The sequence below is a fragment of the Streptomyces caeni genome, from assembly GCF_042678285.1.
Classification (GTDB): Bacteria; Actinomycetota; Actinomycetes; order Streptomycetales; family Streptomycetaceae; genus Streptomyces; species Streptomyces caeni.
This window is the reverse complement of record NZ_JBHUDX010000153.1, coordinates 1-49,209: the sequence shown is the minus strand read 5'-3', so window position 1 is coordinate 49,209 and position 49,209 is coordinate 1. Positions and strand designations below refer to the sequence as shown.

The window sequence follows — 49,209 nt, the reverse complement described above, 5'->3', positions numbered from 1 at the left end:
ACCACGAGAACCAGTCTCACGGCTTTCCTCCGGGCGCTTCCCTTCGGTGTTTCCGACTCTATCAGATCTCTCTCGACCCGATTTCCTCGGTGCTTTCCAGGTTCCCGCTTCCGCGTTTCCCTTTCCGGCGATCCCGACTTTATCAGAGTTCTTGACGCCGACCGAACGGCGTCAATTTCTCATTCATCGGGAGGGCCCCTCGGGATACGCGTCCCGGGAGCAGACAGATACTCACCGTCACCTGCTGGTCAGCCCCAGCTCTAGGCAACTGTTCGAATCTACCTCCCCACGCGAGCCGTGTCAATGGCTCTTGCGAGGCGAAGAGGAGACTAGCAGGCCCACATGGAGACGCGCACATCCGGGACTCCGTCCCGGGACGCCGCACATCTCCCGGAGACCTCCTGAGGCCTCCTGCCCTTCCTTCTTCAGTGTCCCACTCTCATGCCGCCGTCGGAACCGTCGCGCTGCGCTCCGCCGCCTCCAGATCGCCCGTGTCGCCGGCCCGGGCCGCGCGTCCCCCCAAGACGTAGACGTAGGCGAGGAATGCCAGCTCGGCGATGACACCCACCCCGATCCGCGCCCAGGTCGGAAGGCCGGACGGCGTCACAAAGGCTTCGATGACGCCTGAGACGAACAGGACCAGAACGAGGCCGAGAGCGATGCCCAGGGCGGCCCGGCCCTGCTCGGCGAGGGCGGTGCGGCGGGAGCGGGGACCGGGATCGATGACGGTCCAGCCGAGGCGCAGGCCGGTGCCGGCGGCCACGAAGACCGCGGTCAGTTCCAGGAGACCGTGCGGGAGGATCAGCCCCAGGAAAGTGTCGAGGCGCCCTGCCGAGGACATCAGGCCGATACCCACTCCCAGGTTCAGCATGTTCTCGAAGAGGATCCACAGGACTGGGAGGCCCAGGAAGACTCCGAGGACCAGGCACATCGCGGCGGCCTGAGCGTTGTTCGTCCAGACCTGGGCGGCGAAGGCGGCGGCGGGATGGCTGGAGTAGTACGCCTCGTACTCGCCACCGGGGCGTGTCATGTCGCGCAGCGCGCTGGGAGCCGCGATCGCGGACCGGACCTCGGGGTGGGTGCCGATCCACCACCCCAGGAGCACCGCCGTCACCGTCGAGACCAACGCGGTGGGTATCCACCACCGGCGCGAATGGTAGACCGCAGCGGGGAAGCCGTACGCGAAGAAGCGTATGACATCGCGCCACGAGGCGCGGCGGGTGCCTGTCACGGCGCTGCGCGCGCGTGCCACGAGCTGGCTGAGGCGCCCCGTGATCTGGGGATCGGGCGCGCTGGACTGGATCACGGACAGATGAGTGGCGGTGCGCTGGTAGAGGGCGACGAGTTCGTCCGTCTCGGCTCCGGTGAGGCGGCGCCGGCGGCGCAGCAGGGCCTCGAGGCGGTCCCATTCGGCACGGTGGGCGGACACGAACACGTCGAGGTCCATGGGGTGGGCTGCTCCTCGTCCTCTCGTACTGCGCGTCAGCTTGTCGCACCGCGGCGCGATGTGTGCTCAGCTTGGCAGACTGGCGTGTCCCAGGGTGGGTCAGGGGAAGGACGGCGGCGTGAGTGAGCTAGTGACGGGCGAGGCGGTGGCGCTGGAACTGCGCCCCGCGAAACTGCCGAGCCGAGCACTGGCCGTGGTGCTCGACCTGGTGGTGGACGTGGTCGCCTACGTGATCGTGTTGATCGCTCTGGCGGTGTCCACGTCCGGGTTGGACGAGGCCGCGCAGATGGCCGTGTCCATCGCGGCCTTCCTTCTCGTGCTGGTGGGCGGGCCCATCGCGGTGGAGACGCTGAGCCACGGCCGTTCGCTGGGGAAGCTGGCCTGTGGGCTGCGCGTGGTGCGCGACGACGGTGGGCCGATCCGGTTCCGGCACGCGCTGGTCCGGGGTGCGGTGGGGGTGGTCGAGATCCTGATGACGTTCGGGGTCGTCGCGTGCATCGCCTCCTTGGTGTCGGCGCGGGGACGGCGGCTCGGTGACGTGTTCGCGGGCACGCTGGTGGTCAGGGAACGGGTGCCGGCCGGACGTACCGGCTTCGTGCCTGCGCCGCCGCCCTGGCTGGCCGGCCGGTTCTCCGGGCTGGACCTTTCGGCCGTTCCGGACGGGCTGTGGCTGGCGATACGGCAGTACCTGACGCGGATGCACCAGTTGGATCCGCAGGTGGGCTCGGCGATGGCGGAACGTCTCGCCGTCGATCTCGCGGCGCGCACGGGGACGCCCGTGCCGCCCGGGGTGCCGCCGGCCGCTTATCTGGCGGCGGTCGTGCAGGAGCGGCAGTCGCGGGAGGCGCGGCGGGCGTTCGGCGGTTCGGGCGGGGGCGGGACCGTGGGGATGACTCCTCAGGCCCCCGCGGTTCCGGGTGGGTACGCTCCGGCACCGCAGCAGGGCCCCGTTGCACGGGCCGGGGGTGGTTCATGGTCGCCGCCCGGCTCGAACGCCGCGGAGGCTCGGCCGGGGGTGCCCGCCGCGCCCGGGGCGTTCACGCGGTCCCGGACGTCGGTGCCCGTCGCAGCGCAGGACCCACAGCCCACCACGGCGCAGGCCGAGGTGCCGGAGCCTCCGGCCACCGGGTTCGCGCCGCCCGCATGACGTCGGGACCGCCCACGCCGTCTCTCCCCTCTCCGTCAGGGGAACACCGACGGCGGTGATTCAAGGTGTTCCAGCTCGATCCCGGGTGCCGCGAGGACCACGTCGCCGGAGATGTGGACGGTGTGCCGCTCCCCCGTGTCCAGGGCTGTGACCTGGTATTCGTCCACGATCAGGGGCACGTTGTCAGTGGCGTGTGCTTCTCTTGCGATCAGAGCCCAGGACTGGTCCACGGTGCGGGGGGCGAGGACCGGGTCCGTGAAGGCGACGAGGCGTACGCGCGTCGCGGAGGAGGAAGGGGTGAGACGGAGGAGACGGGCGGTGGCGACGAGGAACGCCGGGGACGTGCCGGTGAAGGCATGGGCGCGGACATTGCCTTCGGTGGCGTGGGTGCCGGTGGGGTCGGTGCGGACCCAGGTGACGCCGTCGAGGGCGGCGCCCCGCACCTGCCAGCTCGCGGCGTGCAGTTCGAGTCGGATGGGACGGCCGAGTTCGTCGAGGGCGAGGTCGACGGAGCCGGCGTGGTCGCCGGAAGGGGTGGTCAGTTGCGAGACGTAGCGCCAGCCGGAGGGGCCGGGCGCGCACTGGAAGTGCTCTTCGGCGAGGAGGGTTTGGTCGTGCGGGTCGTGAAGCGAATATCGGCCGCGGGGCATGGGGGTCCTGGGTCGTGACGGACTGGTCGGGCCGGTGTGCCTGGTCCGGCCACAGGGCAGGCCCCCGACACGGGGGTGCGGGGGCCTGCCTCGGGACCTGCTGCTGAGGGGCGCGTCGGTGCAGGAGCGCGCTGATCGCGTGGTGTGCGGCGGGTGCGCGGGCGTCGAGGGCCGACGGTGTACGCGCACCCGGTGCCGCGTGTGATCAGTAGCGGTAGTGGTCCGGCTTGTACGGGCCCTCGACGTCGACGCCGATGTACGCCGCCTGCTCGGGGCGGAGCCTGGTGAGCTTCACGCCGAGTGCGTCCAGGTGGAGACGGGCGACCTTCTCGTCCAGATGCTTGGGCAGCGTGTACACGCCCGTCGGGTACGCGTCGGGCTTGGTGAACAGCTCGATCTGGGCCAGCGTCTGGTCCGCGAAGGAGTTGGACATCACGAACGACGGGTGACCGGTGGCGTTGCCCAGGTTCAGCAGACGGCCCTCGGACAACACGATGATCTTCTTGCCTTCGGGGAAGGTCCAGGTGTGGACCTGCGGCTTCACCTCGTCCTTGACGATGCCGGGGATCTTCGCCAGGCCCGCCATGTCGATCTCGTTGTCGAAGTGGCCGATGTTGCCGACGATCGCCTGGTGCTTCATCTTGGCCATGTCGGCGGCCATGATGATGTCCCGGTTGCCGGTCGTGGTGATGAAGAGGTCCGCGGTCTCGATGACCTCGTCCAGCGTGGTGACCTGGTAGCCGTCCATCGCCGCCTGCAGCGCGCAGATCGGGTCGATCTCCGTGATGATCACGCGGGCGCCCTGTCCGCGCAGGGACTCGGCGCAGCCCTTGCCCACGTCGCCGTAGCCGCAGACGACCGCGGTCTTGCCGCCGATGAGGGTGTCGGTGGCACGGTTGATGCCGTCCACCAGCGAGTGGCGGCAGCCGTACTTGTTGTCGAACTTCGACTTGGTGACGGCGTCGTTGACGTTGATCGCCGGGAACAGGAGGGTGCCTTCGCGCTGCATTTCGTACAGGCGGTGGACGCCGGTCGTGGTCTCCTCGGTCACGCCGCGGATCTCGGACGCCAGCTGGGTCCATTTCTGGGGGTTCTCGTCCAGGGTGCGATGCAGCAGCTGGAGGATGGCGCGGTGCTCCTCGGACTCGGCGGTCTCGACGGCCGGGACCTTGCCGTCCTTCTCGTACTCGACGCCCTTGTGAACGAGGAGGGTGGCGTCGCCGCCGTCGTCGAGGATCATGTTCGGACCGCCGGTGGGGCTGTCCGGCCAGGCCAGCGCCTGCTCCGTGCACCACCAGTACTCCTCCAGGGTCTCGCCCTTCCAGGCGAAGACGGGGATGCCCTGGGGGTTGTCGGGCGTGCCGTTCGGGCCGACGGCGATGGCGGCGGCCGCATGGTCCTGGGTGGAGAAGATGTTGCAGGATGCCCAGCGGACCCGGGCGCCGAGGGCGACCAGGGTCTCGATGAGGACGGCGGTCTGGACCGTCATGTGCAGGGAGCCGGTGACGCGGGCGCCGGCCAGGGGCTGCGCCGCGGCGTACTCCTCGCGGATCGCCATCAGACCGGGCATCTCGTGCTCGGCGAGGGTGATCTCCTTGCGGCCGAACTCGGCCAGGGAGAGGTCGGCGACCTTGAAGTCCTGTCGGTTGTCGACAGTCGTCATGACGAACTGCTCCTCGGGGTGTGGGTCGAGGTGGGTACGGCTGGTCTGCGCGGCGGCGGGCACAAGGGTGCCCGAAAGAGGACACAGGCATGCCCAGGTGCGCGCAGCGCAGTCCGTCGGAGGCCCTCTCTCCCTCGGCCGGCCCGTGGTGGACCGCCCGACCGCCATCAGCAGCGACGTCTGGCTCCGTCCCAAGCTACACCGGACGGCCGCACGCTCCCCAGTCCGCCTCCGCTGGCATCCGGTCGCTTTCGGTCGAATTCCCGGCAGGGGCACCGGGGTGTTCGCTCGGGACGGCCGACCGCCCGGGTCGTCCTCGTCCCTCGTCCTCGGGCTCGCCGAGCCGGTCTCGGGCGTACGGAGCGTGGTCAGTGCTCGATCGTCCGGGCCGGTCCGCCGGGCGTGGCCTCGCGGTCCGGGCCCTTGGCTGCCTCGGCCTCGCTGTAGATGTCCGGCTCCAGGTAGATGACGCGGGCGATGGGGACGGCGGCGCGGATGCGGGCCTCGGCGGCGTCGATCGCGGCGGCGACCTCGGCGGCCGTCTCGTCGTGCCGCACCGCGATCTTGGCGGCGATCAGCAGTTCCTCGGGGCCGAGGTGCAGGGTGCGCATGTGGATGACGCCGGTGACCGTGTCTCCGTCGACGATGGCGGCCTGGATCTTCTCGACCTCCTCCGCACCCGCGGCCTCGCCGAGCAGCAGGGACTTGGTCTCGGCGGCGAGGATGAGGGCGATCAGGACGAGGAGCACACCGATGCAGACGGTGCCGATGCCGTCCCAGACGCCGTCGCCGGTGAGGAGCGTGAGGCCGACGCCGCCGAACGCGAGGACCAGGCCGATGAGCGCGCCGAAGTCCTCCAGGAGGACGACCGGCAGCTCGGGCGCCTTGGCGCGGCGGATGAACTGCATCCAGGACTGGTTGCCGCGCAGTTCGTCGGACTCCTTGATGGCCGTGCGGAAGGAGAAGCCCTCGGCGATGACCGCGAAGGCCAGGACGCCCACCGGCCAGTACCAGTGCTCCAGTTCGTGCGGGTGCTGGATCTTCTCGTAGCCCTCGTAGATCGCGAACATGCCGCCGACCGAGAACAGGACGATCGACACGAGGAAGGCGTAGATGAAGCGCTCGCGGCCGTAGCCGAAGGGGTGCTGCGGGGTCGCCTCGCGCTGGGCGCGCTTGCCACCGACCAGCAGCAGGAACTGGTTGCCGGAGTCAGCGATCGAGTGGACGCCTTCGGCGAGCATCGACGACGAGCCGCTGAAGGCGAACGCGACGAACTTCGATGCCGCGATCGCGAGGTTGGCGCCGAGTGCCGCCACGATCGCCTTGGTGCCGCCTGACGCGCTCATGTGGTCGCGTGTCCCTTCTTAGCCGTCCACGCCGGATGTCGTACATGTGTACGCCATCCGATGCTTTGCCCGTCCTTTGCCGGTGGGTCATTGTTGCAGGGGCCCGACAGCGGTGCACCGGACCGGTGGGACAAGGGTGCGCGACCTGTGCGTCGCCCCGGGGTCAGGCGATGACCGTCGCCCGGAAGACCGTGCCGTCACCGGCGACCCCGGCCTTCTCGTCCGCCGGTACGTAGACCGACTCGCCGGGGCCGAGCAGGTGTTCCCCCACGCGCACGGTGCCCGCCGTGCACAGCAGGATCTGCGGGGTGGAACGCGTGAGGTCACGTGGGGCGGCGCCCTCCGCCAGCACGTACCGGGACAGCCGGAACTCGTCGATCGGGGTGTCGTAGACCTCTTCCCCGTCGGACGACGCCTCGGGGCGCAGGATGCCGGGGTCGCCCGGCTCGAAGCGGACGATGCGCAGCAGTTCGGGGACATCGACGTGCTTGGGTGTCAGGCCGCAGCGCAGCACGTTGTCGGAGTTGGCCATGATCTCGACGCCGAGGCCGTTCAGGTAGGCGTGCGGGACGCCGGCCCCCAGGAAGAGGGCTTCGCCGGGCTGCAGCCGGACGTGGTTGAGCAGCATGGCCGCGATCACCCCGGGGTCGCCGGGGTGGTGGTGGGCGATGTCGGCGTAGGGGGCGTAGGCGCCGCCGAGGCGGGCGCAGGCCGCCGCGGCCTCGGTGACCGTACGCGCCATGTCCCCCGGGTCGGCGGTCAGCACGGCGGTGAGGACCTCCCGCAGGGCCGCCTCCTCGGGGTGTGCCCGCAGCACGTCGACGTAGGGCTCCAGGGAGTCAATGCCGAGACCTGTGAGCAGGTCGGCGGCTGCGCCGGGCGCGCGGAAGCCGCACAGGCCGTCGAACTCGGTGAGGGCGCAGATCAGTTCGGGCTTGTGGTTGGCGTCCTTGTAGTTGCGGTGGGGTGCGTCGACCGGGATGCCGCGGCGCTCCTCGTCCGCGTAGCCCTCCTTGGCCTGCTCCAGGTTCGGGTGCACTTGGAGGGAGAGGGGGGCGCCGGCGGCGAGGATCTTCAGCAGGAACGACAGCCGGGGGCCGAACCTGGCGATGGCCCGGCCCCCCAGCTCACGTTCCGGGGCCTGGTCGATCACCTCGTTGAGGGAGCCGCGCGGCGTGCGTGAGGGTGCGCCCGGGTGGGCGCCCATCCACATCTCCGCCTGCGGCTCACCGGTCGGCTCCACGCCGAGCAGCCGGGGGATGGCCGTGGTCGAACCCCAGGCATAGGGGCGGATGGTGTTGTCGAGGCGATCCATGGGTGTCATTTCTCCGTACGTACACGGTCAGCCGACCGCCGGCCGGGAGGCGTGAGCCGGGAGGCATGAACCGGGAGGCATGAACCAAGGTCAGGCCCTCGAAGCGAGCGCCACGTAAACGGCGGCGAAATCCGTGATGGCGATCAGCTCGGCGAGGGTCTCCAGTGCGCCGCCGTCCTCCGGTTCGAGTTCGCTGATCGCCGTGTCATGGCCGAGGGCCAGCTCGCGGGCGGCGGGAGCCGCGCTCAGACCGCCGATCGGGCGGTCGCGCAGCAGCACCACGCGCGCGTGGAGGGCCTGTGCCTCCTCGACACGGTCGCGGAAGAAGTCGTCGGGGTCAGCTCCGGCCGCGAGTGCGCCGGACAGCAGCACGTCGTGCGAGGCGAGCGCCTCGGGCAGCTCGGCGGTGAGCGCGGGGCGTCCGGCCAGTTCCGCGAGCGCGGCGGCGAAGCGGCGGCCGGCCGGCGCGGCGGAGACGCCCTCCGTCCAGATCACCGGGAGCGCCTCGGCCAGTTCGGCGGCGAGGTTCTTGGCGGGGTTGCCGTAGGTCGCGATGGCGGGACCGCAGCGCTCGGCGACCCGGTCGAGGCGGTCGGCGACCTTCTCCAAGGCGTCGGGCGGCGCGGACAGCAGCCCCGTGCGGTCGAGGAGGGCGAGCAGCGGGGTGAGCAGGGCCCACAGGACGCCGGGCGCGGAGGCTGCCAGCGGCTCCTCCTGCTCGTACGGGGCGGTCGCCATCGGAACGAACAGCCCGTGGGCACCGGCCACCGCATCCATGATCGGGGACCGGGCGGGGGCCACGGCGACGACGTTGCAGCCACGGCGGTATGCCTGCTCGACCAGGATCGACAGGCCCGGTTCGCTGCCGTCGGGGGTGGCGATCAGCAGGAGGTCCACGGGGCCCGCCCAGCCGGGGAGCTCCCAGCGCAGGGCGCCCGCGGCCGGCGCGACGCCGGTGGGGTGGATGCGGGTGACGGGGCAGGCGGCGCCGGCGAGGGCGCCGAGCAGCTCGGCGACGCCCGCCGATGCGGTGCCGGGGCCCGCGATGAGGACGGCGCGGGGGCGGCCCTCGGGTTTCAGGTCGTTGATCCCCGCCTCGGCGGCGAACCGCACGGCGGTGCGGACCCGGGCGCCGGCCTCGGCGGCCCCGCGGAGCAGCGCACGGCGGTCGGCCCGCGACAGCGCCTCGGGGTCGTCGAGCAGCGATTCGTCGAGCATGGGCGGCAGCCTCCGATCGCCGGGTCGTTACGCCGGGCGGCGGGCCTCGTCGACGAGCAGGACCGGGATGCCGTCCCGGACGGGGTAGGCGAGACCGCAGTCCTGGCCGGTGCAGATCAGCTCGCTGTCCTCCTCCTTGAGGGGGGCGTGGCACGCCGGGCAGGCGAGGATCTCCAGGAGGCCGGCTTCGAGCGGCATGAGCGGGGTCCCTTCGGGGCGGGTGCACTTGGCCTGGTCAGCGTACCGCCGCGGGGTGCGGCGTGCGGGGGTTGAGCGAGGCACGTGGGGTACGGGCGCACGGGCTCGCAGGGCGTGCGGGTGCTCCCGCTCCCGCCGCACAACCGCCCGCCCGCACACTCGTACGCCCGGGGCGCCGGGCGCCGGGCGCTGGGCGCTGGGCGCCCCAGGCGTACGGCCTCAGCCGCGGATGATCTCCAGTACCTCGTCCCGGATCCTCGTCATGGTCGCCTCGTCCTTCGCCTCCGCGTTCAGCCGCAGCAGCGGTTCCGTGTTGGAGGGGCGGACGTTGAACCACCAGTCGGCGGACGAGACGGTCAGGCCGTCCAGTTCGTCCAGTGCGAGGCCCTCGCGGCCCTCGTAGGCGGCCTTGATCGCGGCGAGACGGCCGGTCTGGTCGTCCACCGTGGAGTTGATCTCGCCCGAGCCGGCGTAGCGGTCGTACTCGGCGACCAGTTGCGACAGCGGGCCGTCCTGGCCGCCGAGGGCCGCCAGGACATGGAGGGCGGCCAGCATGCCCGTGTCGGCGTTCCAGAAGTCCTTGAAGTAGTAGTGCGCGGAGTGCTCGCCACCGAAGATCGCGCCGGTGCGCGCCATCTCGCCCTTGATGAAGGAGTGGCCCACGCGGGTGCGCACCGGTGTGCCGCCGCTCTCGCGGACGACCTCGGGCACCGACCACGAGGTGATCAGGTTGTGGATGATCGTGCCCGTGCCCCCGTGCCTGGCCAGCTCGCGCGCGGCCACCAGGGCCGTGATCGCGGAGGGCGAGACCGGGTCGCCGTTCTCGTCGACGACGAAGCAGCGGTCGGCGTCCCCGTCGAAGGCGATGCCGATGTCGGCGTGCTCCTCGCGCACCCGCTTCTGCAGGTCGACGATGTTCTTCGGGTCGAGCGGGTTCGCCTCGTGGTTCGGGAATGTACCGTCCAGCTCGAAGTACATCGGGACCAGGTCGATGGGCAGCCCGGCGAAGACGGTGGGCACGGTGTGACCGCCCATGCCGTTGCCGGCGTCGACGACGACCTTCAGATGGGGGGAGGTCGGAGCGCCTTCCTCAGCGGGGCGGTGGCGGGAGACGGGTGGGCGGATGGAGGTCAGGTCCACGAGGGAGCGCAGGTGCGCCGCGTAGTCCTCCAGTGTGTCGCGCCGGCCGATCGCTCCCGGCGTCCCCACCGACTCCGGGGCGCCGGAGTCCAGCCACTGCTCGACCAGTGCGCGGATCTCGGCGAGTCCCGTGTCCTGGCCGACCGGCGCGGCGCCGGCGCGGCACATCTTGATGCCGTTGTACTTGGCCGGGTTGTGCGAGGCGGTGAACATCGCGCCGGGCAGGTCGAACGCGCCCGACGCGTAGTACAGCTGGTCCGTCGAGCACAGGCCGATCTCGGTCACGTCGACGCCGCGGCCGGCCGCCCCGCGGGCGAAGGCGCGGGACAGGCCGGGGGACGAGGGTCGCATGTCGTGGCCGATCACGATCGCCTTCGCGCCGGTCACCTGCGCGAAGGCCGCACCGAAGAGCTCGGCCAGCGGCTCGTCCCACTGGTCCGGGACCACACCGCGTACGTCGTACGCCTTCACGATCTGCGACAGATCAGCAGCCACGACCAACCCTCCTGAGGTCTCAAGGATGAGCTCAACCTACCCGCTGCGGCGGACGGCCGGTGGTGCCCGGCCGGGCCGCAGCGAGCAGTTCCGAAGGAGTTCATACCGGACTCACCGGGCAGAGGGGGGTGCGATGGCTCAGGGAAGCATCCAGCCGAGTACCGGGGAGCTCTGTCCCACCACGATCAGGCACATCACCAGCAACAGGCCCAGACTCCACGGCAGTACCTTGCGCAGCAGGTCGCCCTCACGGCCGGCGAGGCCGACCGCCGCGCAGGCGATGGTGAGGTTCTGCGGGGAGATCATCTTTCCGAGGACGCCTCCCGAACTGTTGGCCGCGGCGAGCAGTTCGGGCGACAGGCCCGACTCGTGGGCGGCGCTGACCTGAAGGGCGCCGAAGAGGGCGTTGGCCGAGGTGTCCGATCCTGAGACCGCCACGCCGAACCAGCCGAGCACTGGGGACAGGAAAGCCAGTCCGGCGCCGGCCGCCGCCACGAAGTGGCCGATCGTTGCCGCCTGTCCGGAGAGGTTCATGACGAAGGCGAGCGCCAGTACGGACGTCACGGTGAGGATCGCGTACCTCAACTCGTGCACCGTCGCCGCCCATTCCCTGACCGCCACGCGCGCGTGCACCCCGAGCACGAGGGCCGTGGCCGCCCCGGCGAGCAGCACGAGTGTGCCGCCGGTCGACACGATGGGCCAGGTGAAGACGTTGGCGCCGACGGGCTTGCCGTTCGGGGCGGCGACGTTCAGGAAGGGCCAGTCGAAGGTGCGGGTCGCTCCGGCCAGCCAGTCCTTCACGGCGGGGATCTGGGCGATGGAGAAGACGGCGACGATCAGGGCGTAGGGGGCGTAGGCGCGCAGCACTTCGGGGCGCGGGTCCTCCTGGTCGAGGTCCTCGCTGCGCGCGCCGGTCAGAACCGCGGCGCGCACGGACTCGGTGGCGGGGACGCGCGCGTGGGGCACGGCGACCAGGGCGCCCGCGCCGACCAGGGAGGCGCCGATGTCGGCCAGTTGTGCGGAGACGTAATTGGAGGCGGCGAACTGGGCGGCCGCGAAGGCGGTCCCGCACACCAGCGCGGGCAGCCAGGTCTCCCGCAGCCCGCGCCGCCCGTCGACCAGCCCGACCAGCACGAGGGGCACGACCAGTGCGAGCAGCGGGGTCTGACGGCCGACCACGGAGGCGACGGAGTCCAGGGGAAGGCCGGTGACCTGGGCGAGCGTCACGACCGGCGTGCCCATCGCACCGAAGGCCACGGGGGCGGTGTTGGCGACCAGGGCGACGACGGCCGCGCGGACCGGGTCGAAGCCGAGGGCGACCAGCATCACCGAGCAGATCGCGACCGGAGCGCCGAAGCCAGCGAGGGCTTCCAGGAGCGCACCGAAGCAGAACGCGACGACGAGCGCCTGGATGCGGGGGTCGTCGGACAGGCGTCCGAACGAGCGGCGCAGGATGTCGAAGTGCCGGGTGCGGACGGTCATCCGGTACACCCACAGGGCGTTGACAACGATCCACATGATGGGGAAGAGGCCGAAGACGGCTCCCTGGGCGGCGCTGGAGAGCGTCTGGCCGAGCGGCATGCCGTAGGCGAGCCAGGCGACCAGGGCGGCGGCCAGAAGGCCGATCAGGCCCGCCTGGTGGGCCTTCATGCGGACGCCTCCGAGCAGCACGAGGACGATCAGGAGAGGAAGGGCAGCGACGAGGGCGGACAGGCCGAGAGAGCCGGCGACGGGTTCGAGTTGCTGGACGTACACGGACGCCTCCCCGATTTTCCGCATGGCGGAAAATGATTTCTCAACGAGTGACGGAATGGTCGTGTCCGCAACAACGCCACGTCAATGGGCGTGCAACGTTCAACAAAATGAGAGGAATGAGAGGGAGGAGCGGCCGGCCGCCTGGGCGCGGGGGCTCAGCTGTCCGGCGAGCGCAGCACCCGGAGATGGCCCCGACGGGCGACCTCCATCGGGTCCGCGGTACGGGCGCTGCCGCCGCCCGCGCCGGCCGTGCGCTGCTGCGGACGGGCCGCCTCGCGCACCGCGTTGGCGAGGGCCTCCAGGTCGTCACCGCTGGGGCGCGCGGGGGCCGAGCCGTCCAGGAGCCGGACGACCTCCCAGCCGCGCGGCGCGGTCAGGCGCTCGGAGTGCTCGGCGCACAGGTCGTAACAGTGGGGCTCCGCGTAGGTGGCGAGCGGGCCGAGGACCGCGGTCGAGTCGGCGTAGACGTACGTCAGCGTCGCGACGGCGGGTCGGCCGCAGGCGGTGCGCGAACAGCGACGTACAGGGCTCACGATGTTGGACGGTACCGCACTCTTGAGCGGGCCGCGACGACTCTCCCCCAGGTCACTCCACCGTGTCGTGCTGTGAATCGTCGCACACACCCCTCCGGGACGGTCCGGCTGACCTGCGCGGACACCCCGGGGCGGGATGCCGCACCGACCTGAAACCGGTCACCACTTGGTACAAAGCCCGTCATTTTTCATGAGGTCGGCGGTCCGGGAGAGTTGCGGAATCGAGCCCGAGCCTGGCCGGAATGGTCATCCTGCGACATGCCGCACGACCACCGCAGACGTCCCCCGGTGCGGCTCCGGCAAGGCCGGCTGGACGTCGCGCCGCAAGGGAGGCAGGGCGGTCGTGTGGGCGGGGCGCGGCGCCCCGGCGGGGACTACGCTTCGTTGTGATGGACAAGCCCGTACCGCCCCGCGCCGCAGCACCCGGTCCCCGCCGTCGTGACCGTCACGGCAGAGGCATGCGCGGACCCGTGGCGCCGCCGCAGGTGCCGCTCGCCGCGAGCCGCGCCGAGGCGTTCGCGGATCTCGTGCAGGACTCCGTGGAGCGTCTGGAGCGGCGCTGGCCGCAGCTCTCCGACATCGATTTCCTGGTCCTTGAGGTGCCGCGCCTCGACGGCCCCGGCCGCCTGTGGAGCGACGACGCAGTGCCCCTGGGCGGCACGATCCCGGCGCGCGACGGCCGCCGGGCGCGGGTGGTCGTCTACCGCCGCCCGGTGGAGATCCGCACGAAGGGCCGGGACGAGCGGGCCGCCCTGGTCCACGAGGTCGTCGTGGAGCAGGTGGCGGAGGTGCTGGGGCTCACTCCGGAGACGGTCGATCCGCGTTACGGCCAGGACTGACCGGCTGCCCGGCGGCCCTGGGGCCGGGGCGTACGCCAGGACCGGAGCGTCGGCGGGGGCGGACACACGCCAGGACCGGAGCGTCGGCGGGGGCGGACGAGGCCGCCCCCGCGGTCGTCACTTCTTCAGCAGCACCGACAGATCCTGGTCGGCCTCCGGCACCGCCACCGTCCCCCGGTCGTCCGGGAGACCCTGCACCGTGAACGCGGGCACGCCGCCCTCGCTCGCCACCTGGAGGGTGCGGGCGCCGTAAAGGGGCCCTCCGGAGACCCACTCCACGGTGAGCGCGTACGTCCCCTTGAGGCCGCTCGGTACGGGCATGTCGACGTCCTGTGTCGTACCGCCCTTGATCGTGAAGTCCTTCGTCACCGCCGTGCCGCCCTCACTGCCCGTGGACGCGGTGACCTTGGCGGTGGCCGTGCCGAACGGCGCGCTCAGCGAGAGCGTGGTCCCCTTGGCGCCGTTGCCGACGGCCGAGGCGCGCGTGCCGATCGGAGCGGTGGCCGGGATGAAGGCCGACTCCTGCTTGTCCCCCTTGCCCCGCACCACCTGCAGGGCGGCCACCACGGGGACCGCCGTGCCGGTGGGCGTGAGCACCAGGGAGCCCGCCTCGCCGCGTGTGACGTCATGGAGGTCGACGGTGGCGGTCATGTGGGACTTCACGTGCAGCGTCTCGTTCCCGGCCGGGGTGATGTCCCCGGAAGGGGAGGCGAGACGCACCTTGAGATCGGCGTCGGCGTCGCCGGGCGCGAAGGCGAACAGGCGGACGTCCGTGGCGTCCTTGGGGATGCCGGGCATGACCAGGGAGCCCGCCGGGTCCGTCGAGGCCGCCAGCCAGTCGCCGCCCAGCCTGTCGTCGAGGGCCTGTACGGCGGCGGCGACCCGGCCGCTGCGGACGCCCACGTGCACCGTGACGTCGCTCTCCTGCGCGTCCGTGGTCGTGGACAGCAGGACCGGCTCGCTGGAGTGCGGCGGGACCGTGATGCCGTCGGCGACGGTCGACTTCAGGGCGCCGTCCTTCCCGTACAGCTCGATGTCGACGACCGCGGCGGAGTCGTCGGGATTGGTCAGGTGCACGTAGTCGGTGCGGGAGGCGGTGGTGGCGGCTCCCGGGAACCAGAACTCGGTGTCCGGGGCGGTGCAGGTGGTGCCGAGCAGCCCTCGGCCGGTGCCCGCGGCGACCTGGGTGGTCTCCTGGACCGTCCAGCCGGGCGCGAACCGGCCCGTGGCGGTGCCGATGAGCGCGGGCGTGTCGGGGCCCGAGCTGTCGCCGGTGGCCGGGGTGCCGGGCTCCTTGGAGGGCACGGCCGGTGCGTCGGACTGCTTCTTGTCCTTGCTGTTCTTGCCGTCCTTGCCGTCCTTGCCGTCCTTGCCGCCCGTGCCGGAGTCCGGGCCGCCCGTGGCCTGTGTGCCCGCCGGGACGAGTTCGGCCTTGCCGCTGCCGCTCGTGCCCTTCGAGACGGGCGTGAAGGACGCGTACGAGGTCTCGGCGAGGTCGGAGGTGCTGGGCTCGGGGCACAGCAGACGGGTCCGCTCCACGGGCAGCCGGGCGGCCGTGCCCGCCGTGCCCGCCGTGCCGCTGCCGGACGCGTCCGGTGCGGTGAGCGCGGCGAATCCGGTGACGGCGGCGAGCGCGGTCGCGCCGGCGATCAGGGACAGGGTGGTGCGGTTCACTGCTGGCTCCCGTCGGGGCGCTCACTGTCGGTGCCGTGCGCCGGGTCGTACGGCGTGCCGTACCCCTGGGTGTACGTCGGGTCGTAAGGCGCCGCGGACCCGTAGCCGTACTGGGCGTCCTGGTAAGGGTCCGCCTGGTAGGAGTCCGTCTGGTACGGCTGCTGGTAGGCACCGGGCGGGTACTCCTGGGCGCCCTGGTACTGCTCGCCGCCGTAGGTGCCGTAGTCGGCGCCCTGGTATCCCGCCGTGTCCCACGCGCCGTACTCCGGCTGCTGCGGGACTGCGGCCGGCGCGGGGGCCTCCTCCGGAGGAGGAGGCGGAGCCTCGCCGTCCTGGCCGACTCCTTCGGCCTCGGCCTGAGCACGCAGCCGACGCGCACGGCGGCCCTCCCCGACGGTGTCCTGCGCGGGCACGGCGCGCTCCTCGGGGAGGTCGTCGTCGACGTCACGGCGGCGGCCCGGCAGAGCCAGCACCACGAGGACGACGGCGAGCGCACCCTGCGCCCACAGCCAGGCGGTGTGGCCGAACGGCGTGTCGTAGGTGACGTCCAACCTGCCGCCGGAGGCGGGCAGTTCGAAGCCCTGGGCCCAGCCGTCGACCGTGGTGCGGGTCAGCGGCCGGCCGTCCAGGGTGGCGGTCCAGCCCGCGTCGGCGGAGTCGGCGATCCGCAGGACGCGGTCCTCGGAGCCGGAGGGGATCTCGGTGTGGATCTCGACGGGACCGGCGGCGACCGGCTGCGGTGCGGCGGAGCCGCCGACGATCGCCGCGCGGGAGACCTGCCGGTCCAGCCGCCACAGGGCGCTTCCGTCCTGCTGGCTGAGCCGGCTCAGGCCGGGCGTGGCGTCCAGGACGCGGCTGACCTCGCGGGGCGCGCCCCTGCGGACGAGGACGTAGCGCACGGCGAAGCCGCCGAGTTCGTCCGCCTGGTCGGCTCCGGAGCCCGCCACCAGGTTGGCGACGACCTTGTCGAGCCGCCCGTTCTCGCTGCCCTCGGCGGCGAGTTCACCGTCGCCGAGGCGGGCGCCGGAGCCGCGGACCAGGGTGTAACCCACGCGCGCGGTGGAGTACCCGTCGAGGACGAGGGTGCGGGCCTGGTCGCTGGTGCCGCCCTCCTCGGCGACGAACGCGGGCACCTGCACGGGGTCGCGCCGCTCCAGGGGGCCGTCGGCGCCGCGGATCATCCATCCGGCGGCGATGAGCAGCGGGCCGGCCGCGGACGCGAACGCGATGAGCGCGGCGACCGGCTGACGCCAGCCGAAGCTCTGCTCGGCCACACGCGTGCGTGCGCCGTCCGCGCCGATCACGGCCGCCGTGAGGAGCGCGATCCCGTAGACGAGGGTCGCAGGTCCGGCCCAAGTGGAGCGGTTGGACAGGACCGCGAAGACGAGCGCCACCACGGCAACCGCCCACGCCGTCCGGATGCCCCCCTGGCGGTCGGTTCGCAGCAGGGCGGCCAGCGCGGCGAGGACCACGCCGATGAGCATCAGCCCACTGACGGTGCCCGGCCCGCCCGGACTCGCGCCGAGCAGGTCGGTGGCGGAGGCCGCGCTCGCGCCGTAGGCGAGTCCTGCCTCCTTGAAGAAGCCGAACGGCAGCAGCGACAGCGACCAGGGGGCGAGCATCAGCAGCGGGGTGCCCAGCTGGACCAGGAAGCGCAGGCCGTGAGCGGTGATGTCGTTCCTGCGCACGGCGAGCAGGGCCAGGCCGAGGACCAGGGCGATCGGCCACACGATCGGGGTGAACGCGGTGGCGAGGGTCAGCAGCAGGGCGTACGCCCAGGTGGCGCGCCAGCTGCCGCGCGTGCCCGGCGCATGGGCGAGCCCCGCGGCCGCGACGCCCGCGCGCGCGATGAGCGGCAGCAGGACCGCGAGGACCGCGGTCCCGATGCGGCCGCCGGCGAGGGCGCCCGTGGCGGCGGGCAGGAAGGCGTACGCAACGGAGGCCCAGGCGCGCAGCAGCCGCGACTCGACGACCGGACGCGAGGCGAAGTACGCGGTGAACCCGGCCAGCGGCACCGAGCAGACGAGCAGCACCGTGACCGCGAGTCCCGTGGAGCCGAACAGGATGCTCGCGAGCAGGGCGACGAGCGCGAGATAGGGCGGCGCCTGCTGGGTACCCCCCGCGCCGACCGGATGCCAGGCGTCGAGATACCGCGCCCACAGCTCGGAGGAGTCGGCGGGCGCGGGCAGCAGCGCACCTCCCGCGAGCGCGCCCCCGCCGAACAGGGCGCGGCAGGCGACCAGGGAGACGAGCAGGAGGACGGCGAAGAGCACCGGTCCGGGCTTGCGGGCGATGCGCTTGAGCCGGGCGAACTGCTCGACCTCCAGGAAGTCGGCGTCGTCGCCGCCGGGTCCGGATTCGATGGCCCCGCCGTGCCGGCCGGCCGAGGAGACCTCGGGGTCGGAGCGGCCCACGAGGCTGCCGGCGACCTGCTCGACGGTGGCCCGGACGGTCGCTCCGGGCGGCGGGAACAGCGGGCGCAGTTCGCCCTTGTCGACCTGCGGACGGCCGCGTCTGCGCCGCCCCGCGATGATCCGCTCCGGTCGCAGCAGGGTCCCCAGCAGGCCGCGCACCTCGTCGAGGGCCTGTCCCGGCGCCTTGCCGACCAGATACGCCACCGTGCGCAGCACGGTACCGAGCACCAGGCGGAGCAGGACCCAGGGCAGCTGTGCCGTCCGGGCGTTGACGAGGAGGGTGTAGACGGCCCCGGCCTTGTCCACCTTGTGCGGGGAGGCGGCGGTGCGGCCCACGCAGTCGACGGTGCGGCGCTCGCGGGAGGCGGCCTCGGCGTGCCGTACGACTGCGTCGGGGGCGATCAGGACGCGGTGGCCGGCGGCCTGGGCGCGCCAGCACAGGTCGACGTCGTCGCGCATCAGGGGCAGGTGCCGGTCGAACCCGCCGAGCTGCTCGAAGACGTCGCGCCGGATGAGCATGCCGGCCGTGGACACGGACAGCACCGGGCGGATGTGGTCGTGCTGGCCCTGGTCCTGTTCGCGGCGGTCCAGGCCGGTCCAGCGGCGGCCGGAGTTGGCGATGGTGACGCCGACCTCGAGGAGCTGCCGGCGGTCGTACCAGCCGCGGAGCTTGGGGCCGACCACGGCGACGTCGCGGCCCAGCTCGTGCTCCTGCTCCACGACGCGCAACAGCTCGGCCAGGGCGTCCGGTTCGGGTGCGCAGTCGTCGTGCAGGAGCCACAGCCACTGCACCGGCTCTCCGTATGGCAGCTCCGGCATGTCGTACGCCTCGTCCCGCCAGGTGCGGGTGACGGGGTCCCAGCCGCTGGGGCGCTTGAGGTAGGGCAGGTCGTCCGGGGTCAGCTGGGCCGCGGTGCGGCCCGCCTCGTCGACGGCCTGACCGAAACCGGTGCGCCGGGCGAGGTGGAGAACGCGCTCGGCGCCCAGGGCGTCGGTCAGCAGCCGGGCGGAGTCGTCCGCGCTGCCGGTGTCGGCCGCCACCGCGTTCTGCACGGGGCGCTCCTGGCCGAACAGCCCGGCGAGCACGTCGGGCAGCCACCGGGCGCCGTCGTGGGAGACGAGCACCGCGGTGACCACGTGGCGCGGGAACTCGGGCGGGCGGGTCGGCTCGAGCGGCGCCGGGCCGGGCTGCTCGAACGGAGCTGTGGCGGCGTCACGTTGGGCCGCCGTATGGCTGTGGACGGACATCGAGGTGCGGGCCCCGGTTCGATGGACTGCGGTGGACGCCTGTGCCCGCAGGGGGCAGCGGTGCGTCTCGGACGGAGGCCCACACTAACGGCTGGACAAGATCACGGCCCGCCGCCTGTGGACAGACCACCTGCGCCGGGCCGTTCGTTACGTAAGGGTGTGTGCCTTTTCATCGCTTGCCGACCGGGCCGGCCACCGCGCGTGCGTGCGCCTGCCCCACGGCATCCAGAACGCCTTTTCCGGACAGCGGGGCCGTCAGACGGCGGCCTTCTTGAGCCGGCGGCGCTCGCGCTCGGAAAGGCCGCCCCAGATACCGAACCGCTCGTCGTTGGCGAGTGCGTATTCGAGGCACTCCGAGCGGACCTCGCAGGCGAGGCAGACCTTCTTGGCCTCGCGGGTGGAGCCGCCCTTCTCGGGGAAGAAGGACTCGGGGTCGGTCTGGGCGCACAGCGCGCGCTCCTGCCAGCCGAGTTCCTCGTCCGCGTCGTCGACCAGCAGTTGCTGCACCAGCTCGGTCATGTGCGCCCCTCGTCTGTCTTTCGCGTCCCCGTGATGTAGCCGTTACCGAATCCGGCTGAACGACACGAGTGAAATTACAAGTGTGCCGATCCGGGCCAGTCAAGCCGAGATCTGCTATTGGGCCCCTTATTCACTCTGCGGAACCAAGGCCATGCGGAAAGTGTTCAAATCGACATAAACCCTGACACACAGCAGGGGTCCCGGCGGGCCTCCGACGACTCACAGAGAAGGACGCCCGCGGAATCGATCTCGTTCCGGCACGAGCGGCGAAGCGAACGGGATCACATTCGGATCACGAGATCGCAACGGGGTTCGTGCGCCTGGTTGTGCGCCATGTGTCCCCCCGACCGGCAGAACAAACCTTTCGTCTCCCGGATGAACCGGATGGGGTGAACCGGCTTCCACTTCCCGGACGTCAAGTTGACAGGCCGAGGTGTCAGCGGATGTCCTAGTGGGCATGCTCGCGAACTCGGCGCTCACCTCGACCCGCTCCACCGGGTCCCACGGTGCTGCACGTGCTCGCTGTAGCTGTTGCCGTTCCGGCTGTTGAGCCCTGCGCCCGCCCCCGCTCCGGCCGCCCTCGAGTCCACGCGACTCGGCTGTTGTTCCCTCCGCCCCTGCCGGGGCCCGCGCCACGCCCGTGACCCGGGCGGACGACGCGCGACATCCAGCCACCCGCCGCACTCCCCGCCGAGGACCCCGCACCCATGAACAGCGACAGCGACCTCCAGATCGCCGGCGACATCCTCGAAGTACCGCATCTGCTGCAGCCGCCGCGCGAGCACCCCGCCACGGTGGCCGAGTTCGCGGGTCTCGCCCGCTCCATCGCCGCCGACCGCTCCCAGTGGGAGCACCTCGTGCGGTACGACGCGACGTCCCGCTGGTACCACCGGCTGCGCACCGGCCCCGGCTACGAGGTGTGGCTGCTGTCCTGGGTGGCCGGGCAGGGCAGCAGGCCGCACGACCACGGGCGCTCGTCCGGCGTCCTGACCGTCCTGCACGGCGCACTCACCGAGCGCACGGAGCGCGGTACCCGCGCATTGCGTGCGGGGGCGCAGCGGGTGTTCGCACCGGGGTACGTACACGAAGTGGTGAACGACTCGCTGGATCCGGCGGTCAGCCTGCACGTCTACTACCCGGGCCTGACGGAGATGCCGATGCTCCCCGCGTCCCGCCTCCGCTCGGCCGGGGGGAGCGCCGTCGGCGCCCGCGCGGCGGAGCCCGGCACGGCGAACCCGGTCACGGCCTGAGCGACGGCCGCGCCCCCGTGGCGCGCGGCGCTGGCACTGGCACTGGCACTGGCACTGGCACTGGCAGCACGGTGACGCGCGGCGCGGGCACGGACACGGTGGCGCGCGGGGCGGGAGCAGAGGACCGCGGTCGCGCACAACCAGGTCACGCGTTGTCGTATCCGCCTGCAAGACTGGCTTCCATGCGCATTGTGGTTCTGGCAGGCGGTATCGGCGGTGCCCGGTTTCTGCGGGGTCTGAAGCGGGCCGCGCCCGACGCGGACATCACGGTCATCGGCAACACCGGCGACGACATCCACCTCTTCGGGCTGAAGGTGTGCCCGGACCTCGACACGGTGATGTACACGCTCGGCGACGGCATCAACGAGGAACAGGGCTGGGGCCGCGCCGACGAGACCTTCCACCTCAAGGAGGAACTCGCGGCGTACGGTGTCGGACCCGAGTGGTTCGGGCTCGGTGACCGCGACTTCGCCACGCACATCGTGCGGACGCAGATGATGAGCGCGGGCTATCCGCTCAGCGCGGTCACCGAGGCGCTGTGCGACCGCTGGAAGCCGGGCGTGCGGCTCATCCCCATGTCGGACGACCGCGTCGAGACGCATGTCGCCGTCACCCTGCCGGACGGCGACTCCGCCACGGGCCCCGGCGAGCGCAAGGCCATCCACTTCCAGGAGTACTGGGTGCGGCTGAGGGCCTCCGTCCCCGCCGAGGCTGTCGTGCCGGTCGGCGCCGAGCAGGCGAAGCCGGCGCCGGGCGTCCTGGAGGCCATCGCCGAGGCGGACATCGTGCTCTTCCCGCCGTCCAACCCGGTGGTGTCCATCGGCACCATCCTCGCGGTGCCCGGCATCCGCGAGGCCATCGCGGACGCCGGGGTGCCGGTGGTGGGCCTGTCCCCGATCATCGGTGACGCGCCGGTGCGGGGCATGGCCGACAAGGTGCTCGCGGCCATCGGCATCGAGTCGACGGCGGCGGCGGTGGCCGAGCACTACGGCTCGGGGCTGCTCGACGGCTGGCTCGTCGACACGGTGGACGCGGCCGCTGTGGAGCGCGTGGAGGCCGCGGGCATCCGCTGCCGCGCGGTGCCGCTGATGATGACCGACCTGGAGGCCACGGCCCGGATGGCCGGCGAGGCGCTGGCACTGGCGGAGGAGGTGCGGACCTCTTGAACGGGCTGCCCCCCGAGGGACCGGCCGGCGCCGCGGCCCTTCCCGGTTACCGGGTCTGGGCTCTGCCCGGTCTTCCCGAAGTCCGCCCCGGCGACGACCTCGCCAAGCTGATCGCGGCGTGCGACCCCGGGCTCGTCGACGGGGACGTGCTGCTGGTCACCTCGAAGATCATCTCCAAGGCGGAGGGGCGCGTGGTCCGGGCGGACGACCGGGAGGCCGCCATCGACGCCGAGACCGTGCGGGTGGTGGCCCGGCGGGGACCGCTCAGGATCGTCGAGAACCGGCAGGGGCTGGTCATGGCCGCCGGCGGGGTCGACGCCTCCAACACCCCGGCGGGGACCGTGCTGTTGCTGCCCGAGGACCCCGACGCGTCGGCCCGGGCCGTCCGGGACGGGCTGCGGGACGCGCTCGGTGTCGTCGTCGGCGTGATCGTCACGGACACCTTCGGGCGGCCGTGGCGCACCGGGCTCACCGATGTCGCCATCGGTGCCGCGGGCGTACGGGTGCTCGACGATCTGCGCGGCGGCGCGGACACGCACGGCAACCCGCTGAGCGCGACCGTCGTCGCCACCGCCGACGAGTTGGCCGCCGCGGGGGATCTGGTCAAGGGCAAGGCCGCCGGGCTGCCCGTCGCCGTCGTGCGAGGGCTGCCGCACGTGGTGGACGAGGACGACGGCGAGGGGGCGCGGGCGATGGTGCGCGATGCACGTGACGACATGTTCCGGCTGGGCACGTCCGAGGCGGTTCGGGAGGCGGTGACCCAGCGGCGTACGGTCCGGTCGTTCACCGACGAGCCCGTCGACCCCGGTGCCGTGCGCCGCGCGGTGGCCGCCGCGGTGACCGCGCCGGCGCCGCACCACACGACGCCGTGGCGGTTCGTGCTCCTGGAGTCCGGCGAGTCGCGCACGCGGCTGCTGGACTCGATGCGGGACGCCTGGATCGCCGATCTGCGGCGGGACGGCAAGAGCGAGGAGTCGATCGCGAAGCGCGTCCGGCGCGGGGACGTCCTGCGCAACGCGCCGTACCTCGTCGTGCCGTGCATGGTCATGGACGGGTCCCACGCCTACGGCGACATACGGCGGGACGCGGCGGAGCGGGAGATGTTCGTGGTCGCCGCCGGGGCGGGCGTGCAGAACCTGCTGGTCGCGCTCGCCGGGGAGCGGCTGGGCTCGGCGTGGGTGTCGTCGACCATGTTCTGCCGGGACGTCGTACGCGAGGTGCTGGGGCTGCCGGGGAACTGGGAGCCGATGGGGGCCGTGGCGGTGGGACATCCGGCCGAGGAGCCGAAGCAGCGGCCGAAGCGGGACGCGGAGGCGTTCATCGAGGTGAGGTGAGCGCGCTTGCGGGTACGGGCGCGCCCGGCGCGGCCCCGGGCCGCGGTCACGCCGCTCGCGGGGTACGGGTCCCGCCCGTGTCCGGCGTGCGCGCCCTCTACCCTCGTAGGCGCCCCGGATCCGTGGAAGCGGCGCCGGCGCCTGGCAGACCTCTTCAGCGGCATCCCCCGCAGCAGCCCCCAGGACCTCATGGCCGGACGATTCGCCCCTCGCCCCACCCGTACGACCGCGCGCGGTGGGCATGCCGTCGTGCCTGCCGGGGTACCGCGGCCGGCCGCGGCTCCGGGACGGCGGCGGACGTGGACCCCGCCCGGACCGCTGGATCTCGGACTGGTGCTCGGGCCGCTGCGGCGGGGGCCCGCGGATCCGACGTTCCGGGCGACGCCGGACGGCTCGGTGTGGCGGGCCAGCCGGACGCCCGTGGGACCGGGCACCCTACGGGTCGCGCTGCGGGGCGGGGCCGCCGAGGCCGAGTCGTGGGGGCCCGGGGCGCAGTGGCTGCTGGACCACCTGCCCGAGATGCTCGGCGCGGCGGACGACCCGGACGCGTTCCGGCCGCGGCACCGGCTGGTCGCGCTGGCGCGGCACCGGCGCCCGGGTCTGCGGCTGACGCGGACGGGGCTGGTGCTGGAGTCGCTGATCCCGTCGGTCCTGGAGCAGAAGGTCACCACGGACGAGGCGTACCGGGCGTGGCGGCTGCTCGTCCGGAAGTACGGAGAGCCCGCGCCGGGTCCCGCGCAGGGCCGGATGCATGTGATGCCGGCACCGCGGACATGGGCTCTGATCCCGTCCTGGGAGTGGCACCGGGCCGGGGTCGACGACAAGCGGGCGTCGACGATCCTGCGGGCGGTGCGGGTGGCCGCGCGGCTGGAGCAGGCGGTGGGGATGGAACCGGCCCAGGCGCAGGCGCGGCTGGAAGTGGTGCCGGGGATCGGGCCGTGGACGTCCGCGGAGACCGTGCAGCGCAGTCACGGGGCGGCGGACTCGGTGACCGTGGGGGATCTGCATCTGCCGGGCATCGTGGGTTACGCGCTGGCCGGGGACCGGAACGCGGACGACGCCATGATGCTGTCGCTGCTCGAACCCTATGCGGGGCAGCGGCACCGGGCGGCGCGGTTGATCCTGTTGAGCGGATGCGCGCCACCGCGGCGCGCCCCGCGGATGCGGCGGGGGGACATCGGACGGCTCTGACGGCTCTAGGGGGTGTTTCGAAAGTCCTGTGCGGTGCCCGCGGTGTCCGGCGCGTGCTCTCGGCGTGCCGGACGAAAGCCCTCGTACTGGACGTACTCGGGGTCTCGGCCGGTGCGGCGAGTGGGGGTGCCCCTGCTCGAAGAGCCTGGAGGAGCGTGCCGGGCGCCGTGGGTGCTGTGCGGGACTTCCGAAACACCTCCTAGCGGGCCCGTCGGGAGCGGGGGCCGGAGCCGCGCCCCGGCCCCCGTGCCGCCCCGGTCGGCCGCGCCCTCACCGGGCGGGGCGGCCGGACGTACCCGGGTTCCGGTGCGGCCTCACTGGTCCGACGAGAAGCGCACCGCGCCCGCCGGGATCCTGGCGTCGCACCAGACCCGTACTCCGTCGCGGAGTTCGTTGTCCGCGCCGACCACCGCGCCGTCGCCGATGACCGCGCCCGTGAGGATCGAGCGTTCGCCGATGCGGGAGCAGGCGCCGATCAGGGAGTCCGTGATCACGGCGCCCGGTTCCACGACCGCGCCGGACAGCAGCGTGCTGCCGGAGATCCGGGCGCCCTCCCCCACGAACGCCCCCTCACCGACCACCGTGCCGCCGGTCAGCTTGGCGTCCGTCGCGACCGACGCCGTCGGCAGGACCAGGCGGTCGCCGCAGCGCCCGGGCACCGCGGGGGACGGGGCGCGGCCCAGGACGAGGTCCGCCGAGCCGCGCACGAAGGCCGCGGGAGTGCCCAGGTCCAGCCAGTACGTGGAGTCGACCATGCCCTGCAGATGGGCCCCGGTCGTCAGGAGCTGCGGAAAGGTCTCCCGTTCGACGGAGACCGGGCGGCCCGCGGGGATCGCGTCGATCACCGAGCGGCGGAAGACGTACGCCCCCGCGTTGATCTGGTCGGTGACGATCTCCTCGGGGGTCTGCGGTTTCTCCAGGAACGCCGTCACCCGGCCCGTCCCGTCGGTGGGGACCAGCCCGTACGCCCTCGGGTCCGTCACCTTCGTCAGGTGGAGGGACACGTCCGCGCCCGTCGTCCGATGGGTGCGGACCAGGGCCCGGATGTCCAGGCCCGTGAGGATGTCCCCGTTGAAGACGAGGACCGGGTCGTCGGGGCCGGAGTGGAGGCGGCTCGCCACGTTGCGGATGGCGCCGCCCGTGCCGAGCGGTTCCTGCTCCGTGACGTACTCCAGTCGCAGGCCGAGGGCCGAGCCGTCGCCGAAGTAGGGCTCGAAGACCTCGGCCAGATAGGAGGTGGCGAGCACGATGTGCTCCACGCCCGCCGCCCTCGCCCGCGCCAACTGGTGCGTGAGGAAGGGGACCCCGGCCGCCGGGACCATCGGCTTCGGAGTGCGCACCGTGAGCGGGCGCAGCCGGGTGCCTTTGCCGCCGACCAGGAGGATCGCTTCTGTCACCTGTCGTCTCTGCTTCCTGCCGGGACCGGCCGACTGTCCGTCGGCCGGCCAGTGTATGCAGACCGTGTTGCGAGGACCGCTCAAGGCGTTGTGAGGACCGTTGGAGGTGCCTTCGACGACAGTGGGGTGTCCTTCGACGGCTGTGGGGGCAAGCCCCCCGCACACCTTCGTGCGGATGAACGCGTACGGCGTCTTGCGGGCCGTCGTCCGGTGTGGTGCCGGTCACCGTACGACGATGAGCGGGCGGTCCGTGCGACGTCGTGCGCCGGCCTCGTCCTCAGCGGCCCTGGTAGGCGGCCGCGGTGGCGCGGGCCGTGCCGAGTTTGCCGTAGAGCAGCCTTCCCGGGCACTCCGTGGCGAACCCGTCGCGATGGCCGGAGATCACATTCAGTCGTACGTTCTCACCCTTTGCGTAGAGATTGCCACCACCGGAGACCAGGTGTGTGGCGGCACGCGGATCCATGCTGGAGAGACCGAGTTTCCAGGCGGTGAGCTTGGAGAGGGCGGTGACCGCGGCGGCGGACGGGTTGCTGCCGGTATAGGTGCCGAGCACCGCGATCCCCGTGCTGTTGCTGTTGAATCCGAGGGTGTGCGCGCCCATGACGGGCTTCTCCACGCCCCCCGCGCGCCCCTCGTAGATGTTTCCGCACTTGTCGACGAGGAAGTTGTAGCCGATGTCCCGCCAGCCGCTGCTCACGACGTGGTAGCGGTAGATACTGCGGATGAGCGAAGGCGCCTGGGAGCAGGTGTAGTTGTTGCCCGAGGCCGTGTGGTGCACGAAGGCCACCTTCACGGTGCTCGTGTAGACGAAGCCCGTTTCCCGCAGGCTCTCGTCGGCCCCCCAGCCGCTGCGCGTGACGATGCGCGGCCGCGGGCCGATGTAGGGGCCCGTGCTGACCTGGCGCGCCTCCAGGTCCTTCTTCGTCGCCTCCCGGGTGAGCGCCGGGATCTCCGCTGTCCCCAGGGGTGCGAGGCCGGCGTTGGCGGCGGACGCCTCTGACACGGTGGACGCCGCTCCCGAACCGGTGGCCGATGCCGCCGCTCCCGAACCGGTGGCCGATGCCTCCGCGCCCGAACCGGTGGCCGATGCTTCGGCGCCCGTACCGGTGGCCGATGCCTCCGCGCCCGGCGCCCCCGCCGAGCCCGCGCCCTGCGCGCCGTGTGCGGGGGTGGTGCCGGCCGGCTCCGCGCCGGGGTCGACGAGTGCGACCCGGAGTCCGCCGGGAAGCCCCGGGCCGCGCGTCCCGCCGGACTCGTCCGCCTCGGCGCGTACTCGTACCTCGATGCCGTCCGAGTCGCCGACCCACAGGGGTGCCGTCGATCCGCGCACCCGGCTCGAACCGGCCTCGCCGGTGGCCGGGTCGGGGCCGTGGTCCGCGTTGTGCGTCTCGACCTCCTGCCATTCGGACCACCGGTCCGTGCCGCTGGCGCGGGTACGGATCTGGACGCGGCCGTGCAGTTCGGCTCTGGGGTCGTCCCAGACGACGCCGACAAGCGAGAAGGACCGTACGGCCCGGGGGGTCAGACCCCGTTCGGTCACCGCGCCGCCGCCACGAGGGCCGGTGAGGGGTACGAGGGGGAGGGACTGGGTACTGCCCGGAACGCCCGGCTCGGCGCCCGACCCGGCCGCCATGGCCGGGGAGGCGGGCGGCACGGTCAGGACCGCCGCACAGGCGACACCGATCAAGGAAGCTAGGTATCCACGCATGGCCACGATCTTGGGCATAGCCATACATGTATGTCCATCCGGGACTTGACGGGCCGTCGGCCGAACCGGTGGCCCTGAACACACCCGTCACACACCCGCCGGACCGTCCGGCGGGCCGCGCCCGCGTACGCTTGCGCGCGTGAACGCCACCGACCGCACCCCTGCCGACCTGCTGCGATCCGCACTCGCTGCGGACCCCGCGCGCCCGCTGGTGACCTTCTACGACGACGCCACGGGCGAACGCGTCGAACTCTCCAGGGCCACCTTCGCCAATTGGGTGGCCAAGACGGCCAACCTCCTGCAGGGCGACCTCGCCGCCGGGCCCGGCGACCGGGTCGCACTGCTGCTGCCCGCGCACTGGCAGACGGCGGTGTGGCTGCTCGCCTGCGCCTCCGTGGGTGCCGTCGCGGACGTCGGCGGCGACGCGGGCGCTGCCGACGTCGTCGTCACCGGGCCCGACACGCTGGACACGGCGCGCGCCTGCTCCGGGGAGCGCGTCGCCCTCGCCCTGCGCCCCCTCGGCGGCCGCTTCCCGCAGCCCCCGGCCGGCTTCGTCGACTACGCCGTCGAAGTGCCGGGCCAGGGCGATCGCTTCCAGCCCTTCGCGCCCGTCGACCCGGAGGAGCCGGCGCTCATCGTCGCCGGGGCGGAGCACACCGGCGCGGAGGTGGTGGAGCGGGCCCGTGCGGACGCCCCCGCGATCGGCCTGACGGGGCCCGGCTCCCGGCTGCTGTCCGGACTGCCGTACGACACCTGGGAGGGCCTGAGCGCCGGGCTGTACGCACCGTTGGCCACGGGAGGGTCGGTGGTGCTCTGCCGCCATCTGGAACGGCTCGGCGAGGATGCGCTGGCCAAGCGGATCGAGGACGAGAGGGTGACGACCACCGCGCGGTGAGACGCCGCCGCGGGCCGCGCGGGGCCGCTGGGGACCTTCCGCCCCCGGGCCGCGCGAGACGGCCGGGACCTTCCGCCCCCGGACCACACGAGACGGCCGGGACCTTCCGCCCCCGGGCCGGGGCACGGCCGCACACCGTGCGCCGCGGCCGGGGCGGGCAGCGGGCGCGGCGGGCGTACGTACCGGGCGTACGGGGGCACGGGCCCACGGCTCACGGCCCCTTGACCTCAGACCGCCGCATCCACCGCCAGGCCCCGAACGGCGCGCGGCGCGCAGTCCCCCGCCCCCCGTTCGGGCTAACACCGGCCGCCCCCAGCCCCCGCCCCGGGTCATGGTCGTAAGAGCACGACACGCTCGTACGCCACAAGGGGGTGGACCCGGCAGTGACTACCCAAGGCGCCCCACGGCGGCCAGGAGCGGACACCCCGCGCTTCCCCGGCCCCTCCCTCGGTCCCGCCCTCGGCGCCACACCCGCCGGCCCCGGCCTCATACGGCGCCGGCGCCGGCGCTGGATGCGCCGCTCCGCGCTCGGGCTCGCCCTGCTCGCGCTCGGGGCCGCCGGCGCCGGCTGGGCCGCGTACGAGAAGCTCGACTCGAACATCACCGCGGACAACGACGCCGCCTCCGAGCTCGCCCGGTACGAGAAGGAGCGGCCGACTGCGCTGGTCCGCGGCGCTCAGAACATCCTGCTCATCGGGTCCGACTCACGCGCGGGGGACGGCAACGGCCGCTATGGGCGGGACTCCGGGGCCGGGCGGTCCGACACCGTGATCCTGCTGCACCTCGCCGCCGACCGGCGCAGTGCCACCGCCGTCTCCCTTCCCCGCGACCTCATGGTCGATGTGCCGAGCTGCCGCAGACCGGACGGCAGCCGCACCGCGCCGGTGTTCACGATGTTCAACTACGCCTTCGCCGGCGGCGGCTCGGCGTGCACGATCCGCACCGTCGAGAAACTGACGGACATCCGCATCGACCATCACGTGGTGGTCGACTTCCACGGGTTCCAGGAGATGGTCGACGCGGTCGACGGCGTCCAGGTGTGCCTGAAGGCGCCGATCGACGACAAGGACGCCCGGGTGAAGCTGCCGGCGGGCAAGGTGACGCTCGACGGCGAGCAGGCGCTCGGCTACGTACGCGCCCGCAAGAGCCTCGGCGACGGCAGCGACACGGACCGCATGGAACGCCAGCAGCGCTTCCTCGGCGCACTCCTCGGCAAGGTGCGCAGCGACGGCGTCCTGCTGAATCCGGCGAAGCTGTACCCGGTGCTGGACGCCGCCACCTCGTCCCTCACCACGGATCCGGATCTGGCGAACCTGCGCGGGCTCTACGACCTCGTGCGCGGGCTGCGGACGCTTCCTCCGGAACGGGTGCAGTTCCTCACGGTGCCGCGCACCTCGTACCCGTCCGACGTGAATCGCGACCAACTCGTACAACCCGCGGCGGGGAGACTCTTCGCGCGGCTGCGCGCGGACCGGCCGGTGGAGGTCGCGAAGCAGCTCCCGGACATTTCAGCCGCACAATCGAGCGCCGCGGCGCCCGCACCGCCCGGTTACGGTGACCGTGGGGAGTCAGGCGACGACGGAATGTCGAACGGAAAGCGGACCCCCGCTCCCGAACCCACGCCCACATTCCGCGGAAACACGGCCGCACAGGACGCCTGCGGGTAAAGCACACACCAAGCGGGGGGACTGCGGAGCTAAGAAGTCTTCGAGAAATGGGGCGGATTGCCCAGTTGTAGGGGAGTGGAATTTGTCACCGCCGTCGCTTGACGCCGAACTGGGCGGATAGTGTGAGCGGTCCGGTGCTACGCCCACGAGGTCCGACCTGGGTTCGCGCACTGGGCGAAGAGACCCGAGCGCCTCGAGGGGGAAGGCGCCGCGTGGCCCCGACGGAGGATTCGGACAACCGTGGACGCGCAAGGCCGTGGGCGGGCGGACAACATCGACCCCGCAGACCAGTGGGTACTCAACCCGAACACCGGCGAATACGAACTGCGACTGAGCCCTTCCGCTCCGCAGTCGACCGTGCCCAGACCGCGGCGCGGGGCGCCCGCGGGGAACGCGCGGGGGGGCACGCGCACGGCTCCTGGCCCCCGAGGCCCGGAGCCCGACGCCCTGCCGGGCCAGCGCCGCCGCCGGGGAGCACCGGACGAGCCGCCCGGGCGGCGCCGGGGCCGCACCAAGTCCAAGCAGGGCAGGGGGAAGAAGATCCTGCTGTGGACCGGCGGCAGCATGGCGCTCATCCTGGTCGCCGTCACGGGCGCGGGTTATCTGTACCTCAAGCACCTCGAGGGCAACGTCACCACGACGGACGTCGGCGACGCCGCGAAGAAGGGCTTCAGCAAGGACGAGGCCTTCAACATCCTGATCATCGGTACCGACAAGCGCACCGGCAAGGGCAACACCGGCTACGGCGACAAGGGCAGCGTGGGGCACGCCGACACCAACGTCCTGCTGCACGTGTCCAAGGACCGGACGAACGCGACCGCGCTGAGCATCCCGCGCGACCTGATCGTCGACATCCCCGACTGCCCGACAAAGCAGCCCGACGGCACCACCAAGGTCATTCCCGGTACGCAGAACGTCCGCTTCAACACGAGCCTCGGCCAGGACGGCCGCGACCCCGGCTGCACGATGCGCACGGTCAAGGCGGTCACCGGCATCACTCCCGACCACTTCATGATGGCCGACTTCAACGCGGTGAAGACGCTGACCACGGCGGTGGGCGGCGTCGACGTCTGCGTAGGCAAGCCGATCAACGACAAGGAGTCGCACCTCAAGCTGCCCAAGGGCGAGTCCACGATCGAGGGCGAGCAGGCCCTCGCGTTCGTGCGCACCCGGCACAGCTTCGGCAACCAGGGCGACCTGGACCGGATCAAGGTGCAACAGCAGTTCCTCGGCGCGCTGGCCCGCAAGATGACTTCCAGCGACACACTCACCGACCCCGGCAAGCTGCTGGACCTGGCGGAGGCCGCCACCAAGGCGCTCACCGTCGACACCGGCATCGGCAAGGTGAGCACGCTCAGGGACGTCGCCCTGGAACTGAAGAAGGTACCGCCGAAGAACATCACCTTCACCACGGTGCCGGTGAGGGACAACCCCGCCGAGAAGATCAGGGCGACGGTCGTCCTCGACGAAACGCCGGCCAGGCAGCTGTTCCAGATGATCAACGACGACGACTCGCTGACGGCGGTCAAGCAGAAGAAGAAGCAGGAGAACGCCGCGGTGGCGGCCCGGCTCAAGGGATCCCGCTCGGCCGCCTCCGACGTCCGTGTCGACATCTACAACGGCGGCGCGCCGTCCGGCAGCGCACAGGAAACTCTTAACTGGCTGCAGAACAATGAGGGAGTTCTCAAGTCCAGCCAACTCGGTAACGCGACCGCAACCCTCGCCAGGACGACCCTCGAGTACTCTCCGGACCAGGCCGACCAGGCACGCAAACTGGCGGACATCATGGGGTTGCCCGCGTCGGCGATGAAGCCGGGCAAGAGCGAGAAGAACGCCCAGGGTCTGCCTGCGATCGTGCTGACCCTCGGCCAGGACTTCAAGGGGGCCGGGGTCTCTTTGAGCGCGCCCGCCAAGGCGCCGGAGAACATCCAGAAGGCCACCGCGGACAAGCAAGTGTGCTCGACGTGATGACCTGACGACCGGTTTACGCGTCTTACTGGACGCGGACGCGCCCGGCGGGTGTGCGACCCGGCGGGCGCGCCGTGTCGGGAAGGGGACGCGCAGCACATCCGTTGGGGTGCCACGGGCGTCTCACCGTACGGCGAATGTTCCGGAAGAGCGCATCCTGGCGGACTCCGGAGCCATGGGACGGACCGGCGTGTGTCGGGCGCAGGGTGGGGAGGGCAGGGACTTGGTGCAGAGCAGTGTGCGTCGAAAGGGGGCGCGACCACGTGACCGGGACGCCGGTGAGCTGGGCTGGGACGACAGTCTGTACGAGCGCGGCGGCGACGCCGTTCAGGACGGCGACGGTCCGCCGTCGGCGCCGCACGGTCAAGGCCGGCGCGGTGGCGAACCCCCGCGCCGCAGGCGCCGCGTCCTGCGCTGGTCGGCGACTGTTCTGGCGGTCGTGATACTCGGCACCGCCGGTGCCGGATATCTCTACTACCAGCATCTGAACGACAACCTGAAGAAGGACGACCTCAACATCGGGGACGAGAAGGACCGTGCGTCCGTGTCGAAGCCGAACGCCGCGGGCCAGACCCCCCTGAACATCCTCCTCCTCGGGTCGGACGCGCGTGACTCCGCGGAGAACCAGAAGCTCGGCGGCGCGAGGGACACGTTCGGGGCTCCGCCCCGCGCCGACGTCCAGATGCTGCTGCACGTCTCGGCGGACCGCACCAACATGTCGGTGGTCAGCATGCCGCGCGACACCCTGCTGCAGATCCCCAAGTGCACCGATCCGAAGACCGGGCGCGTCTACCCGTCCTCGACGCTGGCGATGACGAACGACTCGCTGGGCCGCGGCGGCCCCGGTTGCACGGTCGCCACCTGGGAGAAACTCACCGACATCCACATCGACCACTTCATCATGGTCGACTTCGCGGGCGTGGTGTCGATGGCCGACGCGATCGGCGGCGTGCCGGTGTGCGTGGACAAGAACATCTACTCCCGCACCGCCTCCGGCCACGGCTCGGGCCTGAAGCTGAAGGCGGGCACCACCTACGTCAAGGGCACGCAGGCCCTGCAGTGGCTGCGCACCCGCTATGGGTTCGAGGACGGCAGCGACATCGCCCGGACCAAGGCGCAGCACCAGTACATGGGCGCGCTGGTACGCCAGCTGCGCGCCAACGCCACCCTGAGCAACCCGGACAAGCTGCGCAATCTCACGGAGACGGCCACCAGGGCGCTCACCGTGGACAAGGGGCTCGGCACGGTCGCCAAGCTCTACGACCTGAGCGGCGAGCTGAAGAAGGTGCCCGCCGACCGCATCACGATGACGACGATGCCGTACGTGTACTCCGGCGCCCGGGTGCGGCCCAAGCCCGGTGACGCGGAGCAGTTGTTCCGTCTGGTGCGCGAGGACATCCCGCTGGACGGCAAGGGCGAGAAGAAGAAGCCCGCGGCCGAGACGACGGTGGCGCCGACGGACACCGACGACAAGATCGCGGTGCAGGTGCAGAACGGCACCCGGACGTCCACGCTGGGGCCGGTGAGCGGACGGGCGGGCACGGTGGCCCAGCTCCTCGTCGGCAAGGGCTTCACCCAGGCCAGGAAGGACTCCTCGGTGGTGCTGGCCGAGGACAGGACGGTGGTCCGCTACCCCAGCGCGGACCTGAAGGGCGACGCCCAGCGGGTCGCCAAGGCCCTGGGGATCCCGGCGAGTTCGGTGAAGAAGTCGACGGACGTCTCCGGAGTCACCCTCGTCGTGGGCGCCGACTGGCGGTCGGGCACGGCCTACGAGGCACCCGCGGAGGACAACACGACGCCGTCGTCCGCGGACGCGCTCAACGGGGCGACGAAGAAGTGCATGACGGTGGACCCGAACTACACCTGGTGACCGACCGCCTCGGGGCCCTCTCCACCACGGCGGGGCCCCGACCGGGTGCGGATCCCGTCAGCCGGAGACGACGACCGCCGGCCGCCGCGATGCGATGACCCTCTTCGCCAGTGCCTTCGGGCTGGTCAGGAACCCCCAGCCCCACGACATGTGCATGGTGGCGAGGGCGACGGGGATCTGCAGCCGCGCTGTCAGCGGCAGGCCCCTGCCCGCGGGGACGGAGCCGAGGACGATCGCCGCGAGATAGCCGCCGGGGACCACGAAGCCCCACGGGGTCAGCGCGGCGCCCGCCACGATGCCCGCGGCGATCGCGCAGACGGCGGCCGGCGGGGCGAGATAGCGCAGGTTGATGGAGCCCTGGTGGAAGCGGGCGACGACGTGCCGCCAACGCCCGTAGTCCTTGTACTGCTTGGCAAGCGCGCGCACCGAGGGCCGGGGGCGGTACGACACCCTCAGCTCCGGCGAGAACCAGATGAGGCCGCCCGCCTCGCGGATGCGGAAGTTGAGCTCCCAGTCCTGGGCGCGGATGAACTCCTCGTTGTAGCCGCCCTGCTGCTCCAGGGCCTCGCGCCGGAAGACACCGAGATAGACGGTCTCCGCCGGGCCGGCCTCGCCGCCCGTGTGGAAGGCGGCGTTCCCGACGCCTATCTTCGAGGTCATGGCGGCGGCGACCGCGTGCTCCCAGTCGTTCTCGCCCTCGGCGTGCATGATGCCGCCGACGTTCTGCGCGCCGGTCTCCTCCAGGAGGCGTACGGCGGTCGCTATGTAGTTCGGCGAGAGCATGCCGTGACCGTCGACGCGGACCACGATCGGGTGGCGGGACGCCTTGATGGCGGCGTTGAGCGCGGCGGGCGTGCGGCCGGTCGGGTTCGGGACGGTGTGCACGCGCACGCGTTGATCGGATGCCGTCTCGCGGACCAGTTCCGCGGCGATCTCGTCCGTGCGGTCCGTGGACGGGCCGAGGGCGATCACGACCTCCATCTCGCCGCCGTACTCCTGGGCGAGGATCGCTTGGACGGCTCCGCGCAGGTGCCGCTCCTCGTTGAGGACGGGCATGATCACGGACACGGCGGGGAGCTGCACGTCGGGCTTCGCGTTCATAGGGGCCTCACGTTACCGCGAACGGGGGACACCGGTGCGCGCCGCCCGGGCGCCGCCCCGAGCCGCAGATCGTATGGGCCTACGGTGCTCACGGATCCCACGCCCAGCCCCGCGGAGGTGTCCCCCGTGCCCGCACCGACCCGCTCGCCCGTGCGCCGTCCGCCGGTCCGCCGCTCCCCCGGGCGGCGGCCGCGTGTCCCGCGGAAGAGGCCCGGCTGGGCCGTCCGGGCGATCACCACGCTCTCCGTGGCCGTCCTCGCCTCGGCCGGCATCGGGCACGCCGTGATCACCAGCCTCGACGAGGACATCGCCCGGGTCGATCCCTTCAAGGACATGAAGAACCGCCCCGCGGCCGGCCACGGCATGAACATCCTGCTGGTCGGCACCGACGGCCGTGACAGGATCACGGACGCGCAGCGGCGGGCGTACCGCCTCGGCGGCGCGGCCTGCCACTGCACCGACACGGTCATGATCGTGCACATCTCGGCGCACCGGGACCGGGCCACCGTCGTGAGCCTGCCGCGCGACTCGTACGCGCAGGCCCCGGCGCACACGGACCTGACCACCGGGCAGCGGCACGGCGCCCATCCGATCAAGCTGAACGCCGCGTACGCGGAGGGCGGCCCGAACCTGACGGTGCACACGATCGAGAACATGACCCACCTCAAGATCGATCACTATCTGGAGGTCGACTTCGTCAGTTTCATGAAGACGGTGGACGTCCTCGGCGGCGTCCGGGTGTGCACCCCGCAGCCGATGAAGGACCCGTACACCGGACTCGACCTGCCCGCGGGCACGCATGTGCTCAAGGGCGGGCAGGCACTGCAGTACGTGCGGTCCCGGCACGTCGACGGGGCCTCCGACCTGGGCCGGATGCAGCGGCAGCAGAGGTTCCTGGCGGCACTCATCGACCGGGCGACGTCGTCGGGCGTGCTGCTGAACCCGATCAGGTTCCGGGACGTGACACGGGCCGTGCTGGGCTCGGTGCGGGCGGACCGGGGCTTCGGCACGAACGAGCTGCTCGACCTGGGCCGGGTGATGCGGAACTTCTCGCCGCGCTCCTCGGAGTTCACCACCGTGCCGATCGCGCAGATGGGCTACCGGGGCGACGACCTCGGCTCGACCGTGAAGTGGGACGACGCGAAGGCCGGTGCGCTGTTCCAGTCGCTGCGCGACGACAGGCCGCTCATCCCGCCCCACCCGGAGAAGAGGGGCCCGGCGGCGACGCGGGTGGAGGTGCCCCCGCAGCAGATCCGGGTGCGGGTCGAGAACGGGACGGTCACGGAGGGGCTCGGCAGGCGCATGGACGACGCGCTCGCGGCCACCGGATTCCGGACGACGCGGCAGCCGGGGAACGCGGCGAACCGGGCGGTGCGGCGCACGGTCGTCGTCTACGACCCGCGCTGGGACCGCTCGGCGAAGGCTCTCGCCGCGGCCCTGCCGGGCAGCGAACTGCGCCCGGCACCGGGCCAGGGTCCGACGCTGAAGGTGATCGCGGGCGCGGACTTCAAGGAGGTGCGGCCGGTGAGGGCGGCGGGCCCGAAGGGCCCGCAGGAGGTGGTGACCGGGGACCAGGTGGTGTGCCCGTAGGGCCAGGGCCCGCCACGGTGCCCTCGGCCCCCTCGGCCCCCTCGGCCCCCTCGGCCCCCTCGGCCCCCCTCGGCCCCCCTCGGTCCCGGCTCAGTCCTCCTGGCTCTCCGCCGTCCGCCTCTCCCGCAGCTCCTTGATCGCGCGGCGCCGGGCGAGCCGGTGGGTGCGGCGGATCTGGGCCTCCTGGTAGCGGCGCTTGTCGCGCTCCGTCTCGGGTATGACCGGCGGCACCCGCCGGGGTTTTCCGTCGGCGTCGACCGCCGCGAAGACCAGGTACGCCGAGCCGACCTGGGTGGGTGGCGCCGACTCGTTCCAGCGTTCGGCCAGGACGCGGACGCCGATCTCCATCGAGGTGCGTCCGGTCCAGTTGACCTGGGCCTTCACATGGACGAGGTCGCCGACTCTGACCGGCTCCAGGAACGCCATCTCGTCCATGGACGCGGTCACGGCCGGGCCGCCGGAGTGCCGGCCGGCCACGGCCCCCGCCGCGTCGTCGACGAGTTTCATGATCACGCCACCGTGCACCGTGCCCAGCAGGTTGGTGTCGTTGTGGCTCATGATGTGGCTGAGGGTGGTCCGGGACGCCGCGGTGGGCTTCCCGGGGAGATCACCCATGGTTTCGCCCGGAAACGCGATGTCCGGGGCAGGGGCCTGGTCTGTCATGACGTCCACCTTATGCCGGGCCCGTCATCGGGAGACTTTGTGTCAGCTTCGCAACAGCACTGACCCCGTTCTTCACCGGCCCTTGTAAGGCGCACGGCCCCACCCGGCACACTGGGGCCCATGAACGAGTGGCCCGAGGGATCGTCCAACGACAGCCGCGGCGACAGCTACGGACGCGGCAGCACCAGTGCGCGGCCCGAGGGCGCCCGCGTGATGCGTCAGGTCCGGCGCGGGCCGGGCGGGCCCGGCGGCCCTCAGGCCGCGCCGCAGTACGGCGGGGTACCGCAGCAGCCGGCGTACGGCGACCAGAGGGACGACGCCTACGACAGCGGCTACAACACGGGCCAGGTCTACGGCGGCGGCCGGCGCGGCGGGGGTTTCATACCCAACGACAACGATCCGGACCCGGAGCTGGAGCGGTACCGGCCGCAGCCGAACTGGCGCCGGCGGATCAAGTGGACCGCGATCACGCTGGTCACCGCGCTGGTGGTGACCTCGGTGGCCACATACTTCTGGGCCGACTCCAAGCTCCACCGCGATGTCGACCTGTCCAAGGTGATCGACCGGCCCGCGTCCGGCAAGGGCACGAACTACCTGATCGTCGGGTCCGACAGCCGCGCGGGCATGTCCGCCGAGGACAAGAAGAAGTTGCACACCGGGTCCGCCGAGGGCAAGCGCACGGACACGATGATGATCCTGCACACCGGTGACAACGGCTCGGCGCTGATCTCCCTGCCCCGTGACTCGGACGTGGAGATCCCGACCTTCAAGGGCTCCGAGTCCGGCAAGATCTACCAGGGCACGGGCCGCCACACGAAGCTGAACGCGGCGTACGCGACGGACGGCCCCGAACTCCTGGTGCGTACGGTCGAGTTCAACACCGGGCTGCACATCGACCACTACGCGGAGATAGGCTTCGGCGGCTTCGCGAAGATCGTGGACGCGGTCGGCGGTGTCGAGATCACGATCGACAAGGGCTTCAAGGACAAGTACTCCGGCGCCGACTTCCAGGCGGGCAAGCAGACGCTGAACGGCGAGCAGGCCCTGGCCTTCGTCCGCACCCGGCACGCCTTCGCCACGAGCGACCTGCAGCGCACGAAGAACCAGCAGAAGTTCCTGTCGGCGCTGGCCCACCAGGTGGCGACCCCGTCCACGGTCCTCAACCCCTTCAGGCTCTACCCGACGATGGGCGCGGGCCTGGACGCGCTGACGGTCGACAAGGACATGAGCCTGTGGGACCTGGCCGACATGTTCTGGTCGATGAAGGGCGTGTCCGGCGGCGACGGAACGTCGATGAACATGCCGATCTCCGGCTCGACCGGCGGCAACCTGGTGTGGGACAAGGCCAAGGTCAAGACGCTGGTGAACGAACTGAAGAACGACGAGAAGGTGACGGTGTCGGGCAACTGATCCCCGCGCCCACCTCACCGTGAAGGGCCCCGCCGGACTGCTTCGGCGGGGCCCTTCACATACGGGTCAGCAGGCGCAGAGGCAGAAGGGGTGCCCCGCCGGGTCCGCGTACACACGCCAGGTGCGCGAGCGGTCCTCCGTGTCCAGCGGCCTGGCGCCGAGCGCGAGGACACCCTCCTCGGCCGCCTCCAGGTCGCTGACCGCGAGGTCCAGGTGCAACTGCTGCGAGGCGTCCGGGGCCGGCCACTTCGGCGGTGCGTACCCGGGCGCGGCCTGGAACGACAGCGACCCGCCACCGGGCACCTTCAGGTCGGCCCAGTCGCCGTCCCCCTCCACCGTGCCGCCGAGCAGTTCGGCGTAGAAACCCGCGAGCGCGCGCGGGTCGGGGCAGTCCAGGACGACGGCGCCCAGCTTGGCGAGAGCCATGACTTCCTCCTCGTGTGTCTGCGGATCCGTCCGCGAATCCGCGTTACCTGTAGAAGCGATCAACAGGTAACTGTTACCGCATGCTTCCGTATAAGAGGTAACGTCGCAAGGGGAAATCCGAGAGGTAACGTCACGAGCATGAGGTCGCAGACATGAGCGACAGAGCCCCCGGTGGCCTCGCCCTGGTGGAGGCCCTGGTCAACACCCTCGACCTGGAGTCGGGCGCGGACCGCCTGGACACCCCCGAGGGACGCGCCGAGTTCGGCGTCGCGGAGCGCGACCTGGCCGAGGTGCGCGAGCTGCGGGAGTCGCTGCGCGCCGTCTGCCTCGCCCACGCGGGCCACGCGCCGCACCGCGAGGTGACGCCCCTGGGCCGGCTGCTCGCCCGGGCGCCGCTGCTGGTGGCCGTCGACGAACGCGACGGCTCGGCGGTCCTGGCGCCCGCCGACGGGGGGCCCCTGCGCTCCCGGGTCGCGGCCGCCGTCGCCGAGGCGCTGACCGCGGGCACCTGGCTGCGCCTCAAGGCCTGCGAACTGCCCGAGTGCCACTGGGCGTACTACGACCGCAGTCCGGCCGGGAAACGGCGGTGGTGCTCGATGTCGGTGTGCGGGGCACGCGCGAAGATGCGCCGCTACCGGGCCAAGTAGACAGGCGGACCGCGTAGTCGGGCACTCTCCGGCCAAGGGCGACCGCGGTGGTGCAGAATGCAGCAGGACGCCGGTCCGGCCGACTGAGCCTCGGCCGGACCGGCGTCACCCGTCCTGCTACGCGGTGGGCCGGCCCATCGCCCGGTACGTCCACCCGGCCCGCCGCCACAGTTCCGGGTCGAGCGCGTTGCGGCCGTCGAGGATCACGCGGGAGGCGACCGCCCTGCCCAGCACCGCCGGGTCCAGCTCGCGGAACTCGCGCCACTCGGTGAGGTGCAGCACGACATCGGCCCCGCGGACCGCTTCCACGGCCGAGCGGGCGTACCCGAGCGTCGGGAAGACCCGCCGGGCGTTGTCCATGCCCTTGGGGTCGTAGACGGTGACCTGGCCGCCCTGGAGGTGGATCTGCCCGGCGACGTTCAGCGCGGGCGAGTCGCGCACGTCGTCGGAGTCGGGCTTGAACGTCGCGCCGAGCACCGCGACCCGCTTGCCGAGGAACGAGCCGCCGCCCAGCGCCTCGCGCGCCATCTCGACCATCTGGCCGCGTCGGCGCATGTTGATGGAGTCGATCTCGCGCAGGAAGGTCAGCGCCTGGTCGGCGCCCAACTCGCCCGCGCGCGCCATGAAGGCGCGGATGTCCTTGGGCAGGCACCCGCCGCCGAACCCGATGCCGGCCCGCAGGAACTTCTTGCCGATCCGGTCGTCGTGGCCGATGGCCTCCGCCAGGAGGCCCACGTCGGCGCCGGCGGCCTCGCACACCTCCGCCATCGCGTTGATGAAGGAGATCTTGGTGGCGAGGAAGGAGTTCGCCGAGACCTTCACCAGCTCGGCGGTCGGGAAGTCGGTGACGATGAAGGGCGAGCCCTCGGTGACCGGGGTCGTGTACACCTCGCGCAGCAGCTTCTCGGCCCGCTCGCTGCGCACGCCGACCACGATCCGGTCGGGGTGCAGCGTGTCCTGCACGGCGAAGCCCTCGCGCAGGAACTCGGGGTTCCATGCCAGTTCGGCGTCCTCGCCGACGGGCGCGTGCGCGGCGAGGTAGGCCGCCAGGCGGTCCGCGGAACCGACGGGCACCGTCGACTTGCCGACGACCAGGGCGGGAGCCCGCAGATGCGGCGCCAGGGACGCGATCGCGGCGTCGACGTACGACATGTCGCACGCGTACTCGCCGTGCTTCTGCGGGGTGTTGACGCACACGAAGTGGATGTCGCCGAAGTCCGCCGCCTCGGCCCAGTCCATGGTGAAGCGCAGCCGCCCGGTGGAGCCCTCGATCCCCGTGACGTGCTTGCGCAGCAGTTCCCCGAGGCCGGGTTCGTACATCGGGACCTCGCCCCGCTGCAGCATCTCGATCTTCTCGGGAACGACGTCGAGCCCCAGCACCTCGAACCCCAGCTCGGCCATGGCCGCGGCGTGTGTCGCGCCGAGATAGCCGGTGCCGATCACGGTGATCTTGAGGCTCATGGGTGCTCCAGAGATATGCGGCGAATCCGAGCCGAGCATAGCCGGGTGCTTCTGCGGGCACGTTTCCCGCTGTCGCCAAGCTCACGTATCACTCGGGTGGGCGTACCTCTAAAATCTGGGTTACTTAACGGTAATTAGCGTCGGCACCACTGTGTCTTTGGAGCGTGAGAGACCTTGGCCGGATCGGCTGACTTCGACCTGTACCGCCCGTCCGAGGAGCACGACATGCTCCGCGACGCCATCCGCTCGCTGGCGGAGGCGAAGATCGCGCCGCACGCCGCCGCGGTGGACGAGGAGGCGCGGTTCCCGCAGGAGGCGCTGGACGCCCTCGTCGCCAGCGATCTGCACGCGGTCCACGTGCCCGAGGAGTACGGCGGCGCGGGCGCCGACGCGCTCGCCGCGGTCATCGTGATCGAGGAGGTGGCGCGTGTGTGCGCGTCCTCCTCCCTGATCCCCGCGGTGAACAAGCTCGGGTCCCTGCCCGTGATGCTCTCCGGCTCCGAGGAGCTGAAGAAGAAGTACCTGGGCCCGCTGGCCAAGGGCGACGCGATGTTCTCGTACTGCCTCTCGGAGCCGGAGGCGGGCTCCGACGCGGTCGGCATGAAGACACGGGCGGTCCGCGACGGCGACCACTGGGTCCTCAACGGCGTGAAGCGCTGGATCACCAACGCGGGCGTATCCGAGTACTACACCGTGATGGCGGTGACCGACCCCGACAAGCGCTCCAAGGGGATATCCGCGTTCGTCGTCGAGAAGTCGGACGAGGGCGTCTCCTTCGGCGCCCCGGAGAAGAAGCTCGGCATCAAGGGCTCCCCCACCCGCGAGGTCTACTTCGACAACGTGCGCATCCCGGCCGACCGCATGATCGGCGAGGAGGGCACCGGCTTCGCCACGGCGATGCGGACCCTGGACCACACCCGCATCACCATCGCCGCCCAGGCCCTCGGCGTCGCCCAGGGCGCGTTCGACTACGCCAAGAACTACGTCCGGGAGCGCAAGCAGTTCGGCAAGCCGATCGGCGACTTCCAGGGCATCCAGTTCATGCTCGCCGACATGGCCATGAAGATCGAGGCGGCCCGGCAGCTGACGTACGCGGCGGCCGCCAAGTCCGAGCGGGGCGACGCCGACCTGACCTTCCAGGGCGCCGCGGCCAAGTGCTTCGCGTCGGACGTGGCGATGGAGGTCACCACGGACGCCGTCCAGCTGCTCGGCGGCTACGGCTACACCCGCGACTACCCGGTCGAGCGCATGATGCGCGACGCGAAGATCACCCAGATCTACGAGGGCACGAACCAAGTGCAGCGGATCGTGATGGCGCGCAACCTGCCGTAACAGGGGCACGCCAGAAGCCGTTTCGGCGGTCCGGGCCCGGACGGTGCCCGGACGGTCCCACGGCTTCCCGTTCCACTGAAGCCCGCTCCCCGTCGCGGCCCGTTCCTGGGCGTCATGCCAGGGAAATCCTGGACTGGCGCTCAGGCCCCTGGGGCGCTTGACCTGCGGAGAAACCACGGCCCCCGGCACCACGGCGGGGGCCGTTCGCGCGGGGCCGCCGGGACACCTCCGACTGTTCTCGCTCCGTCGGACCGTCGGCGCCGGGGATCAGCAGCGCGGCCGCGGCTGCCCGGCCACACCCCTCCGCTCCCTGGAAGGCGTGGCGACAGTGCTCCCGCATCACCTCTGCGCTGCTGTCGCCCGCCCCATCGGCAACGTCGCGGGGTCGGGGACGGTGGTCTCGTGGTACTCGCGGAAGCGGTAGCGCCCCCGAGAGAAGTCGCGTACTGGTGCGCCGGCGTTCGGAGAGTCAGGCATCCTCGGCCGCCGATTCCTGATCCGGGATGCGCTGTCCGCGCGATTCCGCGACCCTGAGCGCGTCCGCCAGGGCTTCTGCCAAGCGGCAGGCCAACCAGCGGTATTCGCTCGCCGACAGAGCTTTCGCGCCGGGTGCCGTGGCGTCGCGGGCGTACTCCAACAGTTCCTGGCCCATGCTGAGCTGTACCGTCTCGATGCTGTCGGCGAGGGTGGAGAGGTAGCCCCGGCCGTCGCTGCTCAGGTAACAGGGCTTCCCCTCCGGACTGGTCCACGGCAGTAAGCGGGGACCTCCTCGACCCGACGCGGCGTCGTACAGCTCTCTGCGACGCACGCGGTCGGCATCACTCCTGGGCTGGCTCACTGGACACCCCCGGCCTGGGTCACTGACGGTGGACACACTGACCGTAGGCACTGACCGAGCGTCACCCCAGGTGGTGGCCATGGCAGTTCGCGACTCCTGGTTCATGAACTGCCACGCTGCGTGGCAGCTACCCGACAACGCCCAGGTAGTCGGCCATTTCACGCATCTCCGTCGTGAGGGTGCGCTTGCGCTTGCGCAGGATCTCCTCCATGGTCTCGGCGGCCCCGTTCTGGTGCCGCAGCCACTGCGGTGCGGCTTCCCTGGCACGGGTCAACTCGTCCATGGCGGCGGACAAATCGCCGGTCCGGGTGTAGGCACGCGCCACGTCGAGGGTGAAGCGGTTCCCGTCGTTGGTGCTGGGCCTGCCCAAACGCTTCCACGCCCTGGGCGACAGCTCCTCCCGCTCGCCTGCCTTGCGCACCACCGCGCGGGCGTCGCCGACGACCATGTCGTCTTCGAGTGCCTTGACCGCGACGGTGACCGGCCCGAAGACGGACCAATGCCGGGAGACATTGCGATGCGCCGTCCCGATGGCGGATGCCGCGACCCGGGCGGCTTGCCGGTACTCCTTCGCCTCGTCGGGACGGTTGTTCCTCGCGGCTGCGGCGGCAGCCTCCATCGCCAGGCCGCCCCACACCGCGTAGTGGTCCGGCTCGGCCCCCGTGATCTTCGGCTCCATCGCGTCCATGCTCCGGGCAGCGACTTGTTCCGCCTCGTCCAACCTCCCCTGCCTCACCAACAGCCAGCACATGCAGCCGACACCGGAGCCCGCCGCAAGCATGTCCCCGGCCTGACGGGCGTCCATGATGGCGCCACGTACAGCGGCATACGCGATGTCGTACTGCCGTACCTGGGTGAGGTAGGTGCCGGCCAGACGCAGTGCCTCGGCGCGGGCCAGCAGGGCCTGCCGGTGCTCGTCCCCGCTGTCGAAGTAGGCGACGGCTTGTGCGGCATCACGCAGCAGGCCCGGCAGTTGAACGGCGACGCTCTTGTAGCTGTCGGAGAAGTACAGCACCCGCGCGTCTTGCAGCGTCCGCCGGAAGGCGCGCAGGTTCGGCTCCTCGGCCACGGCCTCGGCGTCCTGGTCCACGAGCCCGACGGCCGGGGTGAGCGCGGCGCGGAGCTGGATCAGGTTGACCCGGTTCGGCTCCTCAGCCTGCCCGACGGGCTCCGGTGCGTCCGAGGCCATCAGCGCGGCCGTGGTCACTCCCAGCGCGCGGGCAAGCGTGTGCAAGGTCTCCATGCGGATGGTGCCGCCCTGCTCGGCCTTGCGCACGGTGCCCGGCGATACGCCTGCGGCGTGGGCCAGTTCCTCCTGACTCATCCCCGCGCGACGCCGGTACTTGCGGACGTTGTCAGCCAGCTCCGTGGTCATCAACTCGGCACCTCCCACTCCACGGTACGCCCGGCCGGCACATCAACCGGGGGCGCTCCAGCAGACTCCGCCCACAAGGGTTCCCACCACGCAACGGACCGGGCTCCGCCAGGACGAGGGCCTGAGCGGGAGGGGCCCCCTCGTCGGTCGGGCAGCTTCACCGAACCAAGGTTCCCCGGGGCCGCCAAGGCTCACCCCGCGACGCTTACGCTCGGCCTTGGCGGCCCCCAGGGGTTCCTGGTACGCCTCCGGCGACCGGGCGGCGAGGGCCCCCTCCTGCGGCCCCGACCCCACACCATGACGAAAGCCGCACGCGCACTCGGCCCCCTGCTCCTGGGAGGGAGGGCCGGGGTCTGGGACAGAGCCCGAGAAGGCTTCGCTGTACGGGCTGTTGCACGCCCGGACCGGCAGGGCCGTTGCCGAGCGGGGCGGAGACAGGAGCGAGCGGCGGCCCCGCAGGGCCGGAGCAGGCGCGACCCGCATTCAACGGCCCGACGAGCACCGAGCCCAGCAGAGACGAGGGCGCCGAACCGCCACCCTGTGCCGCGGTTGTCCGCTGACGTTGCCGTCAACTACTGATCTTTGGCTACGGGCTTGACGCTGGCAGCGTGAGTTCAAGGCCGGTTCCGGCCAGGAGTGCCAGGAGGAGTTCGGGGTGGCGCTGGACATAGCGGAGGGCACTGCGGGCGGCTCGGTGCAACTCGTCAATCGAACTCGGCGGTGGAGCAGCGCGAAGAAGCGCGGGAAGTCCTTCTTCGTGTAGCCGCCGGACGGCTTGACCGCGTAGATCAGCCGGGGCTCGACACCTTCCTTGAAGCACACCCAGGCAACCATGCTGATCTTGTCGTTGCGCTTGCCGGACATGCGCAGAACCGGGGTGTACCCGGCCTTGCCCCAGGTCCGGCGGACCGGGCCGTTCAGCCAGGCCCCCGCCTCGTCCTCGAAGCAGATCCACCCGCCGACGGCTGTGACCTGCGAGGATGGGACGCCACCGGCCACGTCTCCGTGCGCCATGCGGCGATCGCCTCCTCGTCACGCTCGATGGCCCGCACCTTGGGCACCTGCCACAACCAGCCCAGACGGTCCAGCAGCCGCCCGCGTTATGTTTTTCGCGGTCCTGCAAGAGGGCCGCTGGCCTCCGGGCCCGGCATGACTGTGTCCCCCTGTCGAACGGATGACCTGGGGGGGTGGTGTCACCGGGCCCGAGGGGTGTCGTCGGAGACGCTGATGAGAGGTCCGACCGCCGCCCGACCGGGCGCAACGCCCGGCCATTCGCGGGCGGCAGGTCTGCATAACGTGGATGCGCGAGAACGGCCCAGACGCCCAGGCCGGCACGGCATCGAGTGAGTGGGGGCACGGTGATCGACACCAGCAGCGTAGGCGTCTTGCTCGGCCTGGACGTCGGCAAGAGCACACACCACGGCCACGGGCTCACCCCGGCCGGCAAGAAGGTCTTCGACAAGCCTCTGTCCAACAGCGAACCGAAACGGGGGATGTCTTCGACAAGCTGGTCGCGAAGTTCGGCACCGTCCTCGTCGTCGTGGACCAGCCCGCGTCCATCGGCGCCCTCCCCCTGACCGTCGCCCGCGATGCGGGCTGCCAGGTCGCCTACCTGCCCGGACTGGCGATGCGACGGATCGCCGACCTCTACCCCGGCGAGGCGAAGACCGACGCGAAGGACGCGGCCGTGATCGCGGACGCCGCCCGCACCATGCCGCACACGCTGCGCTCCCTGGAACTGACCGACGAAATCACCGCCGAGCTCACCGTTCTCGTCGGCTTCGACCAGGACCTCGCCGCCGAGGCCACCCGCACCTCCAACCGGATACGCGGCCTGCTCACCCAGTTCCACCCCAGCCTGGAGCGGATCCTTGGACCCCGCCTCGACCACCAGGCCGTCACCTGGCTGCTGGAACGCCACGGATCCCCGGCCGCCCTGCGGAAAGCCGGCCGCCGCAGACTCGTCGAACTGATCCGCCCGAAGGCCCCCCGCATGGCCACCCGGCTCATCGACGACGTCTTCGACGCGCTCGACGAACAGACCGTCGTCGTCCCCGGCACCGGCACCCTCGACGTGGTCATCCCCTCCCTGGCCCGCTCGCTGACCACCGTCCACGAACAACGACGGGCCCTGGAAGCCCGGATCAACGAACTGCTGGAGGCCCACCCTCTTTCCCAGGTCCTGACGTCGCTGCCCGGCGTCGGCGTCAGGACCGCCGCTGTGCTGCTGGTCACCGTCGGCGATGGCAGCAGCTTCCCCACCGCCGCTCACCTCGCCTCCTACGCCGGCCTCGCCCCGGCCACGAAGCAGTCGGGCACCTCGATCCACGGCGAACACGCACCCAGAGGCGGCAACCGACAGCTCAAACGCGCGATGTTCCTGTCCGCGTTCGCCCTGCACGACCCCGCCTCCCGCGGCTACTACGACCGCTGCCGGGACCGCGGAAAGACCCACACCCAGGCCCTCCTCCGCCTCGCCCGCCAACGCATCAGCGTCCTGTTCGCCATGCTCCGCGACGGAACCTTCTACGAGGCACGCGGCCCCGAAACAGCCCACGCATGACCAGCTCGAGCTTGACGAAGGACATAGAGGCACCCCCCGAGACCTCGTACGTGACACCGAACCGCTCCTCGATCAGCCTGCCGATCCGCGCCAGCGTCCACGCTGGTCCTCCCAGCCGTGCTCCATCGGACCGGCCCACAGCAAGACCTCCAGCTCCGCTTCCTGCTTGGCAGACAGGTACGAGCTGCCGCCTGGCCCCATGGGCAACAGGGCATCCCTGCCGCCCTCCCGCCAAGCCCTATGCCACAGGCCGACCGGCCGCCGACCGACCCCGAGCACCTCCGCGACCTTGCTCCACCGCACCCCTTGTTCGAATAAGTCGGCCGCCTACAGACACCGCCGCTCCGCCTCAACCAGGCTCAGCAGCCTGCGAGTTCGAGTCCCCATACATCTGGTATACCGCGCATGGCCGACTCGTCAACCACGACCTCAAAAATCCGTACTGCTGCCACACCACACAAAAGCCCCGCCAGGCGAAACCTGACGGGGCTTTTGTGGAACCTGAACAATAAGCACCGTTACCCGCAAGACCCGATTATCGAATCACAGGCCGAGGCATTACCACTCACAGGCTACAACTCAACGGGCGCCACTGTTCGGAGCTACTTCGATTACTCGCACGCACCAGGGAACACCTCACTGAAGACCCCTTCCTTTCGCAATAGATCAGAAAGGAAATGCGCTTCTACGTACGTACCCTCATACCCGCGCCGCTTCAATTTTTGGGATGACTCCTGGGCCTCGCGAATAGAGAGATCGAATGCACCACGAAACGCCTTCAGGATCCCCCCGCCGCGATATTCTCTGTCGGTCAGCTTCACGCAGTACGAGCCGTGCTGCGCCAAGATTTCGCTGCGCACCTCCACCGGAGCTGGGCCCCAGGCACCATGATGCGAAATTCCGCAGGCATCACAAGCCCACTCAACCTCCCACCGCAGCCGGCCACCCCTCACCAGTTGCACTACCCACCCCGTACAGGGCTCGCCACACCCCTCGCACGGACCCGAGAGCTTCGCAGCTTGTTCACTCATTCCCAACCTCTGATGGACTTGTATCGCGCGATGATCCCATAAAAGCGCGGTGACAGACCAGATCCATCACGCGGATGATGAGTGCCCGCCGGTATGCCGCGACTGAACCATCGGTGGTGCAGCTCTTCGTGTACCAGGCTATCGCGAAGCTCTGCCCTACTCACGAAAGACTCTGCGCCAATCTGCGTTCCGCCATTCGGCCTCGCTATTCCTGTGCTAACCCAAGGGCTGTAAACGGGCTGGTGGGTGAATCGGAGACCGGGAAAGTCCTCGGCAATTACAGCCTCGATGGCGCGATTCCGCGAGGCAGCCGTCTTCCCTGTCACATGACTCAAGTCAGACGTCCATGTATTGCCGCCTGCCTTTCCTTCAACTCCGCTTAGGCCCACCGGCGGTTTCGCTGCCTTCGCTTCCGTGCTCAGGACCTTGGAGGCAAGGGCTGTGGCTCCCTCCTCCAGTACCCTTCCGGTCCCGTAACCGAGGAAACCGCTGGCTGCGCCGGTGACGGCGCCGGACAGTTCGGCCCGGAGGTAGCCGCCAGTGCTGTGGTCGGCGTCGGAATCAAGGTAGTTTCCGACCACTGAGCCGGCCATGCCGCTGAGCGTGGCGCAGCCGGTCGCCAGACCGAAGCCGACCCCGCCGCTGGCCACGCCTGTCGCGGTCACCGCCAGGGTGTGTCAATTTAACGGCTGATCTTGGTTGTTGAGTGGTCAGTTGTTGCTCGG

At 71.4% G+C, this 49,209-nt stretch carries 38 protein-coding genes and 2 pseudogenes; 15 read left to right on the top strand and 25 right to left on the bottom strand.

Annotated features, from left to right (window positions below):
* Positions 1–439: 439 nt before the first annotated feature.
* Complete coding sequence (locus ACFSL4_RS37145; protein WP_381092526.1) at positions 440–1,447, bottom strand: stage II sporulation protein M; 1,008 nt, start codon at positions 1,445–1,447, stop codon at positions 440–442.
* Between the two features lie 118 nt (positions 1,448–1,565).
* Between ACFSL4_RS37145 and ACFSL4_RS37140 the strand changes: the two genes are divergently transcribed.
* Positions 1,566–2,594, top strand: coding sequence for an RDD family protein (locus ACFSL4_RS37140; protein WP_381092525.1), 1,029 nt, complete (start codon positions 1,566–1,568; stop codon positions 2,592–2,594).
* Positions 2,595–2,629: 35 nt separating this feature from the next.
* On the opposite strand, the gene ACFSL4_RS37135 is transcribed toward ACFSL4_RS37140, so the two are convergent.
* The 9 genes from ACFSL4_RS37135 to ACFSL4_RS37095 form a co-directional block, all read right to left on the bottom strand.
* Complete coding sequence (locus tag ACFSL4_RS37135; protein ID WP_381092524.1) at positions 2,630–3,244, bottom strand: hypothetical protein; 615 nt, start codon at positions 3,242–3,244, stop codon at positions 2,630–2,632.
* Positions 3,245–3,449: 205 nt separating this feature from the next.
* A complete protein-coding gene (gene ahcY / locus ACFSL4_RS37130; RefSeq protein ID WP_381092523.1) occupies positions 3,450–4,907 on the bottom strand; it encodes an adenosylhomocysteinase in 1,458 nt (485 codons plus the stop codon).
* A gap of 368 nt (positions 4,908–5,275) precedes the next feature.
* Positions 5,276–6,253 carry a cation diffusion facilitator family transporter gene (locus ACFSL4_RS37125; RefSeq protein ID WP_381092522.1) on the bottom strand — a complete coding sequence of 326 codons (978 nt, stop codon included), beginning with the start codon at positions 6,251–6,253 and terminating at the stop codon, positions 5,276–5,278.
* A 163-nt stretch (positions 6,254–6,416) separates the two neighbouring features.
* The gene (gene manA / locus ACFSL4_RS37120) at positions 6,417–7,568 is read right to left on the bottom strand and encodes a mannose-6-phosphate isomerase, class I (RefSeq protein ID WP_381092532.1); all 1,152 of its coding nucleotides are present in this window, start codon (positions 7,566–7,568) and stop codon (positions 6,417–6,419) included.
* A 90-nt stretch (positions 7,569–7,658) separates the two neighbouring features.
* Positions 7,659–8,786 (bottom strand): SIS domain-containing protein, encoded by a 1,128-nt coding sequence (locus tag ACFSL4_RS37115; protein ID WP_381092521.1) that lies wholly within the window; start codon positions 8,784–8,786, stop codon positions 7,659–7,661.
* A gap of 27 nt (positions 8,787–8,813) precedes the next feature.
* Positions 8,814–8,984: a Trm112 family protein gene (locus ACFSL4_RS37110; RefSeq protein ID WP_381092520.1), complete on the bottom strand. Its 171-nt coding sequence runs from the start codon at positions 8,982–8,984 to the stop codon at positions 8,814–8,816.
* A 219-nt stretch (positions 8,985–9,203) separates the two neighbouring features.
* Complete coding sequence (locus ACFSL4_RS37105) at positions 9,204–10,619, bottom strand: phosphomannomutase/phosphoglucomutase (protein ID WP_381092519.1); 1,416 nt, start codon at positions 10,617–10,619, stop codon at positions 9,204–9,206.
* A 138-nt stretch (positions 10,620–10,757) separates the two neighbouring features.
* Positions 10,758–12,374, bottom strand: coding sequence for an L-lactate permease (locus ACFSL4_RS37100; protein ID WP_381092531.1), 1,617 nt, complete (start codon positions 12,372–12,374; stop codon positions 10,758–10,760).
* A gap of 155 nt (positions 12,375–12,529) precedes the next feature.
* On the bottom strand, positions 12,530–12,907 hold the full coding sequence (locus ACFSL4_RS37095; RefSeq protein WP_381092518.1) for a DUF3499 domain-containing protein: 378 nt from the start codon (positions 12,905–12,907) through the stop codon (positions 12,530–12,532).
* Positions 12,908–13,296: 389 nt separating this feature from the next.
* Here ACFSL4_RS37095 and ACFSL4_RS37090 point away from each other — a divergent pair, with 389 nt between their 5' ends.
* On the top strand, positions 13,297–13,746 hold the full coding sequence (locus ACFSL4_RS37090; RefSeq protein ID WP_381092517.1) for a metallopeptidase family protein: 450 nt from the start codon (positions 13,297–13,299) through the stop codon (positions 13,744–13,746).
* A 117-nt stretch (positions 13,747–13,863) separates the two neighbouring features.
* On the opposite strand, the gene ACFSL4_RS37085 is transcribed toward ACFSL4_RS37090, so the two are convergent.
* The 3 genes from ACFSL4_RS37085 to ACFSL4_RS37075 all read right to left on the bottom strand — a co-directional run bounded on the left by ACFSL4_RS37085 (position 13,864) and on the right by ACFSL4_RS37075 (position 19,601).
* Positions 13,864–15,420 (bottom strand): DUF5719 family protein, encoded by a 1,557-nt coding sequence (locus tag ACFSL4_RS37085; RefSeq protein WP_381092516.1) that lies wholly within the window; start codon positions 15,418–15,420, stop codon positions 13,864–13,866.
* Positions 15,417–19,082, bottom strand: a complete 3,666-nt coding sequence (locus ACFSL4_RS37080) for a glycosyltransferase family 2 protein (RefSeq protein WP_381092515.1) — start codon at positions 19,080–19,082, stop codon at positions 15,417–15,419. The genes ACFSL4_RS37085 and ACFSL4_RS37080 overlap by 4 nt, the downstream gene beginning before the upstream one ends.
* Positions 19,083–19,337: 255 nt before the next feature.
* Positions 19,338–19,601: a WhiB family transcriptional regulator gene (locus tag ACFSL4_RS37075; RefSeq protein WP_003975777.1), complete on the bottom strand. Its 264-nt coding sequence runs from the start codon at positions 19,599–19,601 to the stop codon at positions 19,338–19,340.
* Positions 19,602–20,308: 707 nt separating this feature from the next.
* Between ACFSL4_RS37075 and ACFSL4_RS37070 the strand changes: the two genes are divergently transcribed.
* The 4 genes from ACFSL4_RS37070 to ACFSL4_RS37055 all read left to right on the top strand — a co-directional run bounded on the left by ACFSL4_RS37070 (position 20,309) and on the right by ACFSL4_RS37055 (position 24,542).
* Positions 20,309–20,851 (top strand): cysteine dioxygenase, encoded by a 543-nt coding sequence (locus ACFSL4_RS37070; protein WP_381092514.1) that lies wholly within the window; start codon positions 20,309–20,311, stop codon positions 20,849–20,851.
* A gap of 182 nt (positions 20,852–21,033) precedes the next feature.
* A complete protein-coding gene (cofD, locus tag ACFSL4_RS37065) occupies positions 21,034–22,017 on the top strand; it encodes a 2-phospho-L-lactate transferase (RefSeq protein ID WP_381092513.1) in 984 nt (327 codons plus the stop codon).
* Positions 22,014–23,351 carry a coenzyme F420-0:L-glutamate ligase gene (locus ACFSL4_RS37060; RefSeq protein ID WP_381092512.1) on the top strand — a complete coding sequence of 446 codons (1,338 nt, stop codon included), beginning with the start codon at positions 22,014–22,016 and terminating at the stop codon, positions 23,349–23,351. Before cofD ends, ACFSL4_RS37060 begins: the two co-directional genes overlap by 4 nt.
* A gap of 189 nt (positions 23,352–23,540) precedes the next feature.
* The gene (locus tag ACFSL4_RS37055; RefSeq protein WP_381092511.1) at positions 23,541–24,542 is read left to right on the top strand and encodes a DNA-3-methyladenine glycosylase family protein; all 1,002 of its coding nucleotides are present in this window, start codon (positions 23,541–23,543) and stop codon (positions 24,540–24,542) included.
* Between the two features lie 314 nt (positions 24,543–24,856).
* Here the strand turns inward: ACFSL4_RS37055 and manB are convergent, their stop codons facing one another.
* Positions 24,857–25,939 (bottom strand): mannose-1-phosphate guanylyltransferase, encoded by a 1,083-nt coding sequence (manB, locus tag ACFSL4_RS37050; protein ID WP_381092510.1) that lies wholly within the window; start codon positions 25,937–25,939, stop codon positions 24,857–24,859.
* 277 nt (positions 25,940–26,216) lie between these two features.
* Positions 26,217–27,665, bottom strand: a complete 1,449-nt coding sequence (locus tag ACFSL4_RS37045; RefSeq protein WP_381092530.1) for a peptidoglycan recognition protein family protein — start codon at positions 27,663–27,665, stop codon at positions 26,217–26,219.
* A gap of 121 nt (positions 27,666–27,786) precedes the next feature.
* On the opposite strand from ACFSL4_RS37045, the gene ACFSL4_RS37040 reads away from it, so the two are divergent.
* From ACFSL4_RS37040 to ACFSL4_RS37025, 4 genes are all read left to right on the top strand, one after another.
* Entirely contained in the window at positions 27,787–28,542 is a 756-nt protein-coding gene (locus ACFSL4_RS37040) for a TIGR03089 family protein (RefSeq protein WP_381092509.1), read from the top strand.
* Between the two features lie 512 nt (positions 28,543–29,054).
* Entirely contained in the window at positions 29,055–30,209 is a 1,155-nt protein-coding gene (locus ACFSL4_RS37035; RefSeq protein ID WP_381092529.1) for an LCP family protein, read from the top strand.
* 240 nt (positions 30,210–30,449) lie between these two features.
* On the top strand, positions 30,450–32,177 hold the full coding sequence (locus tag ACFSL4_RS37030; RefSeq protein WP_381092508.1) for an LCP family protein: 1,728 nt from the start codon (positions 30,450–30,452) through the stop codon (positions 32,175–32,177).
* 223 nt (positions 32,178–32,400) lie between these two features.
* The gene (locus tag ACFSL4_RS37025; RefSeq protein ID WP_381092507.1) at positions 32,401–34,047 is read left to right on the top strand and encodes an LCP family protein; all 1,647 of its coding nucleotides are present in this window, start codon (positions 32,401–32,403) and stop codon (positions 34,045–34,047) included.
* Between the two features lie 57 nt (positions 34,048–34,104).
* Here ACFSL4_RS37025 and ACFSL4_RS37020 read toward each other — a convergent pair whose 3' ends face one another.
* Positions 34,105–35,148 carry a glycosyltransferase family 2 protein gene (locus ACFSL4_RS37020; protein WP_381092506.1) on the bottom strand — a complete coding sequence of 348 codons (1,044 nt, stop codon included), beginning with the start codon at positions 35,146–35,148 and terminating at the stop codon, positions 34,105–34,107.
* A gap of 126 nt (positions 35,149–35,274) precedes the next feature.
* Here ACFSL4_RS37020 and ACFSL4_RS37015 point away from each other — a divergent pair, with 126 nt between their 5' ends.
* On the top strand, positions 35,275–36,738 hold the full coding sequence (locus ACFSL4_RS37015) for an LCP family protein (RefSeq protein ID WP_381092505.1): 1,464 nt from the start codon (positions 35,275–35,277) through the stop codon (positions 36,736–36,738).
* Between the two features lie 90 nt (positions 36,739–36,828).
* Here the strand turns inward: ACFSL4_RS37015 and ACFSL4_RS37010 are convergent, their stop codons facing one another.
* On the bottom strand, positions 36,829–37,401 hold the full coding sequence (locus ACFSL4_RS37010) for an acyl-CoA thioesterase (RefSeq protein ID WP_381092504.1): 573 nt from the start codon (positions 37,399–37,401) through the stop codon (positions 36,829–36,831).
* A gap of 120 nt (positions 37,402–37,521) precedes the next feature.
* Between ACFSL4_RS37010 and ACFSL4_RS37005 the strand changes: the two genes are divergently transcribed.
* Entirely contained in the window at positions 37,522–38,811 is a 1,290-nt protein-coding gene (locus tag ACFSL4_RS37005) for an LCP family protein (RefSeq protein WP_381092503.1), read from the top strand.
* Between the two features lie 66 nt (positions 38,812–38,877).
* Here ACFSL4_RS37005 and ACFSL4_RS37000 read toward each other — a convergent pair whose 3' ends face one another.
* Positions 38,878–39,237 carry a VOC family protein gene (locus ACFSL4_RS37000; protein ID WP_381092502.1) on the bottom strand — a complete coding sequence of 120 codons (360 nt, stop codon included), beginning with the start codon at positions 39,235–39,237 and terminating at the stop codon, positions 38,878–38,880.
* A gap of 152 nt (positions 39,238–39,389) precedes the next feature.
* Between ACFSL4_RS37000 and ACFSL4_RS36995 the strand changes: the two genes are divergently transcribed.
* Entirely contained in the window at positions 39,390–39,884 is a 495-nt protein-coding gene (locus ACFSL4_RS36995) for a CGNR zinc finger domain-containing protein (RefSeq protein ID WP_381092501.1), read from the top strand.
* 117 nt (positions 39,885–40,001) lie between these two features.
* Here the strand turns inward: ACFSL4_RS36995 and ACFSL4_RS36990 are convergent, their stop codons facing one another.
* On the bottom strand, positions 40,002–41,345 hold the full coding sequence (locus ACFSL4_RS36990) for a UDP-glucose dehydrogenase family protein (protein ID WP_381092500.1): 1,344 nt from the start codon (positions 41,343–41,345) through the stop codon (positions 40,002–40,004).
* A 174-nt stretch (positions 41,346–41,519) separates the two neighbouring features.
* On the opposite strand from ACFSL4_RS36990, the gene ACFSL4_RS36985 reads away from it, so the two are divergent.
* Entirely contained in the window at positions 41,520–42,677 is a 1,158-nt protein-coding gene (locus ACFSL4_RS36985; RefSeq protein WP_381092499.1) for an acyl-CoA dehydrogenase family protein, read from the top strand.
* Between the two features lie 469 nt (positions 42,678–43,146).
* Here the strand turns inward: ACFSL4_RS36985 and ACFSL4_RS36980 are convergent, their stop codons facing one another.
* From ACFSL4_RS36980 to ACFSL4_RS36970, 3 genes are all read right to left on the bottom strand, one after another.
* Positions 43,147–43,485, bottom strand: a complete 339-nt coding sequence (locus ACFSL4_RS36980) for a hypothetical protein (RefSeq protein WP_381092528.1) — start codon at positions 43,483–43,485, stop codon at positions 43,147–43,149.
* A 157-nt stretch (positions 43,486–43,642) separates the two neighbouring features.
* Positions 43,643–44,890 (bottom strand): helix-turn-helix domain-containing protein, encoded by a 1,248-nt coding sequence (locus tag ACFSL4_RS36975; protein ID WP_381092498.1) that lies wholly within the window; start codon positions 44,888–44,890, stop codon positions 43,643–43,645.
* Positions 44,891–45,373: 483 nt separating this feature from the next.
* Positions 45,374–45,904 carry a hypothetical protein gene (locus ACFSL4_RS36970; RefSeq protein WP_381092533.1) on the bottom strand — a complete coding sequence of 177 codons (531 nt, stop codon included), beginning with the start codon at positions 45,902–45,904 and terminating at the stop codon, positions 45,374–45,376.
* Positions 45,905–46,248: 344 nt separating this feature from the next.
* On the opposite strand from ACFSL4_RS36970, the pseudogene ACFSL4_RS36965 reads away from it, so the two are divergent.
* Positions 46,249–47,453: pseudogene (locus ACFSL4_RS36965) on the top strand (IS110 family RNA-guided transposase).
* Here ACFSL4_RS36965 and ACFSL4_RS36960 read toward each other — a convergent pair.
* The 3 genes and pseudogenes from ACFSL4_RS36960 to ACFSL4_RS36950 all read right to left on the bottom strand — a co-directional run bounded on the left by ACFSL4_RS36960 (position 47,380) and on the right by ACFSL4_RS36950 (position 49,077).
* A complete protein-coding gene (locus ACFSL4_RS36960) occupies positions 47,380–47,592 on the bottom strand; it encodes a winged helix-turn-helix domain-containing protein (RefSeq protein WP_381092497.1) in 213 nt (70 codons plus the stop codon). The pseudogene ACFSL4_RS36965 and the gene ACFSL4_RS36960 overlap by 74 nt on opposite strands.
* A pseudogene (locus ACFSL4_RS36955) lies at positions 47,526–47,768 on the bottom strand (helix-turn-helix domain-containing protein); the annotation flags it as partial. The gene ACFSL4_RS36960 and the pseudogene ACFSL4_RS36955, both read right to left, overlap by 67 nt.
* Positions 47,769–48,480: 712 nt before the next feature.
* Positions 48,481–49,077 carry a hypothetical protein gene (locus tag ACFSL4_RS36950; RefSeq protein WP_381092496.1) on the bottom strand — a complete coding sequence of 199 codons (597 nt, stop codon included), beginning with the start codon at positions 49,075–49,077 and terminating at the stop codon, positions 48,481–48,483.
* Positions 49,078–49,209: the final 132 nt, after the last annotated feature.

What these genes read in the sequence shown, in the direction of transcription:
- ACFSL4_RS37010 (WP_381092504.1), bottom strand. Translation starts at nt 37,401, where the DNA reads ATGACAGACCAGGCCCCTGCCCCGGACATCGCGTTTCCGGGCGAAACC.
- cofD (WP_381092513.1), top strand. Translation starts at nt 21,034, where the DNA reads ATGCGCATTGTGGTTCTGGCAGGCGGTATCGGCGGTGCCCGGTTTCTG.
- ACFSL4_RS37020 (WP_381092506.1), bottom strand. Translation starts at nt 35,148, where the DNA reads ATGAACGCGAAGCCCGACGTGCAGCTCCCCGCCGTGTCCGTGATCATG.
- ACFSL4_RS37035 (WP_381092529.1), top strand. Translation starts at nt 29,055, where the DNA reads ATGCGCCGCTCCGCGCTCGGGCTCGCCCTGCTCGCGCTCGGGGCCGCC.
- ACFSL4_RS36950 (WP_381092496.1), bottom strand. Translation starts at nt 49,077, where the DNA reads ATGGCCGGCTCAGTGGTCGGAAACTACCTTGATTCCGACGCCGACCAC.
- ACFSL4_RS37045 (WP_381092530.1), bottom strand. Translation starts at nt 27,665, where the DNA reads ATGCCCAAGATCGTGGCCATGCGTGGATACCTAGCTTCCTTGATCGGT.
- ACFSL4_RS37055 (WP_381092511.1), top strand. Translation starts at nt 23,541, where the DNA reads ATGGCCGGACGATTCGCCCCTCGCCCCACCCGTACGACCGCGCGCGGT.
- ACFSL4_RS37145 (WP_381092526.1), bottom strand. Translation starts at nt 1,447, where the DNA reads ATGGACCTCGACGTGTTCGTGTCCGCCCACCGTGCCGAATGGGACCGC.
- ACFSL4_RS37005 (WP_381092503.1), top strand. Translation starts at nt 37,522, where the DNA reads ATGAACGAGTGGCCCGAGGGATCGTCCAACGACAGCCGCGGCGACAGC.
- ACFSL4_RS37075 (WP_003975777.1), bottom strand. Translation starts at nt 19,601, where the DNA reads ATGACCGAGCTGGTGCAGCAACTGCTGGTCGACGACGCGGACGAGGAA.
- ACFSL4_RS37080 (WP_381092515.1), bottom strand. Translation starts at nt 19,082, where the DNA reads ATGTCCGTCCACAGCCATACGGCGGCCCAACGTGACGCCGCCACAGCT.
- ACFSL4_RS37000 (WP_381092502.1), bottom strand. Translation starts at nt 39,237, where the DNA reads ATGGCTCTCGCCAAGCTGGGCGCCGTCGTCCTGGACTGCCCCGACCCG.
- ACFSL4_RS37110 (WP_381092520.1), bottom strand. Translation starts at nt 8,984, where the DNA reads ATGCCGCTCGAAGCCGGCCTCCTGGAGATCCTCGCCTGCCCGGCGTGC.
- ahcY (WP_381092523.1), bottom strand. Translation starts at nt 4,907, where the DNA reads ATGACGACTGTCGACAACCGACAGGACTTCAAGGTCGCCGACCTCTCC.
- manA (WP_381092532.1), bottom strand. Translation starts at nt 7,568, where the DNA reads ATGGATCGCCTCGACAACACCATCCGCCCCTATGCCTGGGGTTCGACC.
- ACFSL4_RS37090 (WP_381092517.1), top strand. Translation starts at nt 13,297, where the DNA reads ATGGACAAGCCCGTACCGCCCCGCGCCGCAGCACCCGGTCCCCGCCGT.
- ACFSL4_RS37070 (WP_381092514.1), top strand. Translation starts at nt 20,309, where the DNA reads ATGAACAGCGACAGCGACCTCCAGATCGCCGGCGACATCCTCGAAGTA.
- ACFSL4_RS37135 (WP_381092524.1), bottom strand. Translation starts at nt 3,244, where the DNA reads ATGCCCCGCGGCCGATATTCGCTTCACGACCCGCACGACCAAACCCTC.
- ACFSL4_RS36975 (WP_381092498.1), bottom strand. Translation starts at nt 44,890, where the DNA reads ATGACCACGGAGCTGGCTGACAACGTCCGCAAGTACCGGCGTCGCGCG.
- ACFSL4_RS36990 (WP_381092500.1), bottom strand. Translation starts at nt 41,345, where the DNA reads ATGAGCCTCAAGATCACCGTGATCGGCACCGGCTATCTCGGCGCGACA.
- ACFSL4_RS37125 (WP_381092522.1), bottom strand. Translation starts at nt 6,253, where the DNA reads ATGAGCGCGTCAGGCGGCACCAAGGCGATCGTGGCGGCACTCGGCGCC.
- ACFSL4_RS37115 (WP_381092521.1), bottom strand. Translation starts at nt 8,786, where the DNA reads ATGCTCGACGAATCGCTGCTCGACGACCCCGAGGCGCTGTCGCGGGCC.
- ACFSL4_RS36970 (WP_381092533.1), bottom strand. Translation starts at nt 45,904, where the DNA reads ATGGCGCACGGAGACGTGGCCGGTGGCGTCCCATCCTCGCAGGTCACA.
- ACFSL4_RS36995 (WP_381092501.1), top strand. Translation starts at nt 39,390, where the DNA reads ATGAGCGACAGAGCCCCCGGTGGCCTCGCCCTGGTGGAGGCCCTGGTC.